This is a genomic window from Paracoccus isoporae (assembly GCF_900101865.1).
Taxonomy (GTDB): Bacteria; Pseudomonadota; Alphaproteobacteria; order Rhodobacterales; family Rhodobacteraceae; genus Paracoccus; species Paracoccus isoporae.
On the sequence record NZ_FNAH01000010.1, the window covers coordinates 1 to 56236 of the forward strand.

General features: G+C 67.2%; 50 protein-coding genes and 3 tRNA genes (1 of these 53 cut by a window edge). 28 read left to right on the forward strand and 25 right to left on the reverse strand.

The window, feature by feature from the left end; genetic code table 11:
- Positions 1-360: electron transfer flavoprotein subunit alpha/FixB family protein (locus BLT73_RS13825; RefSeq protein WP_218132549.1), on the forward strand; the 360-nt coding region annotated here is incomplete at its 5' end.
- A gap of 122 nt (positions 361-482) precedes the next feature.
- Here BLT73_RS13825 and BLT73_RS17840 read toward each other — a convergent pair.
- Positions 483-848, reverse strand: a complete 366-nt coding sequence (locus BLT73_RS17840; protein WP_245727337.1) for a TRAP transporter large permease subunit — start codon at positions 846-848, stop codon at positions 483-485.
- Between the two features lie 93 nt (positions 849-941).
- Here BLT73_RS17840 and BLT73_RS13835 point away from each other — a divergent pair, with 93 nt between their 5' ends.
- Entirely contained in the window at positions 942-2165 is a 1224-nt protein-coding gene (locus BLT73_RS13835; RefSeq protein ID WP_090524792.1) for a glycosyltransferase family 61 protein, read from the forward strand.
- A gap of 27 nt (positions 2166-2192) precedes the next feature.
- On the opposite strand, the gene tyrS is transcribed toward BLT73_RS13835, so the two are convergent.
- Positions 2193-3431 carry a tyrosine--tRNA ligase gene (gene tyrS / locus BLT73_RS13840; protein WP_090524957.1) on the reverse strand — a complete coding sequence of 413 codons (1239 nt, stop codon included), beginning with the start codon at positions 3429-3431 and terminating at the stop codon, positions 2193-2195.
- Between the two features lie 56 nt (positions 3432-3487).
- Between tyrS and BLT73_RS13845 the strand changes: the two genes are divergently transcribed.
- The 7 genes from BLT73_RS13845 to BLT73_RS13875 all read left to right on the forward strand — a co-directional run bounded on the left by BLT73_RS13845 (position 3488) and on the right by BLT73_RS13875 (position 10603).
- Positions 3488-4645, forward strand: coding sequence for an anhydro-N-acetylmuramic acid kinase (locus tag BLT73_RS13845; RefSeq protein ID WP_245727338.1), 1158 nt, complete (start codon positions 3488-3490; stop codon positions 4643-4645).
- Between the two features lie 45 nt (positions 4646-4690).
- Positions 4691-4767 (forward strand) — tRNA-Asp (locus BLT73_RS13850).
- A gap of 23 nt (positions 4768-4790) precedes the next feature.
- Positions 4791-4867 (forward strand) — tRNA-Asp (locus tag BLT73_RS13855).
- A gap of 285 nt (positions 4868-5152) precedes the next feature.
- Positions 5153-6082, forward strand: a complete 930-nt coding sequence (locus BLT73_RS13860) for a class I fructose-bisphosphate aldolase (RefSeq protein ID WP_090524794.1) — start codon at positions 5153-5155, stop codon at positions 6080-6082.
- Positions 6083-6310: 228 nt separating this feature from the next.
- Positions 6311-7570, forward strand: a complete 1260-nt coding sequence (locus BLT73_RS13865; RefSeq protein WP_090524796.1) for an aspartate kinase — start codon at positions 6311-6313, stop codon at positions 7568-7570.
- Positions 7571-7609: 39 nt separating this feature from the next.
- Complete coding sequence (gene ptsP / locus BLT73_RS13870) at positions 7610-9865, forward strand: phosphoenolpyruvate--protein phosphotransferase (RefSeq protein WP_090524799.1); 2256 nt, start codon at positions 7610-7612, stop codon at positions 9863-9865.
- 39 nt (positions 9866-9904) lie between these two features.
- On the forward strand, positions 9905-10603 hold the full coding sequence (locus BLT73_RS13875; RefSeq protein WP_090524801.1) for a fumarylacetoacetate hydrolase family protein: 699 nt from the start codon (positions 9905-9907) through the stop codon (positions 10601-10603).
- Positions 10604-10627: 24 nt separating this feature from the next.
- Here BLT73_RS13875 and BLT73_RS13880 read toward each other — a convergent pair whose 3' ends face one another.
- The 3 genes from BLT73_RS13880 to BLT73_RS13890 all read right to left on the reverse strand — a co-directional run bounded on the left by BLT73_RS13880 (position 10628) and on the right by BLT73_RS13890 (position 12425).
- Positions 10628-11044, reverse strand: a complete 417-nt coding sequence (locus tag BLT73_RS13880) for a DUF1178 family protein (RefSeq protein ID WP_090524804.1) — start codon at positions 11042-11044, stop codon at positions 10628-10630.
- Positions 11045-11069: 25 nt separating this feature from the next.
- Positions 11070-12329 (reverse strand): 3-deoxy-D-manno-octulosonic acid transferase, encoded by a 1260-nt coding sequence (locus BLT73_RS13885; RefSeq protein WP_245727339.1) that lies wholly within the window; start codon positions 12327-12329, stop codon positions 11070-11072.
- A 22-nt stretch (positions 12330-12351) separates the two neighbouring features.
- Positions 12352-12425 (reverse strand) — tRNA-Cys (locus BLT73_RS13890).
- A gap of 130 nt (positions 12426-12555) precedes the next feature.
- Between BLT73_RS13890 and BLT73_RS13895 the strand changes: the two genes are divergently transcribed.
- The 3 genes from BLT73_RS13895 to BLT73_RS13905 are packed head-to-tail and all read left to right on the forward strand — an operon-like array spanning position 12556 to position 15322.
- Positions 12556-13209 carry a protein-L-isoaspartate O-methyltransferase family protein gene (locus BLT73_RS13895; RefSeq protein ID WP_090524807.1) on the forward strand — a complete coding sequence of 218 codons (654 nt, stop codon included), beginning with the start codon at positions 12556-12558 and terminating at the stop codon, positions 13207-13209.
- A gap of 14 nt (positions 13210-13223) precedes the next feature.
- Positions 13224-14603, forward strand: a complete 1380-nt coding sequence (locus tag BLT73_RS13900) for a TolC family outer membrane protein (RefSeq protein ID WP_090524810.1) — start codon at positions 13224-13226, stop codon at positions 14601-14603.
- Between the two features lie 23 nt (positions 14604-14626).
- The gene (locus BLT73_RS13905) at positions 14627-15322 is read left to right on the forward strand and encodes a hypothetical protein (RefSeq protein ID WP_090524812.1); all 696 of its coding nucleotides are present in this window, start codon (positions 14627-14629) and stop codon (positions 15320-15322) included.
- 489 nt (positions 15323-15811) lie between these two features.
- Here the strand turns inward: BLT73_RS13905 and BLT73_RS13910 are convergent, their stop codons facing one another.
- From BLT73_RS13910 to surE, 3 genes are all read right to left on the reverse strand, one after another.
- Positions 15812-16765 carry a M23 family metallopeptidase gene (locus tag BLT73_RS13910; protein ID WP_176805108.1) on the reverse strand — a complete coding sequence of 318 codons (954 nt, stop codon included), beginning with the start codon at positions 16763-16765 and terminating at the stop codon, positions 15812-15814.
- A 69-nt stretch (positions 16766-16834) separates the two neighbouring features.
- Complete coding sequence (locus tag BLT73_RS13915; protein WP_090524817.1) at positions 16835-17503, reverse strand: protein-L-isoaspartate(D-aspartate) O-methyltransferase; 669 nt, start codon at positions 17501-17503, stop codon at positions 16835-16837.
- Positions 17500-18291, reverse strand: coding sequence for a 5'/3'-nucleotidase SurE (gene surE / locus BLT73_RS13920; RefSeq protein ID WP_090524819.1), 792 nt, complete (start codon positions 18289-18291; stop codon positions 17500-17502). Before surE ends, BLT73_RS13915 begins: the two co-directional genes overlap by 4 nt.
- A gap of 130 nt (positions 18292-18421) precedes the next feature.
- On the opposite strand from surE, the gene BLT73_RS13925 reads away from it, so the two are divergent.
- From BLT73_RS13925 to BLT73_RS13950, 6 genes are all read left to right on the forward strand, one after another.
- Positions 18422-19333 (forward strand): sulfite exporter TauE/SafE family protein, encoded by a 912-nt coding sequence (locus tag BLT73_RS13925; protein WP_090524821.1) that lies wholly within the window; start codon positions 18422-18424, stop codon positions 19331-19333.
- A complete protein-coding gene (locus BLT73_RS13930; protein WP_245727340.1) occupies positions 19333-20202 on the forward strand; it encodes a TIGR02186 family protein in 870 nt (289 codons plus the stop codon). The genes BLT73_RS13925 and BLT73_RS13930 overlap by 1 nt, the downstream gene beginning before the upstream one ends.
- Before the next feature lie 44 nt (positions 20203-20246).
- Positions 20247-21986: an ABC transporter ATP-binding protein gene (locus BLT73_RS13935; RefSeq protein ID WP_090524823.1), complete on the forward strand. Its 1740-nt coding sequence runs from the start codon at positions 20247-20249 to the stop codon at positions 21984-21986.
- Positions 21983-22708, forward strand: coding sequence for a CAF17-like 4Fe-4S cluster assembly/insertion protein YgfZ (gene ygfZ, locus BLT73_RS13940; protein WP_090524825.1), 726 nt, complete (start codon positions 21983-21985; stop codon positions 22706-22708). The genes BLT73_RS13935 and ygfZ overlap by 4 nt, the downstream gene beginning before the upstream one ends.
- Positions 22705-23790 carry a DNA polymerase IV gene (gene dinB / locus BLT73_RS13945; RefSeq protein ID WP_090524827.1) on the forward strand — a complete coding sequence of 362 codons (1086 nt, stop codon included), beginning with the start codon at positions 22705-22707 and terminating at the stop codon, positions 23788-23790. The genes ygfZ and dinB overlap by 4 nt, the downstream gene beginning before the upstream one ends.
- Positions 23791-24009: 219 nt before the next feature.
- Positions 24010-24330 (forward strand): DUF6280 family protein, encoded by a 321-nt coding sequence (locus BLT73_RS13950; protein WP_090524829.1) that lies wholly within the window; start codon positions 24010-24012, stop codon positions 24328-24330.
- Between the two features lie 91 nt (positions 24331-24421).
- Here BLT73_RS13950 and BLT73_RS13955 read toward each other — a convergent pair whose 3' ends face one another.
- The 5 genes from BLT73_RS13955 to BLT73_RS13975 all read right to left on the reverse strand — a co-directional run bounded on the left by BLT73_RS13955 (position 24422) and on the right by BLT73_RS13975 (position 30167).
- Positions 24422-25330 carry a carbohydrate kinase family protein gene (locus BLT73_RS13955; RefSeq protein WP_090524831.1) on the reverse strand — a complete coding sequence of 303 codons (909 nt, stop codon included), beginning with the start codon at positions 25328-25330 and terminating at the stop codon, positions 24422-24424.
- 20 nt (positions 25331-25350) lie between these two features.
- Entirely contained in the window at positions 25351-26616 is a 1266-nt protein-coding gene (locus tag BLT73_RS13960; protein WP_090524833.1) for a TFIIB-type zinc ribbon-containing protein, read from the reverse strand.
- 64 nt (positions 26617-26680) lie between these two features.
- Entirely contained in the window at positions 26681-27829 is a 1149-nt protein-coding gene (locus BLT73_RS13965; protein ID WP_090524835.1) for an SPFH domain-containing protein, read from the reverse strand.
- Between the two features lie 92 nt (positions 27830-27921).
- Positions 27922-28980, reverse strand: coding sequence for a DUF2927 domain-containing protein (locus tag BLT73_RS13970; RefSeq protein WP_245727341.1), 1059 nt, complete (start codon positions 28978-28980; stop codon positions 27922-27924).
- Entirely contained in the window at positions 28977-30167 is a 1191-nt protein-coding gene (locus BLT73_RS13975; RefSeq protein WP_090524837.1) for a toxic anion resistance protein, read from the reverse strand. The genes BLT73_RS13970 and BLT73_RS13975 overlap by 4 nt, the downstream gene beginning before the upstream one ends.
- 415 nt (positions 30168-30582) lie before the next feature.
- Here BLT73_RS13975 and tpa point away from each other — a divergent pair, with 415 nt between their 5' ends.
- Complete coding sequence (gene tpa / locus BLT73_RS13985; RefSeq protein WP_090524842.1) at positions 30583-31962, forward strand: hypotaurine--pyruvate aminotransferase Tpa; 1380 nt, start codon at positions 30583-30585, stop codon at positions 31960-31962.
- Between the two features lie 25 nt (positions 31963-31987).
- On the opposite strand, the gene BLT73_RS13990 is transcribed toward tpa, so the two are convergent.
- The 10 genes from BLT73_RS13990 to BLT73_RS14035 form a co-directional block, all read right to left on the reverse strand.
- The gene (locus tag BLT73_RS13990; protein ID WP_143025686.1) at positions 31988-33187 is read right to left on the reverse strand and encodes a hypothetical protein; all 1200 of its coding nucleotides are present in this window, start codon (positions 33185-33187) and stop codon (positions 31988-31990) included.
- Between the two features lie 297 nt (positions 33188-33484).
- Positions 33485-34909, reverse strand: coding sequence for a hypothetical protein (locus tag BLT73_RS13995; RefSeq protein WP_090524847.1), 1425 nt, complete (start codon positions 34907-34909; stop codon positions 33485-33487).
- Entirely contained in the window at positions 34902-36533 is a 1632-nt protein-coding gene (locus tag BLT73_RS14000; RefSeq protein WP_090524964.1) for a GMC oxidoreductase, read from the reverse strand. Before BLT73_RS14000 ends, BLT73_RS13995 begins: the two co-directional genes overlap by 8 nt.
- Positions 36530-37027 carry a sugar dehydrogenase complex small subunit gene (locus BLT73_RS14005; RefSeq protein WP_090524849.1) on the reverse strand — a complete coding sequence of 166 codons (498 nt, stop codon included), beginning with the start codon at positions 37025-37027 and terminating at the stop codon, positions 36530-36532. The genes BLT73_RS14000 and BLT73_RS14005 overlap by 4 nt, the downstream gene beginning before the upstream one ends.
- Positions 37027-37722, reverse strand: a complete 696-nt coding sequence (locus tag BLT73_RS14010) for a phytochelatin synthase family protein (RefSeq protein WP_090524851.1) — start codon at positions 37720-37722, stop codon at positions 37027-37029. The genes BLT73_RS14005 and BLT73_RS14010 overlap by 1 nt, the downstream gene beginning before the upstream one ends.
- A complete protein-coding gene (locus BLT73_RS14015) occupies positions 37704-38012 on the reverse strand; it encodes a c-type cytochrome (RefSeq protein WP_090524852.1) in 309 nt (102 codons plus the stop codon). Before BLT73_RS14015 ends, BLT73_RS14010 begins: the two co-directional genes overlap by 19 nt.
- On the reverse strand, positions 37993-39570 hold the full coding sequence (locus BLT73_RS14020) for a multicopper oxidase family protein (RefSeq protein WP_090524855.1): 1578 nt from the start codon (positions 39568-39570) through the stop codon (positions 37993-37995). Before BLT73_RS14020 ends, BLT73_RS14015 begins: the two co-directional genes overlap by 20 nt.
- Positions 39571-39833: 263 nt before the next feature.
- Positions 39834-41267, reverse strand: coding sequence for an FGGY family carbohydrate kinase (locus BLT73_RS14025; RefSeq protein WP_090524857.1), 1434 nt, complete (start codon positions 41265-41267; stop codon positions 39834-39836).
- A complete protein-coding gene (locus tag BLT73_RS14030; protein WP_090524859.1) occupies positions 41264-42478 on the reverse strand; it encodes an FAD-dependent oxidoreductase in 1215 nt (404 codons plus the stop codon). The genes BLT73_RS14025 and BLT73_RS14030 overlap by 4 nt, the downstream gene beginning before the upstream one ends.
- Entirely contained in the window at positions 42468-43865 is a 1398-nt protein-coding gene (locus BLT73_RS14035) for an NAD(P)/FAD-dependent oxidoreductase (RefSeq protein WP_090524861.1), read from the reverse strand. Before BLT73_RS14035 ends, BLT73_RS14030 begins: the two co-directional genes overlap by 11 nt.
- A 160-nt stretch (positions 43866-44025) precedes the next feature.
- On the opposite strand from BLT73_RS14035, the gene BLT73_RS14040 reads away from it, so the two are divergent.
- The 7 genes from BLT73_RS14040 to BLT73_RS14070 all read left to right on the forward strand — a co-directional run bounded on the left by BLT73_RS14040 (position 44026) and on the right by BLT73_RS14070 (position 51775).
- Entirely contained in the window at positions 44026-44784 is a 759-nt protein-coding gene (locus tag BLT73_RS14040; protein WP_090524863.1) for a DeoR/GlpR family DNA-binding transcription regulator, read from the forward strand.
- A 19-nt stretch (positions 44785-44803) separates the two neighbouring features.
- Complete coding sequence (locus tag BLT73_RS14045) at positions 44804-45316, forward strand: TRAP transporter small permease subunit (protein WP_090524865.1); 513 nt, start codon at positions 44804-44806, stop codon at positions 45314-45316.
- The gene (locus BLT73_RS14050) at positions 45313-46650 is read left to right on the forward strand and encodes a TRAP transporter large permease (protein ID WP_090524867.1); all 1338 of its coding nucleotides are present in this window, start codon (positions 45313-45315) and stop codon (positions 46648-46650) included. The genes BLT73_RS14045 and BLT73_RS14050 overlap by 4 nt, the downstream gene beginning before the upstream one ends.
- 97 nt (positions 46651-46747) lie before the next feature.
- Positions 46748-47788 (forward strand): twin-arginine translocation signal domain-containing protein, encoded by a 1041-nt coding sequence (locus tag BLT73_RS14055; protein WP_218132552.1) that lies wholly within the window; start codon positions 46748-46750, stop codon positions 47786-47788.
- A 56-nt stretch (positions 47789-47844) separates the two neighbouring features.
- Positions 47845-49206: a glutamine synthetase family protein gene (locus tag BLT73_RS14060; RefSeq protein ID WP_090524870.1), complete on the forward strand. Its 1362-nt coding sequence runs from the start codon at positions 47845-47847 to the stop codon at positions 49204-49206.
- A gap of 17 nt (positions 49207-49223) precedes the next feature.
- Positions 49224-50612 (forward strand): aldehyde dehydrogenase family protein, encoded by a 1389-nt coding sequence (locus tag BLT73_RS14065; RefSeq protein ID WP_090524872.1) that lies wholly within the window; start codon positions 49224-49226, stop codon positions 50610-50612.
- Positions 50609-51775: an iron-containing alcohol dehydrogenase gene (locus BLT73_RS14070; protein ID WP_090524874.1), complete on the forward strand. Its 1167-nt coding sequence runs from the start codon at positions 50609-50611 to the stop codon at positions 51773-51775. Before BLT73_RS14065 ends, BLT73_RS14070 begins: the two co-directional genes overlap by 4 nt.
- Positions 51776-51796: 21 nt before the next feature.
- On the opposite strand, the gene BLT73_RS14075 is transcribed toward BLT73_RS14070, so the two are convergent.
- Complete coding sequence (locus BLT73_RS14075; protein ID WP_090524876.1) at positions 51797-53200, reverse strand: L-serine ammonia-lyase; 1404 nt, start codon at positions 53198-53200, stop codon at positions 51797-51799.
- 170 nt (positions 53201-53370) lie between these two features.
- The gene (locus tag BLT73_RS14080; protein ID WP_090524878.1) at positions 53371-54408 is read right to left on the reverse strand and encodes a LacI family DNA-binding transcriptional regulator; all 1038 of its coding nucleotides are present in this window, start codon (positions 54406-54408) and stop codon (positions 53371-53373) included.
- 63 nt (positions 54409-54471) lie between these two features.
- Between BLT73_RS14080 and bglB the strand changes: the two genes are divergently transcribed.
- The gene (bglB, locus tag BLT73_RS14085; protein ID WP_090524880.1) at positions 54472-55554 is read left to right on the forward strand and encodes a beta-galactosidase BglB; all 1083 of its coding nucleotides are present in this window, start codon (positions 54472-54474) and stop codon (positions 55552-55554) included.
- Positions 55551-56236, forward strand: partial view of a 5-dehydro-4-deoxy-D-glucuronate isomerase gene (gene kduI / locus BLT73_RS14090; RefSeq protein ID WP_218132550.1) — the 5' portion only. Its footprint extends 154 nt past the window's final position; 686 of the gene's 840 nt are visible here — the first part of the coding sequence; its start codon is at positions 55551-55553; the stop codon falls past the right edge of the window. Before bglB ends, kduI begins: the two co-directional genes overlap by 4 nt.

A 56236-nucleotide genomic window follows, 5' to 3' on the forward strand; every position in this document is an offset into this window, starting at 1 on the left:
CTGACCTCGGCCGGCCGCGTGGTCTCCGGCGGGCGCGGCGTGGGGTCCGAGGAAAACTTCGCGCTGATCGAGACGCTGGCCGACAAGCTGGGCGCCGCGGTCGGTGCGTCCCGCGCGGCGGTGGATTCGGGCTATGCGCCGAATGACTGGCAGGTCGGCCAGACCGGCAAGGTGGTCGCGCCCGAGCTCTACGTCGCCGTCGGCATCTCCGGCGCGATCCAGCACCTTGCGGGGATGAAGGATTCCAAGGTCATCGTGGCGATCAACAAGGATGAGGAGGCCCCGATCTTCCAGGTCGCCGATTACGGCCTGGTGGCCGATCTGTTCCAGATCCTGCCGGAACTGACCGAAAAGCTCTGATCCGCTTCTTCTTCACGAAAATACCCGGACAAGGGCCCGCCACACGGCGGGCCCTTTGCGGTGACACGCAGGGCAATGCCTGCGCGTCAACCTCGCGTCGGCAGGACGAATTCGGGATCGGTTCACTCCGGGATCATCGCGGCCATGAACATATTGGCGAGCAGGTTGATATAGGCCAGCCCGCCGCGGAATCCGCCGACAAATACGCGGGCAGCATTGATGAGCCGGCGGGCCATCCCGCCCTCGTTCATCATCTCGCCGGTCAGTTGGAACAGCAGGATCGCCAGCAGGCCGTAATTCTCCAGCCCCGAGAGCAACTTCTGGGCAGAACTGGTGAACAGCACGTCGGCGTCTGGGGCGCAATAGCCGAGTACCGCGAGATCCGGCGCGAGGCCTAAGGGTCGGCCCCGCGCCGGATCATCATGCGGCGCGCAGCGATATTTCCCTGCACAGCCAGAAAGTTGCAGGCCGCAGATTGAAAACCGCATCGCGGCTCCTGTAGGAAGGTCGGAGGCCAGAACGATCTTCGCAGCCATCGACGGGGGCCCAGTTGCGCACGACACGATTCCGGTGCTCCTAGAATGACCGAGCCGCAAATCCAACCAGTGCGCCGGTTCGACCTCGACCCGGAGTGCAGCATCGCGGACCGGGTCGAGATCGTGGATGATGCGGTGATGGTTCCAGCGGTGAAACCGCGGAGCTGGGTGGTCGAGGCGGGGATCTTCAGGAGCGACCTGACTCCAGTCGAGTTGGCTCAGGGCTGGCATTACACCCGTAACGCCGCGACCGAGTTTCCGCCGGTGCCGGGCGGTCCGTTCGAAACGCTGCCCGGTCAGTATTTCTATGCGGGCCACTATATCGGGCAGTTCGGGCATTTCCTGCTCGAAACCATGGCGCGGTTCTGGCATCTGGCCCGGTTTCCGGCGGCGTATGACGGTATGGCGCTGCTGATCCAGCCGAACGCGGATCGTGACGCGGTGACCGCGCGGCTGAAGGCGTTCCTGGATCTCTGCGATCTGCCGATGCCGCCGCTTGTCATGCCGCGCGAACCGGTCAGATTGGAACGGCTGACGATCCCCATGCAGGGTGCGGGCGGGCTGGAGCTGATGTATGGGGCCCCGGAATATCGCGAGATGTTCCAGAGCCGCTTTGCAAAGAAGATCGCACCCGCCGGCGCGAAGCGGATCTATATCTCGCGGACCGGTTTCGACAGCCGCCACGGCTCGCTGGTCGAGGAGGCCAGGCTCGAGGCGCTGCTGAGCGAGGCCGGATATCTGCCCTTCCATCCCCAGGACCACAGTCTCGAAGACCAGATCGCCCAGTTCAAGGCGGCAGAGGTGATCGCGGGGGTGGACGGCTCGGCCTTCCACCTCGCCGCCCTCGTCACCAACCCGTCCCAGCGGATCGTGATGTTCCAGCGGCGCCCGGCCCCCGAGGTGTTCATCCAGGCTGAACAATTGCGCCGCTTCGGGGCCGGGGAGGTCACTGTCATCAGCGCGGAGCCGGGCGGATGGTCGCCTGCCGGGGTCCGGCGCTCGGCGCTGTCGGTGTTCGGCGTGCTGGATTTCGAGGCTGCCGGAAAGCGGCTGCACGAGATGGGTCTGATTGCGGATCCCGGCGCGTGGCGCAACAGCCCGCATCTGGCGTTTCGCGACCGCCTGAAAGAGATCGGGGCCGAACTCGGCGCAGACATGTACGAGGTCGTGCGCCCCAACCAGTCCCTCTCCGGCAAGAAGCGGCGGCAGCGCCGCCGCCATGTCAGCCTGTTCAGCCTGGCGCGGCAGCGCCGGGGACAGAAGGACTGAGCGCGGCGGCCCGCCCCGGTCGCGGCCCTATGCCAGCCGCAGCATCCGGTGCTTCTTCTTGCCGACCGAGATCTTCAGCCCCTCGCCGATCATGCCGGCATCGAGCTGCGCCTGCGGGTCGCCGACCGGGGCGTTGTTCAGCCTCAGCCCGCCCTCGGCGATCAGCCGCTTGGCCTCCTTGCCCGACCCTGTGATGCCGGTCTGGGCCAGAAGCTGCACGATCGACAGCGGCAGCGCGTCGGCGGCGATGGTCACGACTTCCAGATCACCGCCCGCGCCGCCCTGCTCAAACACCTCGCGCGCGGTGGCCTCGGCCGAGGCGGCGGCCTCGGACCCGTGCAGCAATGTCGTCACCTCGTTGGCCAGCCGGATCTTGCCCTCGTTGATCTCCGAGCCGGACAGCGCGCCGAGACGCTCGCATTCCTCGACCGGCAATTCGGTGTACAGCTTCAGGAACCGGCCGACATCGGCGTCGGTGGTGTTGCGCCAGAACTGCCAGAATTCATACGGGCTCAGCATCTCGCCATTCAGCCAGATGGCCCCGCCCTGCGACTTGCCCATCTTGCGCCCGTCCGATGTGGTCAGCAGCGGCGTGGTCAGCCCCCAGACCTCGCGGTCGAGCACCCGGCGGGTCAGATCCACCCCGTTGACGATATTGCCCCATTGATCCGAGCCGCCCATCTGCAGCCGGCAGTCATAGCGCCGGAACTGTTCGAGGAAGTCATAGGCCTGAAGAATCATGTAGTTGAATTCGAGGAAGCTCAGCGACTGTTCCCGATCCAGCCGCGATTTCACCGACTCGAAGGACAGCATCCGGTTCACGCTGAAATGCCGCCCGATATCGCGCAGGAAATCGAGATAGTTCAGCCCGTCCAGCCATTCGGCATTGTTCAGCATCAGCGCCTTGTCATCGCCGTAATCGAGATATTGCGCGAAGACCCGCTGCATCCCGTCGATATTGGACCGGATCTGTTCAGGGCCCAGAAGCGGGCGTTCGTCGCTGCGGAAGGACGGATCGCCGACCTTGGTGGTGCCGCCGCCCATCAGCGTGATCGGGCGGTTGCCGGTCTTCTGGAACCAGCGCAGCAGCATGATGTTCAGAAGATGGCCGACATGCAGCGACGCCGCCGTCGCGTCATATCCGATATAGGCGGTGACCGGTCCTTCGATCAGCGCCTCGTCGAGCGCGGTCAGATCGGTGCAGTCGGCCAGGAAGCCGCGCTCCATGATCACGCGCAGGAATTCGGATTTGGGGGTCGGGGCCATGTCTTTTTCCTTCTCGATGGGCCGGATATACCGGGGCAAAGAGGGAAGGAAAACCCATGACAGGCAGCATGATCCTTGCACTCGGCATGATGTCGGGCACCTCGCTCGACGGGGTGGACGCGGCGCTGATCGAAACCGATGGGCAGCGGATCGGCGGTTTCGGCCGCTCGGCCTATCGCGCCTATTCCGGCAATGAGGGCGAGGTGCTGCACGCGGCACTCGGCCTGTGGCCCGGCGCGCCGGGGGTGGATGATGCCGCCGATCTGTCGGTCGCGGCCCACGCCGCGCTTGCAGCCGATTTCCCGGAGGCGGAGCTGATCGGCTATCACGGTCAGACGCTGGCCCATGATCCGGGCGGGCGCGGCACGCACCAGGCGGGGTCGGGGGCCGATCTGGCCCGGCGGACCGGACGGCGCGTGGTCTGGGATTTCCGCACCGAGGATGTCCGCCGGGGCGGGCAGGGCGCGCCGCTGGCTCCGTTCTTCCATTGGGCCTGTGCCGACTGGGCGCTGCGCGCGGGAAAGATGGAGGCCGCGCCGGTCGTGTTTCTCAATCTCGGCGGGGTCGGCAATCTGACATGGGTCGATCCGCGCGCCGAAGGGCCGGAGCAGGGCTGTCTGGCCTTTGATACCGGTCCCGCGAATGCACCGCTGAACGACCTGATGCGGGCGCGCGGGCTTGGCGCGCGGGATGAGGGCGGGGTGCTTGCAGCCTCGGGGCGGGTGCATGCGCGCGTGGTGGATGAGTTCCTGACACATCCGTATTTTGCCCGGCCGGTGCCCAAATCGCTGGACCGCGCCGCATTCGGCGCGCTGTCCGCGTCGGTGCGCAGCCTGTCCGATGCCGATGCCGCGGCGACGCTGGTCGCGGCGATTGCCGCCTCTGTCGGGGCGGGAATGGATCATGTGCCGGCACCGCCCACGCGGGTGCTCGTCTGCGGCGGCGGGCGGCACAATGCGGCGATCATGGCGGCGCTGACGGCGCGATTGTCCTGCCCGGTCGTCCCGGTGGAGGCGATCGGGCTGGATGGCGACATGCTGGAGGCGCAGGCCTTCGGCTGGCTGGCGGTGCGGGTGCTGCGCGGGCTTGCGACCTCCGGTCCATCCACCACCGGGGTTCTCGCGCCGGTCTGCGGCGGTCGGATCAGCCCCGGCCGACGGCCAGAGCGGATTATTTCCGATTCATCGCTTGACGGCTCGGGTCACTGCGCGTAAATCCCCGCTACCCCGGCGGGCGATCATGCCGGGGTTGGTGAGCATGCGGTTGTAGCTCAGTTGGTTAGAGTACCGGCCTGTCACGCCGGGGGTCGCGGGTTCGAGCCCCGTCAACCGCGCCACCACCATCGCCCGAAAATGATGCGCGGTTGTAGCTCAGTTGGTTAGAGTACCGGCCTGTCACGCCGGGGGTCGCGGGTTCGAGCCCCGTCAACCGCGCCATTTTTGCATCCATGAAAAGCGTCCCTGCCGCAGCCGGTTGCCGGTCGCAAGGGATGTCCGGTTGTCTGGCCGATGTGGCGGACCGGACCGATGCTCTTGCCCTCTGCGCCCGCATCGCGCGGCCCGCCGGCCTGCGCGCGCATCACAGCCGATTCCACTCGCGACGGCGATTTCCTCCGCTAACAGCAAAATATTAGCGTTAACAGTGGTCGTTAGCGTTACCAAAACTTGTTCAGCGCCCTTGCTCTGCTAAGACCCGGTGAAACTCACTTTCTGGGGGACGCCATGAAGGCCTCGAACATCGTCAAGAAAATCCTCGCCAATTACGAGGGCGAAAATCCCGGCGTGAAGGGCAATCTGTGCCGCATGCTGTCGCATGGACGGCTGGGCGGCACTGGCAAGATGATCATCCTGCCGGTAGATCAGGGCTTCGAGCATGGCCCGGCGCGCAGCTTCGCACCGAATGCGGCCGGCTATGACCCGCATTATCACTACAGGCTGGCGCTCGATGCGGGGCTGAACGCCTTTGCCGCGCCGCTCGGGATGCTGGAAGCGGGGGCCGACACGTTTGCCGGCCAGATGCCGACCATTCTGAAATGCAACAGCGCCAACAGCCTGATGTCGGAGACCGCCGGCAAGAACCAGGCGGTCACGGCGACCGTGCAGGACGCGCTGCGGCTCGGCTGCTCGGCCATCGGCTTCACCATCTATCCGGGTTCGGACATGGCGCTGGATATGTTCGAGGAGATCTCCGAGATGCGGGCCGAGGCCGCCGCGGTCGGCATTCCGACCGTGATCTGGTCCTATCCGCGCGGGGAATCGCTGAGCAAGGACGGCGAGACGGCCATCGACATCGCCGCCTATGCCGCCCAGATCGCGGCACTTCTGGGCGCGCATATCATCAAGATCAAGCTGTCCACCGACCATCTGGAGAACAAGGACGCCAAGAAGGTCTACGAGGCGCAGAAGATCGACATCTCCACCCAGGCGGCGCGGGTGGCGCATTGCATGGAGGCGGCCTTTGGCGGCCGCCGGATCGTGGTGTTCTCTGGCGGCGCGGCCAAGGGCGCGGATGCGGTCTATGACGACGCGCGCGCGATTCGCGACGGCGGCGGCAACGGCTCGATCATCGGGCGCAACAGCTTCCAGCGCTCGCGCGAGGATGCGCTGCAGATGCTGGGCAAGCTGGTCGACATCTACAAGGGGCGCGACTGATCGCCGCCGCCGGACCGGGGCGCTGCCCCGGACCCCGGGGTATTGGGGTGAAGAAGAAGGGCCGGACCCGCGCGGGCGGCCCTTTCGCGTTGCCTGAGCGGCGGGCGCTATCTGCCCGTGATGCGGCATTTTTTCACCCAGTCCCCGGCCTGGCCTTGCGCGTGTCGCGATGCGGCCATAGAAGATGGCCGATTTGAAGATCCCGCCCGGCGGGTACGGAGGGACAGCATGCCCTTGCTGGTGATGAAATTCGGCGGCACGTCGGTCGCCGATCTCGACCGGATCAGGAACGCGGCCGCCAAGGTCAAGCGCGAGGTGGAGCGCGGCTATGACGTGATCGTCATCGTCAGCGCCATGTCGGGCAAGACCAACGAGCTGGTGGGCTGGGTCGAGCAGACCGCGCCGCTGTTCGATGCGCGGGAATATGATGCGGTGGTCAGCTCGGGCGAGAATGTCACCGCCGGGCTGATGGCGCTGACCCTGCAGGGCATGGATGTGCCGGCGCGGTCCTGGCAGGGCTGGCAGGTGCCGATCAACACGACCGACGCGCACAGCGCCGCCCGTTTTGTCGATATTCCGCGCGCCAATCTGGACCAGAAATTCGCCGAGGGCTTCCGGGTCGCCGTGGTCGCAGGCTTCCAGGGGATCGGGCCGGATGGCCGCGTCACCACGCTGGGGCGTGGCGGGTCGGACACCACTGCCGTCGCGTTTGCGGCCGCCTTCGCGGCGGAGCGCTGCGACATCTATACCGATGTGGACGGGGTCTATACGACCGATCCCCGCATCACGTCGAAGGCGCGCAAGCTGGGCCGGATCGCCTTCGAGGAGATGCTGGAACTGGCCAGCCTGGGTGCGAAAGTGCTCCAGACCCGGTCGGTCGAGCTGGCGATGCGCTATAATGTCCGGCTGCGGGTGCTGTCCTCTTTCGAGGATACGGATGAGAGCTCCGGCACATTGGTCTGCGATGAGGATGAGATCATGGAATCGAAAGTCGTAAACGGGGTGGCCTTCTCGCGGGACGAGGCGAAGGTGACGCTGGTCACGGTCGAGGACCGGCCCGGCATCTCGGCCGCGATATTCGCGCCGCTGGCCGATGCCGGGGTGAATGTGGACATGATCGTCCAGAACATCTCGGAGAAGAATTTCGAGGATCATCAGGGTTCGGTCACCGACATGACCTTCTCCTGCCCGATCAACCAGGTCGAGCGCGCGAAGAAGGCGATGGAGGATGCCCGCCAGGCCGGCACGATCCAGTATGACGAGCTGGTCGTAGACACGGATGTTGCCAAGGTGAGCGTGGTGGGCATCGGGATGCGGTCCCATGCCGGGGTGGCGGCGCGCATGTTTCGGGCACTTGCCGATGAAAACATCAATATCAAGGTGATCTCGACCTCCGAGATCAAGATTTCCGTCCTGATCGACCGCAAATACATGGAGTTGGCGGTGCAGGCACTGCATGATGCGTTCGAGTTGGAGAAGTCGGTTTAACAAATTCAGCCGCAGGTTTTGCGGCGTTGGCGAGGGACGATGCCGCAGCGGAAGGACAGCGATTCCCGGCGCCTGCTCAGGCGGTTGCGCGATACGCTCGGCTCGGCCGGGGCGGGACAGGACCGGCTGGACAGCATCACCCATCACATTGCCGATTCGATGGGCACCGAGGTGTGTTCGGTCTATCTGTTCCGCGATGCCGACACGCTGGAGCTTTGCGCCACCGAAGGGCTGAAAGCCGAGGCCGTGCATCAGACACGGCTGCGCCTGGGTGAGGGGCTGGTCGGCCGCGTCGCCCGGACCGGGCGATATGTCAACAGCGCCAATGCGCCCTCCGAGCCGGGGTTCCGTTTCATGCCGGAGACCGGGGAGGAGGTGTATTCCTCCTTCCTCGGCGTGCCGATCCAGCGGCTTGGCGAGAAGCTGGGCGTGCTGGTGGTGCAATCGCGCGAGGCGCGGATGTTCACCGATGACGATGTCTACGGGCTGGAGGTCGTCGCCATGGTGCTGGCCGAGATGGCCGAGCTGGGCGCGTTCCAGGGCACGACCGAGGACAGCCTGCCGCTGGCCCATCGCTTCCCCAGTTTCTTCCGCGGCGCGAGCGGGCAGGAAGGCGCGGCCGAGGGGCGGGTCTGGCTGCACGAGCCGCGCGTGGTGGTGGCCAACCCGGTCGGCGACGATCCCAAGAAGGAAAAGGCCCGGCTGCATGAGGGGGTGGCCACGCTGCGCACCCGAGTCGACAAGATGCTGGCCGATGCCGATCTGATCGCCGACAGCGATCACAGCCAGGTGCTGGAGGCCTACCGGCTGTTCGCCCATTCGCGCTCCTGGCTGAAGCGGATGGAGGAGGATATCGCGCTCGGCCTGTCTGCCGAAGCTGCGGTGGAGAAGGAGCAGTCCCAGGCCCGCGCCCGGCTGGAAATGGCCGCCGATCCCTATCTGCGCGACCGGCTGCATGATCTCGATGATCTGTCCAACCGGCTGTTGCGGATCCTCAGCGGGCAGGGCAGCGATACCGGCGCCGAGATGCCGGACGATCCGATCCTGATCGCGCGCAATATCGGCCCTGCGGAGCTGCTGGAATACGGGCGCAAGCTGAAAGGCGTGGTGCTGGAGGAGGGCAGCGTCGGCAGCCACGCCGCCATTGTCGCCCGTGCGCTGGCGATTCCGCTGGTGATCCATGCCAGCCGGATCACCACGGATGCGTTGAACGGCGATCCGATCCTGGTCGATGGCGATGGCGGCTTCGTGCATCTGCGCCCCGAGGACAGCGTCGCGGCGGCGTTTCGCGACAAGATTGCCATGCAGGCCGCCGCACAGTCGCGCTATGCCGGGCTGCGCGATCAGCCGGCGCGCTCGGTATGCGGCACGCGGGTCGAGCTGCACATGAATGCCGGGCTGATGGCCGATCTGCCCAGCCTGGAGAACTCCGGCGCCGAAGGCGTCGGGCTGTTCCGCACCGAGTTGCAGTTCTTGACCCGCACCCGCGTGCCGCGCCGGTCCGAGCTGGTGGCGCTCTATACGCGGGTGATGGATGCGGCGAAGGGCCGGCCGGTGGTGTTCCGCACCGTCGATATCGGGTCCGACAAGGTGCTGCCCTATATGAAACCGCAGGACGAGCCCAACCCGGCGATGGGCTGGCGCGCGATCCGGGTCGGGCTGGACAAGCGCGGCGTGTTGCGCATGCAGTTGCAATCGCTGATCCGCGCCGCGGCGGGCCGGCCGCTGCATGTGATGTTTCCCTTCGTGGCCGAGCCGTCGGAGTTCCGCGAGGCCCAGAAGATGCTGATGGAGGAGTTGGCGCGCGAACAGCAATTCGGCCGCCCCCTGCCGTTGGACATCCGGGTGGGGTCGATGCTGGAGACGCCGTCGCTGGCCTTCGCGCCGGTGAGCTTCTTCCGCGCCTGCGATTTCGTCTCGATCGGAGGCAATGATCTCAAGCAGTTCTTCTTTGCCGCCGATCGCGAGAACGAGCGGGTGCGGCGGCGATACGACACGCTTAGCGAGCCGTTCCTGTCGCTGCTCGACCAGATCATCGCGCGCTGCGAGGCTGCCGGCGTGTCGCTGTCCTTCTGTGGCGAAGATGCCGGTCGTCCGGTCGAGGCGCTGACCTTCGCAGCACTTGGCATCCGGCGGCTGTCGATGCGCCCGGCCTCGATCGGTCCGGTGAAGCATCTGATCCGCAGCATCTCGATCCGTGATCTGCGCGAGGTGGTGGATCAGGCGCGGGCGGACGGTCAGCCGGTGCGCCGCGCCGTCACCGAGTTTCTGGCGCGCAACGGCGGGCCGGGCTAGGCTGGCGGCAGCTTGTCCGAGTGTTTTGCAGGAGTTCCCATGACCGATAATCTATTCCCGTCTCCACCCTGGCCGGCCATCCCGGTGCAGAACGAACCGCGTCGCTATCCGCTGCACCGGATTTTCTGTGTCGGGCGGAACTATGCCGCCCATGCGGCGGAAATGGGGCACCAGGTGGATCGCGAACAGCCGATCTTTTTCACCAAGTCTGCGCTCGCCTATCTGCCGACGGGGATGGAGAGCAACTATCCGCCGGGCACCGAGGATTATCACTACGAGGTCGAGCTCTGCGCGGTGCTGGGTGCGCCGCTCTTCAAGGCCAGCCCGGAGGAGGCAGGTGCCGCGATCTACGGTTATGCGGTCGGGCTGGACATGACCCGGCGCGATCTTCAGGCGCGCGCCAAGCAGGGGCGCAACCCGTGGGATGTCGGCAAGGATGTGGAGGAATCGGCCATTATCGGCCCGATCACCCAAGCTGCCGAGATGGGGCCGTTGCGCGATCAGCGCATCCGGCTGCGACTGGATGGGGAACTGCGCCAGGACGCGCCGCTCTCGGATATGGTCTGGACGGTGCCGGAGCTTCTGTCGCGCCTGTCGCAGCTTTATCACCTGGCGCCGGGAGATCTGTTGATGACCGGGACGCCCGCCGGGGTGGGGCCGGTCGCGCCGGGCAATCATCTGGTCGGTGATGTGGAAGGTCTGGCGCCCGTCTCCGTGACCTTTATCGATCCTGACTGACCTGCGCGGCAGAAGCGGGCGGCGTCAGTTCGTCTGTCGCTTCGGGATGAAGGGCAGGGGCGCGATGGGCACCCCGTCCTCGATCAGGGCGCGGGCCTCCTCGGGCTTCGCCTCGCCGTGGATCGAACGCTTGTCGCTGCGGCCTTCATGCATGGCGCGGGCCTCGTCGGCGAAGCGCAGCCCGACATAGTCGGAGTTGTCCTCGATCTGCGCCCGCAACTGTTCCAGCGGGGATTTCTCGGCCGCATTCCTGCCCGCATCGCGCAGCCGGTTCGCTTTCGCCGGCACGCCCGGTGCCATCAGCGCCCGGTCCACCTGCGTCACGCCACAGACCGCGCATCCGATCTGACCCGCGTCACGCTGACGCTCGAACGCCCCGGACGAGGCGAACCAGCCATCGAACCGATGCCCGTCCTTGCAGGTGAGGTCATAGCGGATCAAACAATTGCTCCTTTCGCCGCTGCGCCTAACGCATATCGGGGTTTTCGGGCGCATCTTCAATGTCGGGGCGGGTTTCTGGCGGCGGAGCCCCGCCCCCCACCGCAGCGAGGATTTCGGCCAGAAGCGGTGCGGCGTCGCCCGCACGCTCGCGCAGCAGCGCCCTGGCGCGGTCGCCCATCGCCGCCGCCTCGGACGGCGCGGCGGCCAGCCGGGCCAGCGTGGCACCGGCCTCTTGCGCTAGCGTCTCGGCCCCGTCCACGGCGTGCAGCAGCGCGTAATCTTCGGAGAAATTGGCGACATGCGGCCCGTGCAGGATGGCGCAGCCATGGGCGGCGGGCTCCCACGGAGTATGCCCGCCCTTGGCCACCAGCGAGCCGCCGGTGATGCAGATGGCCGCCGCGTCATACCACCGCGCCATCTCGCCCAGCGTGTCGGCCAGCAGGACCGGCGCGGTCTCGTCCCCGCCCTGCGAGCGGCGCGCCGGGTTCAGCCCCCGCGCCGCCAGCAGTGCCGCGACGTCATCCCCCCGCACCGGGTGGCGGGGGGCGATAATCAGCCGAAGCCCCGGCACGTGGCGGCGCGCCACCATGAACGCCTCGATGATCTGGTCATCTTCCCCGTCATGGGTGGAGGCGGCCAGGATCGTGCGCTCGCGCGTCTCGGGATGCGGTTCGGGCAGGGTCCCGGCCGGACCCAGCAGTTTGAGTTGCACGCGCGGCATCAGGGCCGTGTCCGGCAGGCCCAGCGAGATCAGCCGCTCCTCGCTGCCGGCATTTTGCGCCGAAAGCCGGTCGATGCGGCGCAGGATCGGCCGGATCAGCCAGGGCAGCCTGCGCCATCGCCGGGCGGAGCGTTCGGACATGCGCGCCCCGATCACCATCTGGCTTATCCCGGCCTCTGCCAGCAGCGCCGAGCGGTTTGGCCAGAGCTCGTTTTCCAGCGTCAGCGCCAGCGTCGGACGATGGCGATCGATGAAGCGATGCAGCGCCTGCGGCGTGTCCAGGGGCGCCAGCCGCGCCCTCAGCCCCCAGCCCCGCGCCATGTCGCGCCCGGTGGTGGTGTTGGCGGTGACGATCAGCGCCACCCGCTCGGCCAGCCGGTCGATGATCGGCCGGGCGGAGATCAGCTCGCCCACGCTGGCGCCATGCAGCCAGATCGATGCAGGCGCAGCCTGCGCCGGGCGGTCCAGCACCAGCCGCTCGGCCATCTCGGGGCCGGCGAAGGGCCGGGCTGCTGCACCGGCCAGCCAGGATGCGCTGCGATAGAGCAACGGCGGGTGTTCCATGTTCGGGGCAGGGGGCGTGGCGTGGAGGTGGGTACCGGAATCGAACCGGTCTTCACGGATTTGCAATCCGGTGCGTAACCTCTCCGCCAACCCACCGCCGGTCTGAGGTCCGCTCGGGATAATCGAACCCGGCGGGCCATGCAAGCGCTAACCATGTGCAAACGGAAAGTTGCCCATCCTGTTCATTCATGGCAAGAAAGGGCAACGCAATTCAAAGGCTCTCCACATGGTCGACTTCACCCAGGCCCGCACCGTCATGGTGGATACGCAGGTGCGGCCCAGCGATGTCACGAAATACCCCGTCATCGATGCCATGCTGGCCGTCCCGCGCGAGGCCTTCGTGCCCGACGGGCGGCAATCCGTCGCCTATGCCGAAGACGCGATCCCGCTCGGCTCCGGGCGCTGGCTGATGGAGCCGCGCAACATCTCCAAGCTGCTGGACGCGCTGAATATCCAGCCCGACGAGCTGGTGCTGAACGTGGCTGCAGGGCTGGGGTATGATGCCGCGGTGATGGCGCGGCTGGCTCAGGCGGTGGTGGCGCTGGAATCGGATGAGGACCTGGCCCGCCGGGCCGAGACCATCCTGTCGGAACAGGGGATCGACAATGTGGCCGTCGTGACCGGCGATCTGGCCGGGGGTTACGCGGGGCAGGCGCCCTATGACGTGATCCTGATCGGCGCAGGCATCGAGGCGCTGCCGGATGCGATCGCGGATCAGCTTCGCGAGGGCGGGCGGATCGGCGCGATCTTCCTCGAGGGGCATCTGGGCATCGCGCGGATCGGCCACAAGCTGGATGGCAAGATAAGCTGGCGCTATTCCTTTAATGGCTCGGCGCCGTTATTGCCGGGTTTCGTCAAGTCTGTTGGGTTCGAGTTCTAGGGGCTGGTAATCGCATGAAGTTCAGTATCGGTAAGCGCTGCCAATCCGCCCTGCGTCGGGTGACGCTGGCGGCCATGCTGTCGGGGGTGGCGCTGCCCGCCCTGGCGGAATCGCTCGGTGACACGCTGGTTGCGGCCTATCGCAACTCCGCCCTTCTCGATCAGAACCGGGCCGTGCTGCGCGCGGCGGATGAAGATGTGGCAACCGCCATGGCCTCTCTGCGGCCGGTGGTGGAATGGGCGCTGAGCCATAACTTTACCGATTTCAACGGCGCGGAGTCGACCACGACGACGCTGGAGTTGACGGCGTCGATGACGCTGTATGATTTCGGCCGCTCGCAAGCCGCGATCGACATGGCGAAGGAAACCGTGCTGTCCACGCGCTACGCGCTTGTCGCGGTGGAGCAGGACATCCTGCTGACCGCGGTGCAGGCCTATATGGACGTGCGCGCGGCGCTGGAACAGGTGGATCTGCAGCAGAACTCGGTGCGGGTTCTGGGCCAGGAATTGCAGGCCGCGCAGGACCGCTTCGACGTGGGCGAGATCACCGTGACCGATGTGGCGCTGGCGAATGCGCAGCTTGCGGCGTCGCGCGCCGCGCTGTCCGCGGCCGAGGGCGAACTGGAGGTTGCGCGCGAAAACTATGCCGCCGCGACCGGCGCGCCGCCGCAAGGGCTTGACGCGCCGCCCCCGCTGCCGAACCGGCCGGGCTCGGTCGCGGCCGCGCAGACCACTGCGCAGCGCAACCATCCGGCCATCTTGCAGGCCAGCCGCGAGGTCGCGGCGGCCGAGCTGGCCGTGGTCGCCGCTGCCGTCGAACGCAATCCGACCTTGGCCGGCACGGCGAGCGCGCAGACCAACAAGGACGGCGACACCCAGGCCGTGGTGGGGCTGCAATTGTCGCAGCAGATCTATACCGGCGGGCGGCTGTCGGCGGCGCATCGCAAGGCGATGGCCAATCGCGACGCGGCGCGCTCGGCGCTGCTGAACACGTCGCGCCAGGTGACCCAGGCGGTCGGCACGGCCTGGGCGAATATCGAGGTGGCGTCGGCCCAGATCGGCGCCATCAACGAGCAGATCTCGGCTGCGCAGCAGGCCTATGACGGGGTGCGCGAGGAGGCGACACTGGGCGCGCGCACGACGCTGGACGTTCTGGATGCCGAGCAATCGCTGCTGGAGGCGCGGGCCGATCTGATCTCGGCAGAGGCCACGCTGCAATTAGCACATTATCAACTCTTGGCGGCTATGGGTTTGTTGACGGTGGAAGACCTCAACCTGGGAATACCGACCTATGACCCATCCGAATATTACAACGCGGTGCGCGACGCGCCCTATACCAGCCGCCAGGGCGAAAATCTCGACCGCGTGCTGCGGGCGCTCAATCGCGGCAACTGATGCGCTGAAAACCGGGGGCGCGCATGGCTGAAGCACATGCCGCCCTCCCGCAGCAGCCACAGGACATCGGTGATGTGCTGGCCTCCATCCGGCGTCTGATCGCGCAGGATGAGGCGGATCCGGATGACATGGACGCGATGTGCAGCGAGCCCGTGGAGTCGGGTGCGCCGCTGTTTCCTGCCGCCGCCTCCCGCGCCGATGATGGGGATAAGGCCGAAGACGGGCACGGCGCCGACGCTACGCCGCTGCCTGGACGGCCACTTCTGCTGGTGCCGGACCCGACGCAGGCTCTGCATTCCGCTGGGCAGAGCGATATGGCCGATGCGGGCGCGCGCGACCTGGCGGTGGCGGCGGGACCGCCTGAAACCGGCGATCACCCAACGCCCGCCTGCCGGACGGCAAAGCCAATCGCGTCCGGCCCAGCGCCGGATGACAGCATGACATTGCAGGAGACGACCGAGATGATGCTCACCGAATATGACCAGCCGGATGCAGGGACCGCCCCGGTTGCCGGTCCGGGCTTCGATCTGTTTGCCAGCGACACGGCGGAGGATCGCGATGCGCCGGCGGGCGGCGACATGTTGCGCAGCCTCGTTCGCGACGTGATCCGGCAGGAGCTGCATGGCGAGTTGGGGGAGCGGATCAGCCGCAACCTGCGCCGCGCCATCCGGCAGGAAGTGGCCGGCACCATTGCCGAGGGGTTGGGCGCGCCGCGCTGATCCCCGTGCCGCGGCCGACGCGCCGATGACGCGCCGCTTCGGCCCGGTGCGCCAAGACCTGTCCCGGTTCCGGCCGATGCGCGCCGCCGATCCGGTTCGCGCCGAGTGAGGCGAGGTCACCGCTGAAAACCGGCCGCGCCGAAGTCGCGCCGCGTCCGCGCTGCAAGGCGGCCCGCTTGCGCCGCATCGCGGCGAGCGTGGGCGGCGCGGCGGACAGATTGCGGGGCGCGGCGGATAGATTGCCGGGCACCGCGGATACATGCGCGGCATGGCGGCTAGGATTGCGGGGCATGGCTGCCAATCTGCGCGGGATCTTGATCGTGCGGTGCTCAACGGACGCATTGCGGGTAAAGGCCGTGATCGAGGCGCACGATGATCTCGACCTGGGTGAGCCGCTCGGGTCTCAAGTCCGCAGGGATCGAAGCGCCGGCGCCGGGAGAGGAGCGCGTCGCATCCATCTTCGCAGTTCCATCCTCGCGGGAGGTTCGTTCAGAGATAATCCTCGGGATCCAGGCTCTCGAACCCGTCGCGCACCTCGAAATGGACCGCACCGCTCGCGCCCGCCGTGCCGATCTGCTGTCCGGCGCTGACCTGGTCGCCCTTCTGCACCGACAGGCCGGAGAGCCCCGCATAGACGGTCAGCAGGTTGTTGGCATGGCGCATGACCACGATCGGCGCATTCTCCGGGTCGCGGGTGATGGCCACGACAGTGCCGCTGCCGGCCGCCGCGACAGGGGTGCCGCTGGCGGCGGAGATGTCGATCCCGTCGTTCCGGCCCTTGCTGTAGGCGCGCACGATCGCCCCGGAGACCGGCATCCGGAACTGCCCGGAGCCGGAGGCGCCGGTCCGGGTCGCGCCCAGATCGGGCGTGTCGGGCTTGTCGACCGGGGCGGAGGCGGGGCTGGTCTCCTCGTCGGGCAGGGGGCGCGAGGCCGATGGCGGGGTGGGGGTCGGCGTGCCCTGGCCGGGCGAGGAGTCCTGGCTGGCCGTCGTTCCGCTGCGCGCGGGGATGTTGAGCGATTGCCCGACACGCAGCATCATGGACTCGTCCAGCTGGTTGGCCTCGGCCAGTTGCTGGATGGTGATGCCGTAGCGCCGGGCGATCGACCAGCCGGTCTCGCCCGCAACGACGCGATGCGTGGTGGCGGGAACCGTCGCGCTGCCGGAGGTGGCACCGTCATCCACCGCGGGGGGCGAGCCGGCGCTTGTCCGTCCGCCGCCGGGCACATCGGGCTGGGCCACGCCCTGACCGGCGAAGGGGTCGCGCACCATCGCCTCGGCCCCGGCCGCGGGGGCGGCGGTGGCGTTGCTCGCGCGCCCCGCCCCGCCGATCACCCCGCCGAGCCGGCCGAGATCCTGTTGCACGGCCGGAAATGCCTGGCACCCCGCCAGCACCGCGCTCAGCGACACCGCCATCACGCCGCGATACACCGATCTGCTCATTCCTCGCGCCCCGTCCATTCGGTCACGATCCTGCCGCGAATTGCGTGCGCCGCGCCGATCCGCCGGGTCTCAGCTCGGACCCAGCCCCTCGACCAGCGGGACGAAACGCACCTGACGCAGCTCGTGATATTCAAAGCCTGTCTCTGTCCGGTTGACCCGGATCAATGTCTGCACCGCGTCGGACTGCCCGACCGGCACGACCATGATACCGCCGTTTTTCAGTTGCGCCAAGAGCGGGCCGGGCGGATCTTCCGCCGCGGCGGTGACGATTATGCGATCAAACGGCGCCTGTTCTTGCAGCCCGAAGCTGCCATCGGCCAGCCGCACGGTGATATTGGACAGGCGCAGCCGCTGGAACAGCGCCTCCGCCTCGGCCACCAGCCGGCGATGGCGTTCCACCGTGTAGACCCTGCGGCACAGCCCCGACAGCACCGCCGCCTGGTAGCCCGAGCCGGTCCCCACCTCCAGCACCGTGTCGCGCGGGCCGGGGTTCAGCGCCTGGGTCATCAGCCCGACCACCGAGGGCTGGCTGATCGTCTGGCCGCACTGGATCGGCAGCGGCGTGTCGTCATAGGCCCGGTCCTCGAACTGGCCGCGCACGAATTCGCCGCGGTCGATCCGCTCCATCGCGGCCAGGACGCGCGGATCGGTCACACCATGCGAGCGGAGCTGGAACAGGAAGCGCATCTTGCGCTCGGCCTGCGCCGCATCGTCGTCATGGGGACCGGCCGGGCTCATCCCTCAAGCGCCTCCTTCAGGCCGGGCAGCGAGGCATGGCAGGTCAGGTCCGCCCGCAGCGGCGTGACCGAGGCATAGCCGTCGAGATTGACCATCACGTCGCTGTCCGGCGTGGCGGGCGCATCCTGCGGCGCGCCGCGCACCCACAGATAGCGGCGGCCATTCGGGGCGGTGAAGGGCTCGACCCCGAAGCCCACGCCGTGCCGCCGTCCCTGCGGGACGACCTGAAGCCCGCGCATCTGATCGGCGGGGACGGGCGGGAAGTTGATGTTGTAGAACAGCCGGTAGTCGGCGTCCGATGTCCAGTCACCATAATCCAGAAGCCGCCGGATCACTGCCGCGCCATGGGCGCGCGCGCAGCCGAACGGATCGGAACTGTCGGCCAGGGCCGGCCCGAAATACTGCGACAGCGCCACGGCCGGCAGGCCCTGCAGCGCGGCCTCCATCGCGCCGCCGACCGTGCCGGAATAGACCACGTTCTCGCCCGAGTTGTTGCCGCGGTTGACGCCTGAGATCACAAGGTCGGGGGCCGCCTCAGCCATCACGTCATGGATCGCGGCCAGCACGCAATCGGCCGGGCTGCCTTCGGCGGCATAGCGGCGCGCCTCCAGCCGGGCGACCATGGTGGGATGGGCGAAGGAGATGCAATGGGCTACGCCCGACTGCTCGAAGGCAGGGGCCACGACCCAGACCTCGCCCTCCGGTCCGGCGAGTTCGGCGGCGATGTCTTCGGCGACCTGCAATCCGGGTGCGTTGATGCCGTCGTCATTGGTGATGAGAATGCGCATATCGACCCTTTCCTGCCCCCTCCCTGATAATCCCCGACCGAATTGGCGGCAACCGGGCAATTCATGCGATTGCGGCTTTGACTGGACCGGGTCACGGCGCTAGACGAGGCCCACCAACGGGTTGGGATTCATGCAGATCTATCTTCCGATCGCCGAGGTTTCGGTGAACGCCTTCACTCTGATCGGCCTTGGCGGCATCGTCGGGTTGATGAGCGGGATGTTCGGCGTGGGTGGCGGATTCCTGATCACCCCGCTTCTGTTCTTCATCGGCATCCCGCCGGCCATTGCCGTGGCCACGGGGGCGAACCAGGTGGTTGCCTCGTCGATCTCGGGCGTGCTCGGCCATGTGAAGAAGCGCAGCGTGGATTTCCGCATGGGCACGGTGTTGCTGGTGGGCGGGCTGACCGGATCGCTGCTGGGGGTGCTGCTGTTCAACCTGCTGCGACGGATCGGCCAGGTCGAGCTGGTGGTCCAGATCAGCTATGTGGTGATGCTGGGCGTGGTCGGCTGCATGATGTTCGCCGAAAGCCTGCGCGCGCTGCGCCGCACAAGGTCGGGCGCGCGCGCCCGGCGGCGGCATCACGGCTGGATCCACGCCCTGCCGCTGCGCATGAAGTTCCGCACCTCGGGTCTGTATCTCAGCGTGATCCCGCCGCTTGCGGTGGGGCTGTGCGTGGGGGTTCTGTCGGCGATGATGGGGGTGGGCGGGGGCTTCATCATGGTGCCGGCGATGATCTATCTGCTGGGGATGCCGACCAAGGTTGTGATCGGCACTTCGCTGTTCCAGATCACCTTCGTGACCGCCTTTACCACGCTGATGCATGCGGTCAGCTACAACACCGTCGATATCATGCTGGCGGTGCTGCTGATCGTGGGCGGGGTGACGGGGGCGCAGATCGGCACCCAGATCGGCTCGCGCCTGCGGGCGGAACAGCTGCGCATCCTGCTGGCGCTCGTGGTGCTGGCGGTCTGCGTCAAGCTGGCGCTGGATCTGTTCCTGCGGCCGGACAATCTCTATTCGCTGACGCCGGGGATCCTGTGATGCGGGCGTGGCTGAGCGGCATGGCGGTGATGCTGGCCCTGATCGCCGGGCCGGGGGCGGGGCCAGCAAGCGGGCAAGCCGCGGTCGAGCCGCCGATCATGTCCTTCCCCTCGCCCGAGGCCAATCGCGGCGGGTTCCGCAGGCCCCGCCCGCAGGCGCGCGAGCAGGTCGTGGCCGGGCTGTCATCGGACGAGGTGTCGATCACCGCCAGCTTCGACGGCTCCGACATCATCCTGTATGGCGCGGTGCGCCGCGAGACGCCGGTGCAGATGAACAGCCTGCTGCACGTGGTGGCGACGGTGGAGGGGCCGCCGCGCAGCGTCACCATCCGCCGCAAGGAGCGCAAGCTGGGCATCTGGGTCAACACCGAAAGCGTCGTCGTGGGATCTGCGCCCAGCTTCTACTCCGTGGCCTCCACCGCGCCGCTGGACCTGATCCTCAACCGCGAGGTGGATGCCCGCTACCGCATCTCGATCCCGATGGCGATGCGGGCTTTCGCCCGCCCCTTCTCGGTCGAGAACCCGACCGATTTCACCGAGGCGATGATCGTCTCGCGCATCGCGGATGGCAGCTACCGGCTGGATGAGGGCGCGGTCCGGCTGGCGCGCGACACGCTGTTCCGTGCCGATTTCCGCCTGCCCGCCAATCTGATCGAGGGGGATTACAAGATCCGCATCTTTCTGTTGCGCAACGGCCGGGTGGTGGACAGCTATTCCGCGCCGCTGGATGTGCGCAAGGTCGGGGTGGAACGCTGGCTGCACCGGCTGGCCTTTGAACGGCCGCTGCTCTACGGGCTGTTGTCGCTGCTGATCGCGGTGGCGGCGGGCTGGGGCGCCTCGGCCGCGTTCCGGGTGCTGCAACGGAAATAGCCCGGCCGCTTGCGGGGTGGCGCGGGGACGGGCTAGATCATGGCATGAAGGATAATTCCAGCAGGCATCTCTTCGGACGGATCTGGCGCGATTACCTGCGGGCGCATTGGCCGCGCATGTCGGTGGCGTTCTTCTTCATGGTGGTCGAGGGATCGACGCTGGCGGTGCTGAGCTGGATGCTGAAGCCGCTGTTCGACCGGGTCTTTGTCGGCGGCGAGAGCGACGCGATGTGGTGGGTCGGCGGCGTCATCTTCGCGCTGTTCGTGATCCGCGCCGTCACCTCGGTCATCAATCGCAGCCTGCTCGTCTCGGTGCAGCAGAGCGTGGCAACGCGAATGCAGGTCGATCTGCTGTCCCATATCATGCGGCTGGACATGAATTTCTTCCAGCAGAACCCGCCCGGCGCGCTGATCGAGCGGATCCAGGGCGACACCAAGGCGGTGCAGAGCATCTGGCAGAGCTTCATCACCGGCGCCGGGCGCGACATCGTGGCGCTCGTCTCGCTGTTCTACGTCGCGGTGATGATTGACCCGGAATGGACGCTGGCGGCGCTGATCGGGGCCCCCCTGCTGATCCTGCCCACGATCTTCGTGCAGCGCTATGTGCGGCGCAAGACCCGTGGCGCGCGGCGCAACGCCTCGGACCGGGCGACCCGCATCGACGAGGTGCTGCACGGGATCGGCACGGTGCGGCTGAACCGGATCGAGGATCACCAGACCGCGCGCTTCGCCGCCATCGTCGAGCGGATCCGGCAGGCCGAGGTCAAGATCGCTGCAACCGGCGCGGTGGTGCCTGCGATGATCGACATCGTGACCGGGCTGGGCTTCGTGGGGGTGCTGGCGCTTGGCGGGGCGCAGGTCACCAGCGGAGAGCGGACGGTCGGTGATTTCATGGCGTTCTTCAGCGCCCTGTCGCTGGCCTTTCAGCCTTTGCGCAGGCTGGGCGGGCTGGCAGGGTCGTGGCAGGTCGCCGCGGCCAGCCTGGAGCGGATCTATCAGGTGTTCGACACGGCCCCCTCGATCCGGTCGGGCGACCGCACCGCGCCGCCGGAGACCACCCGGATCGCCTTCGATGACGTGTATCTGAGCTATGGCGACACGGCGGTGCTGCGCGGGCTCAGCTTCGTGGCCGAGGCCGGGCAGACCACCGCCCTTGTCGGGCCGTCAGGTGCCGGCAAGACCACCGTGTTCAACCTGCTCACCCGCATGGCCGATCCCGATCAGGGCCGGATCACCCTCGGCGGCACCGGGCTGGAGGCGTTCGATCTGGCAGTGCTGCGCGACCAGTTCTCTGTGGTGTCGCAAGACCCGGCGCTGTTCGACGAAACCATCCGCGAGAATATCACCCTCGGCCGCGACGCCGAGACGGCGGCGCTGCGCGGTGCCATCGAGGTCGCCCATGTCGCGGAATTTGCCGATGCCCTTCCGGGCGGGCTGGAAAGCCCCGCCGGGCCGCGCGGATCGGCGCTGTCGGGCGGGCAGCGGCAGCGTGTGGCGATTGCGCGGGCGGTGCTGCGCGACGCCCCGGTGCTGTTGCTGGACGAAGCCACCTCGGCGCTCGACGCGGCCTCCGAACGGCTGGTGCAGGAGGCGCTTGACGAGCTGTCGCAGGGCCGCACGTCGCTGGTGATCGCGCATCGCCTCTCCACCATCCGCAATGCCGACCGCATCGTCGTGCTGGAGGGGGGGCGGGTTGTCGAACAGGGCAGCCATGACCAACTGATGGAGAAGGGCGGGGCCTATGCCGCGCTCGTGCAACTGCAATTCGGGGACAGAACCCAATGAGCGAACGCCGTCTGCTGCGCGTGACCGGGCCTGAGCGCGAGGACTTCCTTCAGGGTCTCATCACCAATGATGTCAGCCGCGCGCCGATCTATGCCGCGCTGCTGAGCCCGCAGGGCAAATATCTGGCCGATTTCTTCGTCGTGCCGGACGGAGATGGCTATCTGATCGACGTGGCCGCCGATCAGGCCGAAGATCTGAAGCGACGGCTGAGCATGTACAAGCTGCGCGCCAAGGTCGAGATCGCGGATGATCCGCGCCCGGTCACGCGCGGCACCGGTCCCGCGCCCGACGGCGCGATCCCCGATCCGCGCGACCCGGCGCTTGGCTGGCGCGGCTATGGCGTGGGCGAGAGCGACGAAACCGATTGGGATGCGCTGCGCGTGGCCCATCTGGTGCCGCAGGCCGGGGCGGAGCTGGTGCCGAATGACAGCTATATCCTCGAAATGGGGTTCGAGCGGCTGAACGGCGTCGATTTCCGCAAGGGCTGTTATGTCGGGCAGGAGGTGACGGCCCGGATGAAGCACAAGACCCAGCTCAAGAAGGGGCTGCGCCGGGTGACGCTGTCAGGCGCGGTGCCGCCGGGCACGCCGATCCTGTCGGGCGACGGGCGCGAGGCGGGGGTGGTTCACACCCAGTCGGACGGGCGCGGCATCGCCTATCTGCGCTTCGACCGGGTGGGCGAGGGGATGACGGCCGACGGCGCGGCGGTCGCGGTCGAATGAGCGATGCGGCCGCGACGCCGCGCCGCATCGTCCATATCGACATGGACGCCTTTTACGCATCCGTCGAACAGCGCGACTATCCCGAGCTGCGCGGCAAGGCGGTTGCCGTCGGCGGCAGCAGCCGGCGCGGGGTGGTCGCTGCCGCCAGCTACGAGGCGCGGCAATTCGGCGTGCGCTCGGCCATGCCCTCGGTCACGGCGGCGCGGCGCTGCCCGGACCTGGTCTTCGTGAAGCCGCGCTTCGAGGTCTATCGCGCCGTCAGCCAGCAGATCCGCGCGATCTTCGCCCGCTACACCCCGCAGATCGAGCCCTTGTCGCTGGACGAGGCCTATCTGGACCTGACCGGGCGGCTGGCCGCAGGCGCGACCGCCACCGAAACCGCGGCCGAGATCCGCGCCGCCATCCTAGCCGAGACCGGGCTGACCGCGAGCGCGGGGATCAGCTATTGCAAGTTCCTGGCCAAGATCGCCTCGGACCAGAACAAGCCCGACGGGCAATGCGTCATCCCGCCGGGGCGGGGCGAGGCCTTCATCGCCGCCCTGCCGGTGCACAAGTTCCACGGCATCGGACCGGCGACGGCGGCAAAGATGAAACGGCTGGGGATCGAGACCGGCGCCGATCTGCGCGCGCAATCGCTCGCATTCCTCGAAACGCGATTCGGCAAATCGGGGAAATGGTATTTCAACATCTCCCGCGGGATCGACAATCGCGAGGTCAAGCCCGACCGGACGCGAAAGTCAATCGGGGCGGAACGGACCTATTCCGAGGATCTGCATACGCTGTCAGAGGGCCAGGACGCGCTCGCAGCACTTGCCGAGAAGGTCTGGCGCCATGCCGATGCGCATAAATCCCGGGGCCGCACCGTCACCCTGAAAGTGAAGTTCGCCAATTTCCAACAAATCACCCGTGCGCAGTCGCTGCCGCGCCCCGTCACCTCGGAACAGGAGCTGCTGGATACGGCGCAGACACTGCTGGCCGGGGTCATGCCCGATCCGCGCGGTGTGCGGCTTTTGGGCATCACCTTGTCAAGTCTGGGGGCTGACGCGAAAAAACCGAGCCGACAGCTTGATCTTTTTGAATAATGTCCCACCTGAAGGCTGCAACCTTGAAAGCGCGTCAGGCGTTACATCATACGGGTGTGATAAAAGGTGCAGAGCCATGTATGCACTGCATGGCAGACATGACGACAGTGGTATACCGAATTAAGGTTCGGTTGAGTTAGACAGTTCCACCACCCAGAATCAAGCTCTGGATCCGGTCCATACGGGTCGAGGGAACCATATTTGGTCAGGACGGTAAAGATGCGTGATTTCGTAGACGGCTCGGCTTTTAATTTTGAACAGGGGCAGCGTGCCCGAAAGCTGTTCGCGGCAGTTGTGCTCGCGGCGCTTGATGATGCCATTGCAGACGACAAGAAATACGGCAACGGGCCTGAACAGATCGCCCGCTGGGCGCGGTCGCGCGACGGGCGCGAAGTTTTGTCCTGCGCCGGGATCGACCCGAACGAGCGGGTGGTGAAAGGGTTGATGGAATTCGTGTCGAAGGGGGTGCGCACCTCGGTCGCGCTCTCGCGCGAGGAAAGCGAACGCCGCCAGGCCGCCGAGGATGCCGAAGCCGCTTGACGCCTGCTGACCGGGTGACATGACATGACGCCGCTCAATTACGGGCGGCGTCTTGTTTTGCAGGGGGTCACGGTCGGGCGCGGGCGGGCGGTCAGAGTTCCTCGCGCCAGGGCGGATTCGCGCCGGGCCGCGAGACGGTGACGGCGGCGGCGCGCGCCGCCAAATCAAGCGCCTTGCCCAGTGTCTCCTCATCCAGCTTTTCCAGCGCGGTCTTGTCCAGAACCCCGGCCTCCGACAGCGCGGTCAGCAGCCCGGCATTGAAGGTGTCGCCCGCGCCGATCGTGTCTGCGATCTCGACCGGCTCGGCCTTGCGGTTGACCTGTCCGTTGCGGTGAATCGCGGTCGCGCCTTCCGCCCCGTGGGTGCGCAGGATCAGCAGCGGACCCAGGTCCAGAAGCTGCACGGCGGAGTCCTCTGGCGCATGGTCCGGGAACAGCCAGGCCGCGTCGTCATCCGAGATCTTCACGATATCGGCCACCCGCATCAGCCCTTCAAGGCGCGACTTGGTGGCGCGCTCGTCGCGGATGAGATTGGGGCGGATATTCAGATCGACCATCACCACCGCGCCGGATTCGGCCGCGCGATGCGCGACCTCGTCCACCGTTGCGCCGCAGGGATCCTGGATCAGGCTGATCCCGCCGATGAACAGCGCCTCCAGCCCGTCGGGCAGGGCGGGCAGCTCGCCCTCGTCGAACATCCGCCCGGCCGTGGCCTCGTCATAGAAGCTGTAGCTGGCATGGCCGTCATTCAGGAACACGAAGGCCAGCGTGGTCAGCCGGTCGGTTGCGGGGCAAAGCGACAGATCCACCCCGGCCTTCTCCAGCGGACCGCGCAGTGCTGCGCCGAAATCATCGGTCGAGATCGGCCAGAGATAGCCCGCATCCGCCCCCAGCCGGCCAAGCGCCACCGCGGTGTTATAGACCGATCCCCCCGGCAGCGGCAGGAAGGCCCCATCCTCGGGCACCATGTCGATCAGCGATTCGCCGCAGCACAGGATCATCGTCGGCCTCCCATAAAAAATCAGTAGCCCTGGATAATATACTCGCCCCCGGAGGAAAACCCGTCGGCACTGAATTGCACATAACCGCTGGCTTGCGCGAACCAGAGCATCAGGGCCACCGCAATCAGCCCGAGAATGACCGCAACGGCGATCTTCCACATCGACCAGGGCCGTTCGCCCTGCACCCGGCCGGACTGGCCGTTCACCACGAAACGATAGGATTTGCCGCTGTATTTATACGCGGCCGACCAGACCGGCAGCAGGATATGCTTGAAGGTCTCCTCGGAATGGGCGGTGCGCACGCGCGAGATGCGTTGTTCGTCCCCGCCGATGTCGCGCCGGATATCCATGGCGATCACCGCGTCCATCTCCTGCCTTGCGATGCCGTGCCCGGCCTCCAGCGGGATGGTATAGCCCTCGGCCTCGAACCCGGCGAGATATTGCGGATCGTAAGGGCGCAGATGCGACAGGTCCCACGGCGTCAGTGCATCGGTGATGCGCCGCGGCAGAGCCGATGAGGCCAGCACCAGCACATCGTTGAAGGCGCGCCCGACGCGGCCGCTGACCTGCCGCCAGCGGGTCTTGCGCACGCGCTGCTGCACCCGGCGGGACTTGCCGTTCACCGTCTGCGTGACCCAGCGGGTCTCGTAATACCAGTCGCCCCGCGCCCCGGAATAGGCCGATTGCGTGTCCGCATCGAAGGTCCAGAACGGCGAATACACACCGGCCATGCGCCGTCCCTTGCGGGCGTATTTCACCAGCCCGGACGGCGCGAACCACAGCCGCCCCAGCCAGTCGTCAAGCGCCGCGCGGGCCTGATCCTCGGTCACCACGAAGGGCACCACGCCCTGCGGCTTGATCTGACGCGTGGCGCCGGTATCGGTGACGACGGGCGTGGCGCAAAACGGGCAGCGCGTGGAGTGATGTTCGCCTTCCAGATCGAATTTCGCCCCGCAATTCGGGCATGAGAGCATGCGGATCTCCTGTGCGATCTCGCTGCCCCGATCCAGCCGCAGCCCCTGTTCCAGGGGGATTTCGCGCAAAAGCGGCGCCTTGTGACCGGCATCCCATTGCAGCGCCCGCCCGGTGGAGGGGTCGCGCAGCAATTCGCGCTCGCCCTCTGCGCCCTCCCGGCTTGAGCGGGCCGGTGCCCGCCCCGCCCCCGGCCCGATCTCCTGCACATGGCCGCAATAGGGGCATTTCAATTGCTGCGCGCCCGGCGAAAAGGTCAGGCTCGCGCCGCATTGCTCGCAAGGGTAGCGGAACTCGCTCGGCGGGGTGGGCATCGGGTCAATCCGTCGTCATGGGCCGGGCGGTCGCGCCGCGCCCGGTGCCGGCGTTACGGGGCCGTCAGGGCTTGGGCAAGGGCGGCGGAGGCGGGGGCGAGACGGTGAAGAGCTGCGCCAGCTCGGCCACCTCATCGGCGGGTTTCCAGCCATCCTGTCCGGCGGTCCAGACCAAGGTCTCGCGGGTGAAGCTGCCGTCGCGCACCATCCGGCCCAGATGGCCGCGCCCGTAAGGCCCGTCCGCCGCGCCATCCTTGGCGACATGCCAGACGGTTTCGCTGCGCGGCCCCGGCAAAGGCGGGGGCAGGGCACCGCCGCCCTGCGGCGGCTGCGAGGGCTGGGCTGAGGGCATCTGGCCCCAGGGACCGCTGCGCGCCGCCATGCCCATGCCGATCGCAGCGCCCAGACCTGCACCCATGCCGGCCCCCGCGCCGCCCTGGTTCTGCGAGGCGTTCAGCATCGCCTCGGCCTGCGCATATTGCCCGAAGCGATCCAGGTCACCGATGATCCCCATCGAGGTGCGCTTGTCCAGAATCGCCTCAACTTCATCGGGCAAGCTGACGTTTTCAATATAGAATTCCGGGATGGTCAGCCCGTAATTGGCAATCGTCGGCGCAATCGCCTTGGCCACCATCTTGCCCAGTTGATCGGTATTGGCCGCCATGTCCAGGACCGGGATCCCGGATGACGCGATCATGCGCGAGAACTCCTGCACGATGATGTTCCGAAGCTGGAAGGTGATCTCGTCGCTGGTGAATTCGCCATCCGTGCCGACGATCTCGGCCATGAATTTCGCCGGCTCCGTGACCCGCATGGAATAAGTGCCAAAGGCGCGGATGCGGACCGGGCCGAATTCCGGGTCGCGCGCGATGATCGGGTTCTTCGTGCCCCATTTCAGCCCATTGAACCGGGTGGTGTTGACGAAATAGATCTCGGATTTGAAGGGCGACTTGAAGCCGTGATCCCAATGCTGAAGCGAGGTCAGGATCGGCATGTTGTTGGTTTCGAGCATGTAGAGCCCCGGCCCGAACACATCCGCGATCTGCCCCTCATGGACGAACACCGCCGACTGGCCTTCGCGCACGGTCAGCTTGGCGCCGTATTTGATCGCGTTGCCGCGCCGCTCGAACCGCCACACCATCGTGTCGCGGGTGTCGTCGGTCCATTCGATGACGTCGATGAATTCGCCCGAAAGAAAGTCGAACAGGGCCATGGGTCTCTCCGTGCTGTGTCGGCGGTCCGGGCCGCCTTTTGGTCGTCGTCGGTGGCGCGGGCCGGATTGCGGCGCAAGCGGGTCCGCGCCTCTCAGTCTAGCAGATTCGCGGCGATCTCGCGCACGATCGGCTCGGCGCTGTCGCGGGTCATGCCGGGGCGCAGCCTTGGATCGTAGAGAATTTCCAGAAGCAGCGCGTCGTGATGGGTCAGAAGGGCGAATTCCTCGTCATCGTTGAAGATCGAGGGCCGCGCCTCCGGGCTGTCATTGGCCAGCCCCATGCCCTGTGCCAGCTCTTCCTCGATACAGGATTTGCGCAGGCCGGGCGGCAGTTCGGCGCGGATGATCGCCACCGCCTCGGAATAGACCGGGCTGGCGCCGATGGAATAGGCAAAGACCGTGCAGTAATTCTGCGGCGGCAGCCCCTCGATGGCCTGGATGTCGCCGCCGGGAATGCCCGGCACCAGGGCCTCCAGCCGCGGGCCGATCCGCCGCCGCTCGTCCTCGTTGAGGAACAGCACGGTGAAATTGCCGCCGCCCGGCGTCACGGCAATGTCGTGGCCGGTGATCCGCGCCAGCCGTTCGGTAAAGGACTGTACATTCGCCCGGTCCCGCGTGCGTGTGGCGGGCGGCACGGATTCGCCGAACTCCACCGCGACCCGGACCGGCTGCGCCCATCGGCGCAGCTTCGAGGGCCGCGCCTCGGCCACGAGCTGCGCCCCGTCGCGCCAGTATTCGTCGTAAAGCGCGATCTGGACGAAATTCTCGGTCAGTTGCTCGGCGCTCAGCGCGATGTCGCGGCCATCGTCGCGGCGGAGCTGGCCGCGCGCGGTCAGCATGTCCTCCACCCCCTCGAAATAGCCATGCATGGTCTGGCTGGCCGGGGTGCTGGCGGCGAGGCTGGCGGTCCGTGCCTGTTCGGCCGCGCGCTGCGCCCGCGCGGCGCGCAGGGCCGATGTGGGGCGCGGCTCTGGCGGGGGTGCCACGATGGGGGCGGGCGCGGCGGGCGCGGCGGGCTCGGGAGGCAGCCGGCCCGGATCGGTGGAATCGACGCAAGCGGTGGCCGCGAGCGCGCCCAGACATGCCACCAGCCCCGGCAGCGCGCGCCGGGGCCGGGTCTCTGCAGCCAGGGTGCGGCGGCGCAGGATCACGTCGCGGCCGCCCCCGTCTCGCCCTCGACGGCGCGCGTCCGGCCGGCCGAGGCCGCCGACAGCGTCCGGCGCAGCTCGTCCTCCATGCGCACCAGCTCTTCCTCGGCGGCGGCGCGGCGCGCCTTGCCCTCGTCGGCGATGCGCAGGCTGTCCTCGATCGTGGCGATCAACTCGGCATTGGCGGTGCGCACCGATTCGATGTCGAACACGCCGCGCTCCATCTCGGTGCGGATATTGGCATTCGCCTGGCGCAGATTCTCGGCGTTCTTCTCCAGCAATTCGTTGGTCAGGTCGCTTGCCTGCTTCACCGCGCCTGCGGCGTCGGCCGACCGCTGGATCGTGACCGCCTGCGCCAACTGCGTCTCCCAGAGGGGCACGGTGTTGACCAGCGTGGAGTTGATCTTGGTGACCAGCGACTTGTCGTTTTCCTGCACCAGCCGGATCGAGGGCAGGGACTGCATCGTCACCTGCCGGGTCAGTTTCAGATCATGCACCCGCCGTTCCAGATCGTCGCGCACGCTGCGCAGATCGCGCAGCTCCTGCGCCTCCATGACCTGACCGTCGGCCGGGCTGGCCTGCACCTCGGCCTCCTTGGCGGGGATCAGTTCTTCATCCATCTCGCGCAGCTTGGCCTCGCCCGCGGAGATATAGAGCGCCAGCTCCTCGTAGAAGTTCAGCGTCCGCTCATAGAGCAGATCGAGCGACTTGATGTCCTTGAGAAGCTGATGCTCATGGCTCATCAGATCCTCGGTGATCTTGTCGATCTGGCCCTGCACATCCTCGTAATTGGCGACGAATTTCGCAAATGGCGCACTGCGGCCCAGAAGCCGCTCCCACAGGCTGCGCTCGCGGCGCATGTCCAGCTCGTTCACCGAGAAGCCGCGGATCGTGGTGACGATGCCGCGCAGCGATTCGCCCGCCGGCCCGACATCCTTGTTCTTCACATCGGCCAGCATCTGCTGGCTGATTTCCTGCAACTCCGCCTGCGCGGCCGAGCCGAAATGGACGATCGATCCGGTATCCTTCAGGTTGATCTCATCCATGCGCCGGCGGATCTCTTCGGCAACTGGCTGGTCGGCGCCTTCCAGCGGCACCACATCGCCCTTGGGTTCGGGCAGGACCACCGCCGTCACCTCTTCGATCTGCTGCTGCGATTGCTCGGCGGCACGTTTCGTCTCGGTGGTCATTGCGTTCCTTCCTGGGCTCTGACGCGACGGGTCGCCGGCAGAATAGGCTGAAAATTCTGCGGTTCAACAGTGCCGATAGGCGAAAGTTCCCGGCCGATGCAGACGGATGCGCCATGGCCCGGCCCGCCCGCCGACGGGTTTTGCCGGTCGCGGCGAGGCGTCGGATGCGGTCCGACCGGCCTGGACGGATTGGCCCGATGCGGATGACCGCCATGCAGACCGCACGCGCGCTCGGCCCCTCAGCCCCGCATGTCTCCGCCGCCGTGGCGGTGCGGGCAGGGATCGGCGCGCTTGCCGGGCGGCGCATCGCGATGGTTGGCGGCGCGGTTCGGCTTGTGTCGCGGGGGCGGATCGGCAAACCTGTCGACGACGGATGCCGCCCGGCAGGGCCGTGGCGCATGAGCGGAGGAGCGCGATGACACTCGACCTGACCCAGAACGACATCTCCGAGGTGGTCGCCGCAGACCGCGCCCATGTCTGGCATCATCTGAGCCAGCACAAGCAATATGAGACCAGCGATCCGCGGGTCTTCGTCGAAGGGAAGGGGATGCGGCTCTGGGACGCGACCGGCAAGGAATATCTCGACGCCGTCTCGGGCGGGGTGTGGACGGTCAATGTCGGATACGGGCGCGAAAGCATCGCCAACGCGGTGCGCGACCAGCTTGTCCGGCTGAACTATTTCGCCGGGGCGGCGGGCAATGTCCCGGCGGCTGTGTTTGCCGAGCGGCTGCTGGAGAAGATGCCGGGGATGAGCCGGGTCTACTACTCCAATTCCGGCTCCGAGGCGAATGAGAAGGTCTACAAGATGGTCCGCCAGATCGCGGCGCGCCATCACGGCGGGCGGAAATGGAAGATCCTCTATCGCGACCGCGACTATCACGGCACCACCATCGCCACGCTGGCAAGCTGCGGACAGGATCAGCGGGCCGAGCAATACGGGCCGTTCCCCGACGGGTTCGTGCGGGTGCCGCATTGCCTGGAATACCGCGCGCAATGGGACGTGGAGGATTACGGCCGCCGCGCCGCCGATGCCATCGAGGAGGTGATCCTGCGCGAAGGCCCCGACTCGATCGGCGCCATCGTGCTGGAGCCGGTGACGGCGGGCGGCGGGGTCATCACGCCCCCAGAAGGCTATTGGCCGCGCGTGCAGGAGATCTGCCGCAAATACGACATCCTGCTGCATATCGACGAGGTGGTGTGCGGGCTTGGCCGGACCGGCACCTGGTTCGGCTATCAGCATTACGGGATCGAGCCGGATTTCGTGACCATGGCCAAGGGCGTGGCTTCGGGTTACGCGGCGATCTCCTGCACGGTCACGACCGACCGCGTCTTCGAGATGTTCAAGGACGATGCCAGCGATCCGTTGGGCTATTTCCGCGACATCTCGACCTTTGGCGGATGCACCGCCGGCCCGGCCGCGGCGCTCGAAAACATGCGCATCATCGAGGATGAGGGGCTGCTGGAAAACTGCACCGCGATGGGCGAACGGGTGCTGTCCAATCTGCGCGACCTTCAGGACCGCCACCCCGTGATCGGCGATGTGCGCGGCAAGGGGCTGTTCTGCGGGGCGGAACTGGTGGCCGACCGAAGGACGAAGGAGCCACTGGAGGAGAAGCAGGTGCAAGCGGTGGTGGCCGACTGCATGGCGCAGGGCGTCATCATCGGCGCCACCAACCGCTCGCTTCCGGGGCTGAACAACACGCTGTGCCTGTCACCGGCGCTGATCGCCACGCCGGACGATATCGACCGCATCACCGACGCCATTGACGGCGCGCTCAGCCGGGTCGCGGGCTAGATCGGTCCGGGCGCGGCGGCGTGGGTCACGCCGGATCCGCGTCGTCTTTCGGCGCGGGCGCGGCGCGGCCGCTGATCTCGTATCGCAGGGCCAGCATATCGCCCACCGCGTCGAAATCCGCCTGATCGGTGGCGTCATAGGGCTCCATCCGATAGCGGCGCAGCGCGGCCTCCAGCCCCGGTTTCAGCACCGCCGGAAAATCCTGGTAGAAGCTCTGATTGTATTTCTCCAGAAACGCCAGGCTGCGGGTGCGGGCGATCTCATGGGCGCGGGCGGGAATCTCGGCGGTCATCTTCGCCGCGTTCTCGGCACCGTATTCCCTGATATACCAGGGTGACATCGTATCGCCGCCCATCAGCTCGCCGAACTTGTAGGTCGGGCGGTCGAGGAACCTGATCTCGGGCAGGTCCAGCGACAGGCCGAACTGCTTTTCGTAATACTGCAGCAGCAGCCCCTTGCGGGCGAATTTCTCGGCATTGGGGCTGGACAGCGACAAAAGCGCATCCCGCGCCTTGTCAGGATAGGCCTGCGCGATGATCCGGGCGGTGCCCAGCTCGGTGATGCCCATCACATAGGGCGCATTCACGAAACCGCAGGCCGAAAACGCGGGAAAGGTCCGGTTCCGCGTATAAGGTGGCGGCTTGGCAAAGGAATCGGCGGTCTGATCCAGGATGGCGCCGAAGGTCATGTATCGGCTGCCGGTGGTCTTTGCGGTCAGGATCGCGCCGATCCCCATGAAGGACCACGACGTGCTGCGCAGCGAGGTCTCGGTCAGGTTGGTGCCGATGATGATCGGATCGAAACTGGTGAAGCCGCGCCGCTCGCGCGCGAATTGCCCCCCGAAATCGAGCGAGACGAGCGACGTGTCCCCCGGCATCAGCGCCAGTGCCGCCAGGGAATCGAACCCGCCGCTGAAGGACAGCGTCACCCCGGTTTCATTTCGCGCCCAGCGTTCCTCCTCCGCCGGAGCGGCGGCGGTGGGCAGGCACAGCGTGAAGGGCTGGATGCGTCCCAGGCATGCGGCGCTGACCGGGAAATCGAAATGCACGTCGGAATATTTGCGCGCGGCGAGGGTGGAGAGGGCATGCGCAATCAGGTCGTGGCCGAAGCTGACGGCGGCGGGGGCCTCGAACCGGACGGTTTCGGTCGGCGCATCGTCGCGCTCGACGGTGACCTCGAACTGATGCCCGTCGCTGCGAAAATCGGTAAAGACAATGCGGGACATGGAAATCTCACCGGCGCCGTGCCGTTCAATATCCATCCCATAGCGCAGGCCCGGCGCGACCGGCAATCGCCGCGCTGCGTTTTTTGCCGCCCCGCGCGACGTGCGGCGGGGATAACCGTCGGTGGCAAGGCGCAAAACCGATCGCGCTCAGCCGCTTGCCCCCACTGCCGCGGCTGGGGCAGGCGGCGTCAGCCCGGACGCTGTGGCTTGCGCGCCACGTGCGGTCCGCGCCCGTGGCCGCATCGCATGCGCGTCACTGCAAGCGGGTCGGCGACCGGCCGGTCGCGCAGGGGGCGATCAGGCCGGTTGCGGCTGGCCCGAAGCGCGGCGGTCGCGCAGGAACAGCCCGCTGAGCGACAACAGCGCCAGCATCGCCTGCAACAGGAAGAACATGAGATAAGGCGGCGAGGTCGTGTCGCGCGCCAGCATTACCGCCTGGCCCAGCACCTCCATCGCCTCCAGCCCGACCTCGGTGCCGAGGATGACCACGAAGGCCAGGAACAGCGGGGCGCGGGTGTCCGTGCCGGCCAGCCGGTCCACGGCGAAGATCGCGGCGGTCAACGCCATGCCCACACCCGCCCCGGTGACCGAGCGGGAGGCGATGAAGAGCAGATTCTCCGTCTCGATCCCGTAGCCCGGCACCAGCAGCCCCGGATAGGCCATGTAGGAGGCAAGCCCGGCCAAGCTCAGCCCGACGCCCAGCAGGATCAGCAGGGATTGCGACACCCCCCATCGCAGCGCCGCGGCGGTCAGCAGGGTCGCCGCGACCTGTGCCAGCGCCGAGATGGTCGCGCGATCCGCGATCAGCGTGTTGGAGCACAGATGCCGCACCATGAAAGCGTTGTCGTAGAACCCCGTCGTCGCCATGTTCAGCAGGAACAGCATGAGAAACAGCCCGGCCATCTGGCGTCCGCCCCCGGTGGAGCTTGCATTTCCGGCCTGCGCCCGCGCGCGCCGCCAGACCCGGATCAGCCAGCCGAGGCAGACCACCATCAGCCCTGCCGCCGGCATCACCAGGGCAGAGCGCAGCCCTTCGACCGAGATCAGGAAGGTGACAAGCTGGAAGCTGAACAGCGCCATGAGCGCCGCGAACAGCATCCCGCCTTGCATCGGCGGCGCGGCAGCGCCCGTTCGCGGGGCGTCCCGCATCCGCAGCAGCCCCATCGCGAAGAGAAAACTCAGCAATATGCCGGCAAATCCCAGGAAGAACACGTCGAGCCCGTATCGCGGGGCCACCACCCGCACCAGTTGCGGGGTGATCAGAAAGGCGCAGGGCATGGCCACCGACCACGCCCCCAGCATCAGCTTGCGATGCCGCTCGCCCTCGGCGCGGTCGATCCAGCGTTGTGAGATCGGCGCCAGCGTCGCCAGCCCGAATCCCAGCAGCGGGAACAGCACCGCCACGGCGGCGACACGGATATCGACCGGCGGGGCCAGAAAGAACAGCACTGCCAGCCCGCCCGCCGCCGCGATGGACAGCAATGTCATCGCCACCGCCAGCGGATCGGTGCGGAACCGCTGCATCAGCCAGGGGGCCAACAGCAACGACAGCAGCACCGCGCCCATGAGCTGCTCGATCAGCATCGTCGTCGCCTCGACCGAGATCGACAGGAAACTGGCGAAGCTGCCCTGCGAGATCGACACGGTCGAGGTGACGACCGAGCGCAGACCGTTGCCCAGGACGATCAGCAGCGCCAGAAGCAGCAGCCCGGCGCTATTCATGCCCGGCGACGCGCCCCAGATGTTCGGCCAGCCTTATGCCCATGGCAGCAATGGTCAGCGAGGGCGCATTGACCGGGCAACTGACATGAGTGCTGGCGCCAAGGATATACAGGTTGTCATGCTGGTGGGTCTTCAGATCCGGCGTCACCACCGAACCTGCCGGATCGGTCCCCATCCGCGTGGTGCCGCCGATGATGGCGTTCGACAGATAGGGCGTGTTGGTCTGGATGTCGGCCGCGCCCATCCGCGTCAGCACCTCGGTCGAGACGGTCTTCGCCACCTCCATCCCGGCGCGGGTGTAGTCATCCACGGTGAAGGCGATGCGCGGTTTCGGGATGCCGGCGCTGTCCTTCTGATCGGACAGCGTGATCCGGTTCTCGGGATCGCCCAGGGTTTCGGCCGAGGAGTTGAGCCGGACATGGCGCGATATCTGCTCGTTCAGCGCGCTGACAAGCGCCTCGCCCCGCATCCCCTGCGCGATCAGTTCTTCGGACAGCTTGGTCGCATCGGAATTGCCGCTCCAGCCATTATTCATGAAGGAGGTGCCGAAGGGCGCGTAATCCTTGCGGAACTCACCATCGCGATACTCGGTGATGCCGGATGTCTGCTGCGGGCCGCGATACGGATAGACCGGGTCGCTGACCGTGCCCCAGACATCGATATTCCATTGCGACAGCAGGTTGCGGCCGACCTGGTCGCTGCCATTGGCAACCCCGTTCGGCGCGCCCTCCTGCGCGGAGTTCAGCAACAGCCGCGGCACCTCGACCGCGTGGCAGGCCAGCACATAGGTCTTGGCGGTGACGCGCTGCGTGCTGCCATCCGGGCGGCGGATGGTCAGCCCCACAACGCGCTGATCGGGGCCGAGCGAGATATGGGTGACGAGCGCCTGAAGCTCCACCCGCGCGCCGGCCTTGACCGCCCGGTCCATCTCCACCGAGGCGTCGTATTTCGCCCCGATCGGGCAGATCGGCACGCAGGTGTTGTTGCCGCAGCAGACCGGCCGGTCGTCATAGATGACCGAGTTGCGGGCATGGCTGAAGATCGCGGCATGCAGCCCCATCGCGTCGAGCGCCTGCGACTGGATCTGGCGATCCATCCAGGAGGCCGGGATCGGCGGCATCGGATAGGGGTCGCCTTCCTGACGCGGCGCGCCCCAGACATGGTCGGGATCGCCCGCCACGCCCCAGCGGATCTCGGCCTCGCGGTAATAGGGCAAAAGATCCTCATACCGGATCGGCCAGTCCGTGCCGCGGCCATAGAGCGTCGCGGCCCGGAAATCCTCCGGCCGCAGCCGGTCGGCAAAGCCGGTCCAGTGCCAGCTCGTGCCGCCATAGATCCGCAGATAGGCACCGACGAACCGCTCCGGCCCGGCCTGGTCGTAGAAATCGTCGTAATTCGTGTCCAGCGGATGGGGCGCGAAGTCCTGACTGGGATAGGGCGCCTGCGGCCCCTTGACCGGGTTCAGAAAGAAATCCGACAGGTATTCGCCGCGCGTCTTGCGCCCGCCGGCTTCCAGCACCAGCACGTCGCGCCCGGCCTCGGCCAGGCTGCGCGACAGATGCCCGCCGCCCATGCCCGCACCGACGATGACGATATCGGCGCTCAGATCGCCCGCCTCGCTCATGCCGCGCCCCATTCACCGTTCCAGTAACCGAATTCCGGCCCCGCACAAAGCGCCGGGGCCTTCGCGAAGCTGAGCGATTTCCAGCACAGCGCCACCGGGTAGTTGACCATCTGCGCGGTTTTGTCGTCCGGGTCGGCCGAGCCGGTGAACAGCGCCGCGGTCAGCCATTGCAGATGCGCCTCGCGGGTCGGATCGGACTGCGCCGTCAGCACATCCGCCACCCCGGCCCGGGCGACATGGGCGACCAGATCATCAAGCGCCGCCGCGCCGAATTTCGCGACGAAGCCGTCTGAGACGCTGCCTAGAAGCTGTGGCGCCATCTCGACCGGGCCGGCGAGGGCGTAGAGCACCGAGTGAAACAGCGCCCGGTCGCGCACATCGTTCAACGACCGCGCCACGGCCGCGCCGGGCATCAGCATGCCCGGCATCACCGCCAGTGCTGCGGCACTCGCGCCGCCGCGCAGCAGGGCGCGTCGCGTGGGCGCGGCCCGCATCACGGGGCCGAGACCAGCACATAGCCGCGCGAGCGGTCCGAGGCGTCATCGGTCAGCATCATCGCGTCATGCAGCTTCTGCACGCTGATCCAGACCGGCGGATATTTGTATTTCGCAACGTCGAGGATCAGCACCGTGTCGGTCGACTCGTCATAGGCCGCGACCGGCGAGATATGACCGTCGCCCTCCTGCGGCAGCGCCTTGCGCGAGTAATTCGCCACGAAGCGGGTATTGCGGTCGGACAGTGCGGTCTTGATCGCCTCGCGCAGCGCGTCAACGCTGGTCTCATCGGCAAAGTGATGTTCGGCTACCAACCCCAGATTCTCGATGAAGGTGTCGAGCTGCGCCAGCGTCAGCCCCTCATGCTCGACCATGGCGAAGGATTTCAGCTTCTGGTTCGCCTCGTTGAACAGCGTGTCCTGGGTGAACAGCTTCCACGGATACAGCCGGTCCGGCGAGGGGCGCTCAATATTCAGCGAATTGGCGACGCCCGCCACGGTGGCCGGCCCGCAGAAGGTCTGGATCTCCTCATATTCGAGATAGGAGGCGAGGCTGAAATAATCCCGCTTCAGCTCGGTGCCGATGAACCGGTCCTCGCCTTCCTCAGTCGTCAGATAGACAAGATCCTCGGCCAGACCCAGCGATGGGGCAAGCGCGAGCGTCAGGGCGGCGGCGATCAGTTTGTGCTGAACCATGCGGCAATCTCCTCGATATCTTTGTCGGAAAGCTCTTCGCTGAAATGGCGCATCACATCGGCCGGTCCGCCGCTGCGAGAGCCGCTGCGATAGGATTTCAGCGCGCTGACCAGGTAATCCGCGCGCTGCCCGGCGATGATCGGCACGCCCGCCACCAGCGGATTGCCATCGGCCGAATGGCAGGAGACGCAGCCCGAGACGAGCGGCGGGATGGCCGGCGCCTCGTCGGCCGCGGCGCTCAGCGGCAGCAATGCGATCAGCGCGGCAGCCTTATGCCTGAATAGCGACATTCAACATCATCCCCAGATCTTCATGTGGCAGAATATGGCAGTGCATGACGAAGCGGCCGTCGAAATCCTCGAACCGCATCCGCACCGTCGCCGTGCCCCCGGCGGGCACGGGAATCGTGTCCTGCCAGTGCTTGTAGGCCAGCGGCACCCCGTTCAGCGCCACGACCTGCATCGGATTGACATGGACATGGATCGGATGCGGGAAGGGGGTGGTGTTCACGAACTCCCATTCCTCGGCCTGACCCAGCCGGGCGACGATGTCGTCGCGCCTGGGATCGAAGGGCTGGCCGTTCAGCGTGAACACGGTGTTCTTGAACATGCCCGGCGTGTCGGTGACGCCCAGCACGATCTGGCGGCGGTTGTCGATCTCGTCATCGGTGATGTCGGTCAGGATGCGGTTCTTCGGCAACGGCCCTGACGGCAGCGCGGTGCCCATCTTCACGTCGGCTGCGACCTTGTCCGAGCCGGTCGGCAGCACGATCACATCGGCCATCTGCACCTCGGGCAGCTCCATCTTGCCCTGCCGGAACGCCGGACGGACCAGCGTATAGACCCCCGGCGCGCCGGCCTTGACCATCAGGTTCATCCGGTTGCCCGGCGCGATGAAGATCTCATCGGTCTCACGCGCCGCGGGATAGGGGTTGCCGTCGAATCCGACCTCGTGCAACTCAAGCCCCGCAAGCTGCAAGGGCAGGAATTGCTGGTCGCCCGCATTCAGCATCCGCCAGTGCTGGACCTCGCCCGCCCGGATATAGATGCGCGGGCGGAACTGGCCGTTGACCAGCCAGAACCGTTCCGCATCCAGCGACCAGATCGTGTCGTAGCTTTCCAGATCCTCGCTTTTCGGATCGACCACCGGCGACTGGAACACTAGAACCCGTTCGATGGCCGCCGCGATCTCCGGCACCTCGTCCAGCGTGCCCTCCACGATCATCATCCCGCCGCAGCCCGACGCCACCTGCAACGCCACCGAGCCGTGGCGATGCGGGTGATACCAGTAATTCCCGGCCGGATGATCCTCGGGCAGGCGCACGACGTAGTTGAAGCTCTCGCCCGGATTGATCTGCAGATAGACATTGTCCGAATTCGCCTTCGGACTGACATGGAAGCCGTGGAAATGCAGATTGGTGGAGTTGAGCTGGTTGGGCGTGTTCAGCACCGGCGCGGCGCTGTCGCGGTTGGGCGGCATGTTGTTATGGAGCGTGATCTCCATCTCGTCGCCGGGATGGACGCGGAAGGTCGGGCCGGGGATCTCGCCCTCGTAAAGCCGCAGCCGGGCCTTGGCATAGGGCAGTTCGTAATCGCTCATCCGCATGGTCAATTCATGCCGGAACCGGCCATTGACCGAGTGCACCTCGCGCGGGTTGTGCAGGTCATCCGCCAGCCCCAGCGGCGAGCGCGCCGGGATCTCGGTTTTCATCTGCAACGCCGCCGAGGCCCTGCCGCTGCCCAGAACGGCGGCGGCTCCCGCTCCGGCAAGGGCCGTGGCCCCCAGCAGCAGCGCGCGGCGGGAGATGATCGCTGGCTGCTGCCCGTCGCTATGCGAGGCGTGGGGCATCGGCTGACCTCCGGTCGGTACAGATTTACAACTCAGAGTTTAGACGGACCTTGCGTCATTTCAATATTTCTTTTGGAAACAGGTGATTGTCGCGCGCGGGGGAAGGCTGCGGGGATCGTCCCTGGCCAGCATGGGCTGGCCGCAGCCCGTCTGCCGCGCTTGCCGGAAACATAACCGCCGGGCAGAGAAACGCGGTCCGCGCGGTCCGAATCGTCCAAGCTCCGGCCGGTTTCAGCCCGACGGCGATGCGGCTGCGCGACGGTTCAGCTTTCGTCCGGCCGGCTGCGGGCCAGGGCGGACAGCGCTTCGCGGACCTGCCCAAACTGCGCCATGCGCCGCGCCGCGCGCTCTGCGTCGTGGGGCGGGGATGGGATCGGATCCGCTGCGACCGGCTGGGGCGGCGACATGCCCTGTCCCGCCATCGCCATATGGACCAGCCCGAGCGCGGTGCTTTCCACTTCGGCCGCGCGCCGCACCGGCTGGCCCAGCAATCCCGCGAGGAAGCCCAGAAGGTAGTCGTTCCGCGCCATGCCGCCATCGACGGACAGACCGGCGATCGGCTGCAATTCCGCCATCGCCTGCACCGCCTCGGCGACGCGCAGCGCGATCCCTTCCAGCACCGCCTGCATCATGTCGGCCGGACCGTGCTCCAGCCCCAGCCCGATCCAGGCGCCGCGCGCCCTGCGATCCCAGTGCGGGCAGGCCAGCCCGGACAGGGCGGGCAGAAACACCAGCCCGCGATCAATCGCAGCCTCGCCGGCAAAGCGCGCGATCTGGTCATATTCGGCGAACAGACCCAGCGATCTTGCCCAGTCCACCGCCGCGGCGGCGGCATAGACCGCCCCGTCAAGCGCATGGCTGACGGCCTCTCCCGGAAGCTGCCAGGCCACGGTCGGCAGCGGGCCGGGCCGCGCGGGCCGCAGCAATTCGCCGGTCAGGCATTGCACGAAGGCGCCGGTGCCCAGCGTCAGCTTGGCCATGCCGGGGCTGCGGCAGCCATGCCCGTAAAGCGCCGCCTGCTGATCGACGATGCTGGCCGCCAGGATCGGCCCGTCACCGATCCGTCCCAGATCGCCGGCATTTTCGGTGATCCGGGGCAGGGCGTTGACGGGCACCCCGAAGATCTCGCACAGCGTCTCGTCCCAGCACCCTTGCGAGAGGTCCATCAGCGATGTGCGCGAGGCGGTGGCGATGTCGGTCTCATGCCGCCCGGTCAGCCGGTCGCGAAAGAACGCATCCGTCGTCCCCAGTCGTAGCCGGCCCATCCGATGCAGCTCGGCCGCGCGCGGAACATGAGCCATGATCCATCCCAGCTTGGAGGCCGAGAAATACGGGTCCAGCGGCAGCCCGGCGCGCTCCTGAACCTCCGGACCCGCACCCGCCCGGCGCAGCGCGTCGGTGATCCCGGCGGTCCGGTCGTCCTGCCAGACGATGACAGGGCTGATCGCCCGCCCGTCCTGCGCATCCCAGGCCAGGCAGCTTTCGCCCTGATTGGCGATCCCGACCAGATCCGCGCCGGAGGAGTCGATCGCGGCGGCGATATGGCCCAGGATCTCCTCCGGGTCATGCTCGACATGGCCGGGGGCGGGCCGGATCTGGAGATGCGCGCGCTGCATGACCGGGCGCAGCACCCCGTCGTCTCCGTGCAGAAGCGCGCGCGTCGAGGTCGTGCCCTGATCGATGGCGAGGATCTTCATGTCCTGGCCCGGAAGCGCAGCCGCACCGGATCGCTTCCCATCCGCTCGGGCAGCGGCAGCATGATGCGCTGATCCGGCCGCGCGCTGACATGGCGGCTGACCAGCACCGCCTCGTCCTGAACCAGCTCCAGCACGCCATAGCTGGGATGGGCGAAGCGGATCTGGATGCGGTCATGCCGACCGGGTCCCTCCGGCATCAGCATCTGCGGCAGGGCGTAGCGGATGGCGTTGCTCTCGACCGTCAGCGGCACACCCTGTTCCGCATCCGGCAACCGGCCGGACAGATGGGCCGCGATTGCCCGCGCGGCGCGGCGGCCCTCGGCCCAGCACGCACCGGCCGTCTCGACCGGGCGCAGCAGGTTGCCTGCGGCGAAATACCCGTCCATCCCGATCCGCCCGAATGCGTCGATCACCGGTCCGGTCGTGCCGGCATCCCGCGCGATCCCGGCCGCGGCCAGCAGCGTCGCCTCCGACCGGAACTCTCCGGTCAAGAGCACCCCGTCCGCGTCGAGATGCCAGCCCCGGCCGTCCCGCTCCAGCGTCACCCCGGTCACCTGCCCGTCGCCGTGGATCGCGGCGATGCCGGTGTTCAGGCGCAGCTTCACGCCCAGCAGACCGGGCAGCAGCGCCGCGAGACGACGGCTGCGCAGATGCGGGCCGGGTTCGACCATCATCACCGGGCGGATCCCGCCCGTCCGGCAGGTCAGCAGGGCCGAGAAGGACACCAGCTCGCTGCCGAGGATCACGGGGCGGCGAAACGGGATCTGGTGGTTCAGGTGGACCAGCCCCTGCAAGGCGCCGGTGGTCAGGATGCCGCCTGGTTTCTGTCCGCCTATCATCCGCTGGACCCGGCTCGATTCGCGGGTGCCGGTGGCCAGCAGCACCGCGCCCGCCGACAGGCGCGCGATGCCGTCCGGGCTGCTCAGCTCCAGCTCCGGGCCGGGACGGATCGCGGTGACGGTGGTCCGGCAGCGGATCTCGGCCCCGGCCCGGTTTGCGGCGGCGGCCAGACGGGCGGCATAGGCGGCGCCCCCCATGATCCGGCGAAATTCGCGCATGCCGTAGGGAGAATGGCCGCAATGGCGCGGGATGCCGCCTGGCTCGGCCTCGCGTTCCAGCACGACAATGCGCCCCGCGCCGCGCCGCGCCAGCTCTGCCGCGGCCGCCAGACCGGCCGGGCCCGCGCCGATGATGGCGACGTCAGCCTGCATCGCCGTTACCGCCCCGCCGATCCGCCGGGCGGCTCATTGGCTGGCTGAGGCGTCCTTTCGTGATCCGCGCCAGTTCCGCCGTGCAGTAGAACCCCTGGCAGCGCCCCATCGTCACACGCGTCCGCCGCTTCAGCCCGGCCAGCGAATGGGCCGGGGCGGGCGCACTCAGCGCGGCCTCGATCTCGCGGCGCGTGACCAGTTCGCAATGGCAGACGATGCCGTCATTGCCGGGCGCGCGCCAGTCCCGCGCGCCGAACTGATCCAGCACCGGCATGCGGAGCCAGTGCACCGGGCGGGCGGCCTGGCGCCCGGCAAGCCGCGCCACATGCGTGGCGATGCCGAGCGCGGCCGACAGCCCGGTGGAGCGGATCCCGCCTACCGTGATCAGTCCCTCGGACAGATCGGCGCGGATGCGATAGGATTTCTCCTCGCTCGCAGGGCGCAGCCCGGCATAGGCGGCGGTGATCTCGCATTCCGCGAGGCCCGGCAGGATCTTGCGCCCGGTGCGCCGCAGCGTCTCCAGCGTCTCGGGCACCAGGCCGGCCTCGTCGCGGCTCTCCTGTTCCTCGGCGGTGGGGCCGACCAGCAGATTGCCGTAGATCGTGCGGCAGACCACGACGCCCTTGGTCCGCTTGCCCGGGACCGGCAGCAGGATATGCCGCGTCAGCGCCGCGGCGGGCTTGTCATAGACGATGAACTGGCCCTTGCGCGGCCGGATCTCGAAGAAGCTCTCGCCGGTCAGCAGCCGGGCGACGTGATCTCCCCACAGGCCGGCCGCATTGACGACCAGGCCGGCCGCGCAGGGCCCGGCGGTGGTGTCGAGCTGCCAGTGATCCGCCAGGCGGCGCCCGCCCGCCACCTCGGCCCGGCAGCGCAGATCCGCGCCGTGCGCGATGGCCTGGTAGAGATAGGCATGCGCCGCCGACCACGGGTCGATCAGCGATTCATCGGCCACCCGGAACCCGCCTTGCACCGAGGCGGCAAGCCCCGGTTCCAGCCGGCGCAGTTCGCCTGCGGTCAGCGGGTCGATATCCGCGATCCCGTTGCGGCGCGCCTGATCCATCAGCGCGGGCAGGGCGGCCGTCTGCTCCTCCGTCCAGGCCAGCACGAGCGCACCGCAGCGATCCAGCGGCAGGTTCAGCCGCTCGCGGATCTCCAGATACTCGGCATGGCCGGCGCGGATACAGTCCAGCTCCAGCGAGCCGGGCGGGGCGTCGAACCCGGTATGCAGGATGGCGCTGTTCGCCTTCGAGGCACCGTCGAGCACGTCATGCCCGCGTTCCAGAATCACCACGCTTGCGCCGTCTATGGCAAAGCGCCGCGCGATGGCGCAGCCGACCACGCCCGCGCCGATCACCGCGACATCATATCCGGCTGCCTTTGCCATCCGCTCTCCGAGATCCCGCAGGGATCATAGCAGGATTGACCGAACGGGCAACGATTTTGCCCTATTTGTGGGATCAGGTCCGGCGCCGGGTCAAACGCGCATAATATTTGTTGACACGGGCGAAGCCGGTCGGGTTGGCTTGGCTGGACAGGGTGGGACCATGAAACCGCGCGAAAGACGCTTGCAGATCGAGACGATCATCCAGCACGAAGGCTCCGTCAGCGTCGAGACGCTGGCCGATCGCTTCCGCGTCTCCACCGAAACCATCCGGCGCGACCTGGTTCATCTGGCCGAGGCCGGTCGGGTGATGAAATTCCACGGCGGCGCGCGCAGCGCCCGGCTGCTGACCGAGCCGAGCATGACCGTGCGCGCCGCGACCGCGGGCGAGGAGAAGCTGCGCATCGGGCGGCGCCTGGCCGACGCGATCGATCCAGGTGCGACGCTGTTCATCGACACCGGCTCGACCACGCTGGCGGCGGCGCCGGCCCTGGCCGAGATCCCCGGCCTGACCGTCATCACCAATTCCTGCAATCTTGCGGACACGCTCAGCCGCGCGCGCGCCGACATGGCGGTGCATCTGCTGGGCGGGCTCTACAGGGCGGAGAACGCCCAGACCGTCGGCCCGTCAGTGCTGTCACAGATCGATCACTACCAGGCCGATCACTGCGTGCTGACCGTGGCCGCCCTGTCGGCGGAGATCGGGGCCATGGATGCCAGCCATGACGAGGCGCAGATCGCGCGCGCCATGCTGGGCAACGCGCAAAACCTGATCGTGCTGGCCGACAGCTCCAAGCTGGAGCGCCGCGCCGCCTTCACCGTCTGCCGCAGCGAGCGGATCGATCTGCTCATCACCGACGACCGGGTCGCGTCCGAAACCCGCAGCCGGCTGGCCGAACGCAATGTCAGGGTCTGGACCTGACCGAGACCGAGGAGGGACAATGCCTGGGATCATTCGCCGCTATGTCCGGGTCGTGGACCGGCTCAGCGATTGGGCAGGGTGGCTGGCCGCGGCGCTGATCTTCGTGATGATCGCCACGCTGCTGCTGGATGCGGTGACGCGCAATGTCATCAACATGCCGGTGCATTGGGCCATCGAGTTCACCCAGTTCACCCTCGCCGCCTATTACTTCCTGGGCGGCCCGTTCACGCTGATGCGCGACGACCATGTGCGGATGGACCTGCTCTATGCCAGCCTCTCGGCACGCGGCCAGGCCCGGCTGGACCTGATTACCGTCTGGTGCCTGATCTTCTATCTGGTGGTGATGCTGATGGGCGGCATCTCCAGCCTGCAATACGCCATCGAGACGGATGAGCGGCGCTTCTCGATGTGGAACCCCTCGGTCATTCCGATCAAGGCTCTGATGGTGGTCTGCCTGGTGCTGATGCTGATGCAGGCGTTTTCACTGGTGTTCAAACATATGGCCACGCTGCGCGGAGAAGAGATCGCATGAGTTACGAGGCGATTGCCCTTCTGATGTTCGCCTCGATGATCCTGCTGCTGATCTCGGGGCAGCGGGTCTTTGCGGCCATCGGCTTCGTGGCCGCCGGTTCGGCGCTGCTGCTCTATGGGCAGGGTGCGATCGAGCTCCCGTTCAACCAGGTGTTCAAGCTGTTCAACTGGTACGCGATGCTGACCCTGCCGATGTTCATCTATATGGGCTATATCCTGTCGGAATCCGGCATCGCGGAAGATCTGTACAAGATGCTGCATGTCTGGTTCGGCCGGGTGCGCGGCGGGCTGGCCATCGGCACGGTGTTCCTGATGGTCATCATCTCGGCAATGAACGGGCTGTCGGTCGCCGGCATGGCCATCGGCGCCACCATCGCGCTGCCCGAGATGCTGCGCCGGGGATATGACAAGGTGCTGATCTCGGGCGTGGTGCAGGGCGGCTCGTCGCTGGGCATCCTGATCCCGCCCTCGGTGGTGATGGTGCTGTTCGGCATGATCGCGCGGCAGCCGGTGTCGAAGCTGTGGTTTGCCGGGCTGGTGCCGGGGCTGATCATGGCGGCGATGTTCACCGTCTATATCCTCGTCCGCGCCCGGATGAACCCGTCCCTCGCCCCGGTAGTGGAGGAGGACGAGCTGAACATGCCGCTGCGCGAGAAACTGGCGCTCGCCCGCGCCGGGATCATTCCCTTTGCCATCTTCTTCCTGATGACCGGGCTGTTCGTGATGGGCTACACCTCGCTTGTCGAAAGCTCGGCGGTGGGGGCGACGGCGGCGACGCTCGCCGCGATGGTCAAGGGGCGCTTCACCTGGAAGCTGATCCGCGACACCTCGCTGAAAACCCTGTCGGTGAGCTGCATGTTCCTGTGGCTGATCCTGGCGGCGCTTGCCTTCGGCGCGGTGTTCGATGGGCTGGGCGCGGTGCGCGCCATCGAGAACCTGTTCCTGAACACATGGGATCTGGGGCCGTGGCAGGTCATCATCATGATGCAGCTTTCGTTCATCCTGATGGGGATATTCCTGGACGACACCGCCATGCTGGTCATCGTCGCGCCGCTTTATGTGCCGCTTGTGGGTATGCTGGATCTGGGCTTCGACAACCAGCTGATCTGGTTCGGCGTGCTCTATACGATCACCTGCCAGATTGCCTATATCACGCCGCCTTTCGGCTATAACCTGTTCCTGATGCGCTCGCTCGCGCCGAAGGAGATCACGCTGATCGACATCTACCGTTCGATCTGGCCCTTCGCGCTGATGATGGCGATCACCATCGCGCTCGTGATGATGTTCCCCGGCATCGCGCTGTGGCTGCCCGAGCAGATGAATGTCCGGGGCTGACGCGCCCCGACCCAATCGAGGCCCCGCCAAGAGGGCCAAACCCCAACAGAGAGGAAACGACATGACCAAGACACCGATCACCCCGTCCGAAAGGATCCTGTCCAGCCGCCGAAAATTCCTGCAAACTGCAGGGATCGGCGCGGCCGCATCGACGCTGGCCGCGCCCGCGGTGCTGGCGCAGGGCGGGCCGATCCGCTGGCGGCTCCAGACCTATTCCGGTGCGCCGCTCGGCGCCCATGTCATCAAGCCGCAGATCGACGCCTTCAACGCCGCCGCCAATGGCGAGATGGAGATCGAGCTCTACTATGCCGACCAACTCGTGCCGACCGCCGACCTGTTCCGCGCCATGCAGAACGGCACCATCGACGCGGTGCAGTCGGATGAGGCGACCATGGCCTCGCCCGTCGATATCTCGGTCTTTGGCGGGTATTTCCCGTTTGCCACCCGCTACAGCCTCGATGTGCCGTCGCTGTTTAATTATTACGGGCTGAACGAGATCTGGCAGGAAGCCTATGACGAGGTCGAGAACGTCACCTGGCTGTCTTCGGGCGCGTGGGATCCGTTGCATATCTTCACAGTCGACAAGCCGATCCGCAGCCTTGAGGATATGCGCGGCCTGCGCGTCTTCGGCGTGCCGACGGCGGGGCGGTTCCTGTCGCGCTACGGGCTGATCCCGGTGACGATCCCCTGGGACAATGTCGAGGTCGCGATGCAGACCGGCGAGCTGGACGGCGTGGCGTGGTGCGGATTTACCGAGGCCTATGAGGTGGGCTGGGCCGATGTCTGCAATTACGCGCTGACGAACTCCGTCACCGGCGCATGGTTCGGCAGCTATTTCGCCAATACCGAAAGCTGGAACAAGGTGCCGCCGCATCTGCAACAGCTCTTCCGCTCGACCATCGACCAGTCGCATTACTACCGCGCCGTCTGGTACTGGGGCGGCGAGGCGCGTCTGCGGGTCGAGGGCGAGAAAATGGAGCTGACCAGCCTGCCGGACGAGGAATGGGATCAGGTTGTCTCCGACGCGCAGGGCTTCTGGGACGAGGTCGCGGGATCGAGCGACCGCGCCGGGCGCGTGGTGCAGGCATTCAAGGATTACGCCGCCAATATGGAAAAGGCCGGCTACCCTTATCGCTGATCGCCAAGACCTGCCGGGCGCGGTCCGCCGCGCCCGGCCCCTGACCGGAGGATGACATGCCCGCCAATCTGAGCCTGGACGAATTGCGGACCGCCTGGAAGGCGGGCGAGATCGACACGGTGGCCGTCGCCCTGATCGACATGCAGGGAAGGCTGATGGGCAAGCGTTTCCATGCGCAGCATTTTCTGGATGCGCATGACGAGACCCATTGCTGCAACTATCTGCTGGCCACGGATTACGAGATGTTCACCGTGCCGGGATACAAGGCCAGCAGTTGGGAACAGGGTTACGGCGACTACGTCATGCGCCCGGACCTCTCGACCCTGCGCCGCCTGCCCTGGGCGCCGGGCACGGCGCTGTGCATGGCCGATCTGCTGGATCATCACAGCCATGAGCGGGTGCCGCACGCGCCGCGCAATGTGCTGGCCCGGCAGGTCGAACGCGCCCGCGCCATGGGGTTCGAGCCGATGATGGCGACCGAGCTTGAATTCTTCATGTTCGAGGAAAGCTTCAAGGATCTCTTCGACGCGGGCTATCGCGGCATGACCCCTACGGCGCGGTTCAATGTCGATTATGCGCTGACCGAAACCTCGGGCGACGAGGCGGTGATGCGGGCTTTGCGCAACGGGCTCTATGCGGCGGGCGTGCCGGTGGAGACCAGCAAGGGCGAGGCCGAACGCGGCCAGCACGAGATCAACGCGCGCTATTCCGACGCGATGGATGCGGCGGACATGCATATCCTCATCAAGACCGCCGCCAAGGACATCGCGCGCGCGGCGGGGCGGTCCGTGACCTTCATGGCGAAATATCATCAGGACAAGGTCGGCTCGTCCTCGCATGTGCATCAGTCGCTGGCAAAAGACGGCGCGAACGCGTTCCACGACGCGGGCGACGATCTGGGCATGTCGGCGCTGATGAAATCCTATGTCGCGGGGCAGCTTGCCCATGCCGATGCGCTGACCCTGTTCCTTGCGCCCAATATCAACAGCTATAAACGCTTCGTCGCCGGCACCTTCGCGCCGACCCGCGCGGTGTGGAGCGTCGATAACCGCACCGCCGGGTTCCGGCTTTGCGGTGATGGCACCAAGTCGGTGCGCATCGAATGCCGGATCGGGGGCGCGGATCTGAACCCCTACATGGCTTGTGCGGCGCTGCTGGCTGCGGGTCTCGACGGGATCGAGAGGGGGATGGAGCTGTCGGCCCCGTTCGCGGGCGATCTCTACGCCTCGGCCGACGCGCCCGAGATCCCGCGCAACCTGACCGAGGCCGCGCAGGCGGCGATGGACTCGGACATGCTGAAATCCGCCTTCGGCGCGGATGTCGTCTCCCACTACCACCGCGCCGCGCTTTGGGAGATAGAGGAACGGGATCGCGTCGTCTCCGACTGGGAGGTGGCGCGCGGATTCGAACGGTCGTGACGGGGCAGGGCACAAAGATGGCGGAAACGATCAGACTGGTCTCGCCGGTGGATGGCGAGGTGATGGCGGAGCGCAGACCGCTCTCGCGCGAGGCGGCGCGCGACGCCGTGGCGCGGGCGCGGCAGGCGCAGCCGGACTGGGCGGCACGGCCGCTCTCGGAACGGCGCGATCTGGTCATGGCCGGTGTCGAGGCTCTGATCGCCATGAACGACCAGATCGTGCCGGAACTGGCCCGGATGATGGGCCGCCCGGTGCGTTTCGGCGGCGAAATGGGCGGGGTGCGCGAACGGGCCGAGTATATGGCCCGGATCGCGCAGGACACGCTGGCCCCGCAGATCGTCGAGGATAGCGGCGATGTCCGGCGCGAATTGCGCCGCGTGCCGGTGGGGGTGGTGCTGGTTATCGCGCCGTGGAATTATCCTTTCCTGACCGCGATCAATGCCATCGTCCCGGCGCTGATCGCCGGCAACGCCGTGGTGCTGAAACATGCCAGCCAGACCCTGCTGGCCGGTGAGCGGCTGGAAGAAGCGATGCAGGCCGGGGGCGTTCCTGCCGATGTGTTCCAGAACCTCATCCTCGATCACGCCACGACGGAAACGCTGATTGCGGACCGCCAGTTCGGCTTCGTGAATTTCACCGGCTCTGTCGCGGGCGGGCGCGCGATCGAACGCGCGGCGGCGGGTGGGTTTACCGGCACCGGGCTGGAGCTGGGCGGCAAGGATCCGGGCTATGTGGCCGAGGATGCCGATCTGGACGCCGCCGTGGCCGGGCTGATGGACGGGGCGATGTTCAATTCCGGGCAATGCTGCTGCGGGATCGAGCGGATCTATGTGCACGAGAGCCTCTATGACGATTTCGTCGCGAAGGCTGCGGACTGGACGCGAGATTTGAAGCTGGGCGATCCGACCGAGGATGACACCACGATGGGACCGATGGCCCATGCCCGCTTAGCGGCCCTCGTCCGCGACCAGACCCGGCAGGCCATTGCGCAGGGCGCGCGCGCGTTGATCGACCCGGCCGAATTCCCCGCCGATGACGGCGGCGCCTATCTCGCCCCGCAGATATTGGTGGATGTCACCCACGAGATGGCCGTGATGCGCGAGGAGAGCTTCGGGCCGGTCGTGGGCATCATGCCGGTCGCGGATGACGATGAGGCGATCCGGCTGATGAATGACAGCGATTACGGGCTGACCGCCTCGATCTGGACCGCCGATCCCGACCGCGCCGCGCGGATCGGGGACCGGCTCGAGACCGGCACCGTGTTCATGAATCGCTGCGACTATCTCGACCCGGCCTTGTGCTGGACCGGGGTCAAGGATACCGGGCGCGGGGCCAGCCTGTCGGCGCTTGGCTATCACGCCGTGACCCGGCCGAAATCCTTCCATCTGAAAAAGGTGACCGCATGAGCCTGACCGCCAACTGGTCCTATCCGACCGCGGTGAAATTCGGCGCGGGCCGGATCGCGGAGCTCCCCGAGCATTGCCGCGCGGCGGGCATCGGAAAGCCGCTGCTGGTCACCGACCGCGCCCTGGCCGCGCTGCCGATCACCGCGCAGGCGCTCGATCTGCTGGAGGACGCCGGACTGGGCCGCGCCGTCTTTGCGGAGGTCGATCCGAACCCCGATGAACGCAACATGGCGGCGGGCATCGCCGCCTATCGCGCCGGCGGGCATGACGGGGTGATCTGTTTCGGCGGCGGCTCGGCGCTCGATCTGGGCAAGATGATCGCGCTGATGCATGGCCAGTCCATCCCGGTCTGGGATCTGGAGGATATCGGCGACTGGTGGACCCGCGCCGATGCCGATGCCATCGCGCCGATCATCGCCGTCCCGACTACCGCCGGAACCGGCTCGGAGGTCGGGCGTGCGGGCGTGCTGACCAACAGCGCGACCCACAAGAAGAAGATCATCTTCCATCCCAGGCTGCTGCCCGCCGTCACCATCTGCGACCCGGAACTGACCGTCGGCATGCCCCGCGCCATCACCGCGGGGACCGGCATGGATGCCTTCGCCCATTGCCTGGAGGCCTATTGCAGCCCGCATTACCACCCGATGAGCCAGGGCATCGCACTGGAAGGGCTGCGGCTGGTGAATGAGAACCTGCCCCGCGCCTATGCCGAGCCGGAGGATCTGGAGGCCCGCGCCCATATGATGAGCGCGGCGGCGATGGGCGCCGTCGCCTTCCAGAAAGGGCTGGGCGCGATCCACAGCCTCAGCCATCCGGTCGGCGCGGTCTACGGCACGCATCACGGCACCACCAATGCAGTCGTCATGCCGATGGTGCTGGATTTCAACCGGCCCGCAATCGCCGACCGTCTGGACCGCGCCGCCGATTACCTGGGCATCGGCGGCGGGTTCGACGGGTTCCGCGACCGGGTGCTGGAGCTGCGCGCGGAGCTGGCCATCCCGCCCAGCCTCGCCGCACTCGGTGTCGCAACCGACCGGCTGGACGAGTTGACCGCGATGGCGCTGGAAGATCCCTCCTGTGGCGGCAACCCGGTCGAGATGACGCGCGAGAACACCCGCGCGCTGTATGAGACCTGCATGGAGGACGCGCGACCGGCGGGCTGAGCGCCGCCGCGGGCGCGCGGTTCAGCAGCCGGGATAGTTCACCGCGATGCCGCCGCGCGAGGTTTCCTTGTATTTGTCGTTCATCTCCTGCCCGGTCTCGCGCATCACCGTGATGCAGTTGTCGAGCGGCATGAAATGCGCGCCGTCGCCGCGCAAGGCCAGGCTCGCGGCCGACACCGCCTTGATCGCGCCCATCGCGTTGCGTTCGATACAGGGCACCTGAACCAGCCCGGCGGCGGGATCGCAGGTCATGCCCAGATGATGTTCCAGCGCGATCTCGGCGGCGTTTTCCACCTGCTCGTTGCTGCCGCCCAGCACCGCGCACAGCCCCGCCGCGGCCATGGCGGAGGCCGAGCCGACCTCGCCCTGACAGCCCACCTCAGCGCCCGAGATCGAGGCATTGTGCTTGATCAGCCCGCCGATCGCCGCCGCCACCAGCAGGTAGTCATGCAGCTTCTCGCGGCTGGCGCCCACGCAGTGATCGACATAGTAGCGCCCGACCGCCGGCACGATACCCGCAGCACCATTGGTGGGCGAGGTCACGACGCGCCCGCCCGCCGCGTTCTCCTCGTTCACCGCCAGCGCATAGAGGCTGATCCAGTCATTCACCTGATGCGGCTGGTTGATATTGTTGCCGCGCTCGTCCAGCAATTGCCGGTGCAGCGCCTTGGCCCGGCGCCGGACCTGCAAGCCGCCTGGAAGGATCCCCTCCTGCACCAGCCCGCGCTCGATGCAGCCATCCATCGCCGACCAGATCCCGTCCAGCCGCTCGCGCAGAGCCGCGCCGTAAATGGCGGTCTCGTTGCTGCGCTTCATCTCCGCGATGGTCTTGCCCGCCGCCCTTCCCATGCGCAGCATCTCTTCGGCGTTGTCGAAGGCGAATGGCACGTCGCTGCGGCTGGCGGGCGCATCGCCCTTGCGCGCGGCATCGGCCTCCATCTCGGCTTCGGTCAGCACGAAGCCGCCGCCGACCGAGTAATAGGTCTGCCGGTGATAGAGCTTGCCGTCGCGGTCATGCGCTTTCAGGATCAGCCCGTTCGGATGGCCGGGCAGCGGCGGGCCGTAATCGAACACCAGATCGCTTTCCGGGTCGAAGCGCAACTCTCCCAGACCCTCGGGTTGCACGATCCGGTCGCGCCGCACCTGCGCCTCGATGGTCTCGGCCGCGTCGGGGTCCAGCGTCTCGGGGCGCAGGCCGCACAGACCCAGGATCACCGCCCTGTCGGTGGCATGCCCCTTGCCGGTGAAGGCCAGCGAGCCGTGCAGGCTGGCCGACAGCCCGGCCAGGTCCCCCGCGCCGGGGAATTTCTCGACCCCGCCGCGCAGATCGTCGAGGAACCGCGCCGCCGCCACCATCGGTCCCATCGTGTGCGAGGAGGACGGGCCGACGCCGATCTTGAAGATGTCGAGGACAGAGAGAAACATCAGCCGCCCATCCGTGTGAGGTTGCGATCTCGCCGATGCGAATCCTGCGGTGAGGCGCCGGGCGCGGTGCCGAGGATCAGGGCGGTCGGTCGTATTGTCATGTGCAGCATTGCCTCCTTGCCGCGCAGCTTAGACGTGCGCAGGGCAAAACGCATCGGTGAAAATACCCCTCATCCGGCCAGGCCTTCGGGGGCCGGGCCGTCCGATCTGCGGCGCAGCAACTCGCAGGCCAGTTCGACCCGTCGGCGCGGGGCGGCGGGATTGGCGGCCAGTTCGCACAGAAGATCCAGCGCCGTCGCGCCGAGCGCTTGCATCGGGATCGCCATGACGCTCATCGGCGGGTCGAGAAGCTGCGTCTGCGGCAGCCCGTCGATGGAGATGACCGAGACATCGCCCGGAATGCGCCGCCCGGCGGCGTTCAACGCCCGGTAGGCGCCGATGGCGAGCGCATCGCCGCTGGCCAGGATCGCCGTGAAGGCCATCCCGGTCGCCAGCCGCCGGCTCAGCGCCTCGGCCGCGAGATCGCTGCGCCAGTCATCGACCTCGATCACCAGCGATGGATCGGCGGCTGCGCCCATCGCGTCGCGCCAGCCCTCCTGCCGTCGGGCGATGGTGCGCCGTCCGGGGCAGGTCAGAAACGCGATCCGCTGGTGTCCCAGGGCCCGCAGATGCTGCGTCGCCAATGCCGCGGCAGAGCGGTTGCAGGGCGCCACCGAGGACAGGCGCATATCCGCGTCGTCGCCATTGACCAGCACCACCGGCTTGCGGAAATTGCGCGCCAGCGCCAGCATCCCGCCATCGTCGATGGTCAGCATCAGCACCCCCGCGATGGCGTCGTCTGCGGCCTCTTCCAGAAGAGCGGCCTCATCCGCGACGGTGGAGACATGGCGCGTCTCCACCTCCAGCCCCAGCGTCCGGCAGCGCGCGGAGATGCCTTCCAGCACATGCAGGGTGAACTGGCTGCGGGCGAAATCCAGCAGCGCCGCGCCCGACGCCGCCAGCAGCACCCGCCGCCCGGCCTGAGATGACGGCAACGGGTAATTCAGCCGCAGCGCCATGTCGTGGATCCGCCGCGCCAGCGATGCCTCGACATAGCCGCGCCCCGACAGCGCCCGCGACACGGTGGCGGTCGAGACGCCGCAGCGTTCGGCCACGTCTTTCAACCGCACCCGGCGGGAGATCTGCGCGCGCTTGCCATCGGGTCTCATGCAAGTGGTGTGCAAGAAATTTTCAGATTGTGCAATCGCCATGCCGGCTGGAACTCTGCTGACATGCTGGACCGCAACCGCATCGAGAAATCCCTGACCCGGCTGGTGTCCGGGTTTGAAAGCCTGCGCCATGATGGCGGGTTCGTCGAGCCCAACCTCGACGGCACGCCTGGCGATTACATCAGCTTCGATGGCTGGGAATGGCCGCAGGGGGTGGGGCTTTACGGGCTGGCGCAGCTCTGGCTGGCGCGGGGGCAGGACGCGGCGCTCGGCGCCACGCTGACCGGCTGGTATGAGCGGGCGATGGAGCGTGGCCTGCCGCCGCTGAATGTCAACACCACGGCACCCATGCTGGCGCTGTCGCTGATCTGGCGCGAGGGGCGCGATCCACGCCACGGCGCGCTGCTGGCGGACTGGGCCGGCCGGATCATGCACGAGGCCCCGCGCACGCCGTTCGGCGGCATCCAGCACGACGTGTCCGACAAGGTGAATGCGGGCGAGCTGTGGGACGACACGCTGTTCATGGTGGCGCTGTTCCTGGCCTCTTACGGGCAGGCGGCGGGGCGGCGCGACCTGGTGGATGAGGCGGTCCGGCAGTTCCTTGTCCATGCGCAGTTCCTGGCCGATCGCGACACCGGGTTGTGGTTTCACGGCTGGACCTTCGAGGGGCGGCACAACTTCGCCCGCGCGCGGTGGGGGCGGGGCAATGCCTGGATCACCGCCTGCCTGCTGGACCTGTTCGACCTGGCCGAGATTCCTGATGCCGCCGCGGTCTATCTGCGCGACCTGCTGCGCGATCAGGTGGCGGCGCTGCTGCCGTTGCAGACGCCGGCGGGGGCGTGGCGGACCCTGCTGGACGATCCGTCCAGCTATCCCGAAACCAGCGCCACGGCCGGCTTCGCCTACGGGCTGCTGAAGGGCGCGCGGCTGGGTCTGCTGTGTCCGCGCGCGAGAGAGGCGGGGCTGCGGGCGCTTGGCTATGTGCTGGACCGGATCGGGCCGGACGGGGTGGTCGGCGGGGTCAGCTATGGCACGCGGATGGGCCATGACCTGCAATTCTACCGCGACATTCCGATCCAGCCGACCGGATACGGGCAATCGCTGGCCATGCTGGCGCTTGTCGAGGCATTGAAGGAGACAGAATGATGGACATGCAGATCCGCTACGGCGCGGGGCCGGGCGAAATCGACCATATGACCACCGACCGGCTGCGGGCCGAATTCATGGTCGAGGGGCTGTTCGCGCCGGGCGAATTGCGCATGGCCTATACTCATCTCGACCGGATGATCGTGGGCGGTGCGGTGCCCGAGGACGCGCCGTGCGAGATCGCCGGTGGAGGCGAGGTCGGCACGCCGGGTTTCTTTGATGCGCGAGAGGCGGGGATCGCCAATCTGGGCGGCGCGGGCTGGGCCGAAATTGACGGGACGCGCCACGCGCTTGCCGGGCGCGACTGTCTGTATGTCGGGCGCGGCACCGGCACGCTGCGGCTTGGCAGCGACGATCCGGCGGCGCCCGCGCGGTTCTATCTGAACTCCGTGCCGGCCGGGGCCGATCACCCCAGCCGCGCCATCCCCCGCGCCGAGGCCAAGATGGTGGAGTTCGGAGACTGCGATCGCGGCAATTTCCGCCAACTCCGCATGTATATCCACCCAGAGGTCGGCCCGTCCTGCCTGCTGCTGATGGGGATCACGGATGTGCCGCAGGGCCAGGTCTGGAACACCCAGCCCCCGCATCTGCACGAGCGCCGGATGGAGGCCTACGGCTATTTCGACCTCGCCCCCGAGGACCGGGTGTTTCACTTCATGGGCCGGCCCGACAACACGCGGCA

Excerpts from the sequence above, each read along its gene's own strand:
- BLT73_RS17840 (WP_245727337.1), bottom strand. The coding sequence starts at position 848 with ATGCGGTTTTCAATCTGCGGCCTGCAACTTTCTGGCTGTGCAGGGAAA.
- BLT73_RS13835 (WP_090524792.1), top strand. The coding sequence starts at position 942 with ATGACCGAGCCGCAAATCCAACCAGTGCGCCGGTTCGACCTCGACCCG.
- tyrS (WP_090524957.1), bottom strand. The coding sequence starts at position 3,431 with ATGGCCCCGACCCCCAAATCCGAATTCCTGCGCGTGATCATGGAGCGC.
- BLT73_RS13845 (WP_245727338.1), top strand. The coding sequence starts at position 3,488 with ATGACAGGCAGCATGATCCTTGCACTCGGCATGATGTCGGGCACCTCG.
- BLT73_RS13860 (WP_090524794.1), top strand. The coding sequence starts at position 5,153 with ATGAAGGCCTCGAACATCGTCAAGAAAATCCTCGCCAATTACGAGGGC.
- BLT73_RS13865 (WP_090524796.1), top strand. The coding sequence starts at position 6,311 with ATGCCCTTGCTGGTGATGAAATTCGGCGGCACGTCGGTCGCCGATCTC.
- ptsP (WP_090524799.1), top strand. The coding sequence starts at position 7,610 with ATGCCGCAGCGGAAGGACAGCGATTCCCGGCGCCTGCTCAGGCGGTTG.
- BLT73_RS13875 (WP_090524801.1), top strand. The coding sequence starts at position 9,905 with ATGACCGATAATCTATTCCCGTCTCCACCCTGGCCGGCCATCCCGGTG.
- BLT73_RS13885 (WP_245727339.1), bottom strand. The coding sequence starts at position 12,329 with ATGGAACACCCGCCGTTGCTCTATCGCAGCGCATCCTGGCTGGCCGGT.
- BLT73_RS13895 (WP_090524807.1), top strand. The coding sequence starts at position 12,556 with ATGGTCGACTTCACCCAGGCCCGCACCGTCATGGTGGATACGCAGGTG.
- BLT73_RS13900 (WP_090524810.1), top strand. The coding sequence starts at position 13,224 with ATGAAGTTCAGTATCGGTAAGCGCTGCCAATCCGCCCTGCGTCGGGTG.
- BLT73_RS13905 (WP_090524812.1), top strand. The coding sequence starts at position 14,627 with ATGGCTGAAGCACATGCCGCCCTCCCGCAGCAGCCACAGGACATCGGT.
- BLT73_RS13910 (WP_176805108.1), bottom strand. The coding sequence starts at position 16,765 with ATGAGCAGATCGGTGTATCGCGGCGTGATGGCGGTGTCGCTGAGCGCG.
- BLT73_RS13915 (WP_090524817.1), bottom strand. The coding sequence starts at position 17,503 with ATGAGCCCGGCCGGTCCCCATGACGACGATGCGGCGCAGGCCGAGCGC.
- surE (WP_090524819.1), bottom strand. The coding sequence starts at position 18,291 with ATGCGCATTCTCATCACCAATGACGACGGCATCAACGCACCCGGATTG.
- BLT73_RS13925 (WP_090524821.1), top strand. The coding sequence starts at position 18,422 with ATGCAGATCTATCTTCCGATCGCCGAGGTTTCGGTGAACGCCTTCACT.
- BLT73_RS13930 (WP_245727340.1), top strand. The coding sequence starts at position 19,333 with ATGCGGGCGTGGCTGAGCGGCATGGCGGTGATGCTGGCCCTGATCGCC.
- BLT73_RS13935 (WP_090524823.1), top strand. The coding sequence starts at position 20,247 with ATGAAGGATAATTCCAGCAGGCATCTCTTCGGACGGATCTGGCGCGAT.
- ygfZ (WP_090524825.1), top strand. The coding sequence starts at position 21,983 with ATGAGCGAACGCCGTCTGCTGCGCGTGACCGGGCCTGAGCGCGAGGAC.
- dinB (WP_090524827.1), top strand. The coding sequence starts at position 22,705 with ATGAGCGATGCGGCCGCGACGCCGCGCCGCATCGTCCATATCGACATG.
- BLT73_RS13950 (WP_090524829.1), top strand. The coding sequence starts at position 24,010 with ATGCGTGATTTCGTAGACGGCTCGGCTTTTAATTTTGAACAGGGGCAG.
- BLT73_RS13955 (WP_090524831.1), bottom strand. The coding sequence starts at position 25,330 with ATGATCCTGTGCTGCGGCGAATCGCTGATCGACATGGTGCCCGAGGAT.
- BLT73_RS13960 (WP_090524833.1), bottom strand. The coding sequence starts at position 26,616 with ATGCCCACCCCGCCGAGCGAGTTCCGCTACCCTTGCGAGCAATGCGGC.
- BLT73_RS13965 (WP_090524835.1), bottom strand. The coding sequence starts at position 27,829 with ATGGCCCTGTTCGACTTTCTTTCGGGCGAATTCATCGACGTCATCGAA.
- BLT73_RS13975 (WP_090524837.1), bottom strand. The coding sequence starts at position 30,167 with ATGACCACCGAGACGAAACGTGCCGCCGAGCAATCGCAGCAGCAGATC.
- tpa (WP_090524842.1), top strand. The coding sequence starts at position 30,583 with ATGACACTCGACCTGACCCAGAACGACATCTCCGAGGTGGTCGCCGCA.
- BLT73_RS13990 (WP_143025686.1), bottom strand. The coding sequence starts at position 33,187 with ATGTCCCGCATTGTCTTTACCGATTTTCGCAGCGACGGGCATCAGTTC.
- BLT73_RS13995 (WP_090524847.1), bottom strand. The coding sequence starts at position 34,909 with ATGAATAGCGCCGGGCTGCTGCTTCTGGCGCTGCTGATCGTCCTGGGC.
- BLT73_RS14000 (WP_090524964.1), bottom strand. The coding sequence starts at position 36,533 with ATGAGCGAGGCGGGCGATCTGAGCGCCGATATCGTCATCGTCGGTGCG.
- BLT73_RS14005 (WP_090524849.1), bottom strand. The coding sequence starts at position 37,027 with ATGCGGGCCGCGCCCACGCGACGCGCCCTGCTGCGCGGCGGCGCGAGT.
- BLT73_RS14010 (WP_090524851.1), bottom strand. The coding sequence starts at position 37,722 with ATGGTTCAGCACAAACTGATCGCCGCCGCCCTGACGCTCGCGCTTGCC.
- BLT73_RS14015 (WP_090524852.1), bottom strand. The coding sequence starts at position 38,012 with ATGTCGCTATTCAGGCATAAGGCTGCCGCGCTGATCGCATTGCTGCCG.
- BLT73_RS14020 (WP_090524855.1), bottom strand. The coding sequence starts at position 39,570 with ATGCCCCACGCCTCGCATAGCGACGGGCAGCAGCCAGCGATCATCTCC.
- BLT73_RS14025 (WP_090524857.1), bottom strand. The coding sequence starts at position 41,267 with ATGAAGATCCTCGCCATCGATCAGGGCACGACCTCGACGCGCGCGCTT.
- BLT73_RS14030 (WP_090524859.1), bottom strand. The coding sequence starts at position 42,478 with ATGCAGGCTGACGTCGCCATCATCGGCGCGGGCCCGGCCGGTCTGGCG.
- BLT73_RS14035 (WP_090524861.1), bottom strand. The coding sequence starts at position 43,865 with ATGGCAAAGGCAGCCGGATATGATGTCGCGGTGATCGGCGCGGGCGTG.
- BLT73_RS14040 (WP_090524863.1), top strand. The coding sequence starts at position 44,026 with ATGAAACCGCGCGAAAGACGCTTGCAGATCGAGACGATCATCCAGCAC.
- BLT73_RS14045 (WP_090524865.1), top strand. The coding sequence starts at position 44,804 with ATGCCTGGGATCATTCGCCGCTATGTCCGGGTCGTGGACCGGCTCAGC.
- BLT73_RS14050 (WP_090524867.1), top strand. The coding sequence starts at position 45,313 with ATGAGTTACGAGGCGATTGCCCTTCTGATGTTCGCCTCGATGATCCTG.
- BLT73_RS14060 (WP_090524870.1), top strand. The coding sequence starts at position 47,845 with ATGCCCGCCAATCTGAGCCTGGACGAATTGCGGACCGCCTGGAAGGCG.
- BLT73_RS14065 (WP_090524872.1), top strand. The coding sequence starts at position 49,224 with ATGGCGGAAACGATCAGACTGGTCTCGCCGGTGGATGGCGAGGTGATG.
- BLT73_RS14070 (WP_090524874.1), top strand. The coding sequence starts at position 50,609 with ATGAGCCTGACCGCCAACTGGTCCTATCCGACCGCGGTGAAATTCGGC.
- BLT73_RS14075 (WP_090524876.1), bottom strand. The coding sequence starts at position 53,200 with ATGTTTCTCTCTGTCCTCGACATCTTCAAGATCGGCGTCGGCCCGTCC.
- BLT73_RS14080 (WP_090524878.1), bottom strand. The coding sequence starts at position 54,408 with ATGAGACCCGATGGCAAGCGCGCGCAGATCTCCCGCCGGGTGCGGTTG.
- bglB (WP_090524880.1), top strand. The coding sequence starts at position 54,472 with ATGCTGGACCGCAACCGCATCGAGAAATCCCTGACCCGGCTGGTGTCC.